Source organism: Streptococcus sp. 22.1 (assembly GCF_016648645.1).
GTDB lineage: Bacteria > Bacillota > Bacilli > Lactobacillales > Streptococcaceae > Streptococcus.
This window is the reverse complement of sequence record NZ_JACLQK010000008.1, coordinates 1-57,671: the sequence shown is the minus strand read 5'-3', so window position 1 is coordinate 57,671 and position 57,671 is coordinate 1. Positions and strand designations below refer to the sequence as shown.

The window sequence follows — 57,671 nt, the reverse complement described above, 5'->3', positions numbered from 1 at the left end:
CCACCGTGAGCAATGACAAACTCTTGGCCATCTTCAACCAAATCAGTAATAACTTTGCCGGTCTCAGCATCACGAACTGTCGTACCTGGCGGGATGCTAACGATGAGGTCTTCAGCACCTCGACCGTGCATTCCCTTGGTCATCCCTTTTTCGCCATTCTTAGCCTTGAATTTACGGTTATAACGGAAATCCATAAGGGTACGCAAGCCTTCGTCAACCTTGAAAATGACTGAGCCACCCTTACCACCGTCACCGCCCCAAGGACCGCCATTGGGTACATATTTCTCACGACGGAAAGCGACCATCCCGTCACCACCACGACCAGCTTTGACACTAATCTTGGCTGTATCTAAAAACATACTCATCTCTATATCTCTCTTTCTGATTCATGTGTCCTATATAAAGGCATTCTCATATAAGAGAATTTCTGACAGACACAAAAAAACGCTTGATAGCGTCTTAAAGGACAGCTGCGACTGCTTGGAAAATCAATGCCCCAACTGTTACTAATAGCATAATCAAAACGACCAATACTGTTAGACGTTCAAAAAATGATTTCTTACGTGGTCCGTTATCTCCAAATGCCACTTGAATTTACCTCGTTTTTTCTTCTATTATTTCACAATAATAGTAACAAAAATCTGCCCATTTCGCAACTCTTAACTAGCTTAAGCCAAAGGAATTCCAAAAACAGCTAAAGCTTCCAACTCCTCCTCGGTTAAACGTCGCCAAGCACCAAGTTCTAAATCATCTGGCAGACTTAAAGGCCCCATACTCATACGTTGTAACTCTGTCACTTCCTTACCACAAGCAGCTACCATACGCTTAACCTGATGGAATTTCCCCTCAGCAATGGTAATCTGAACCAAGCTAGTCCCAGCATCCCTATCTACGGATACAATCTCTAGTTTAGCTGGTTGGCAAGTGTGGTCTTTGAGTTCAATCCCTTTTTCAAAAGCTAGGATATCCTCCTGATCCATGATACCATCCACCTTGGCTTGATAAATCTTGTCCACATGTTTCTTTGGAGATAGCATGGCGTGAGCTAAGTCGCCATTATTGGTTAATAGAAGAAGACCATGAGTGTCAATATCCAAGCGACCAACTGGAAAAACTTGCTTATGTCTTGCTGTGTCATCGAGTAAATCGAGCACTGTCTTGTGACGGGCATCCTCTGTTGCTGAAATGACACCCTGAGGCTTATTTAAAAGATAGTAAACAAAGGTCTCATGTATTAATGCTTGACCTTGAAAAGCAATCTGATCTTGCTTCTCATCAATCTTAGCCTTAGGTGACGTCTCCACTTGACCATTTACAGTCACTTGCTTCTTTTTTAGAAAGATCTTGACCTGACTACGACTCCCGACACCACAGTCTACCAAAAACTTATCCAGACGCATCTAAACTTCCTCCTTTATTGGAATCCAAACTTCCATCTCATAATCTTCAGCCTGACGATTTCCTGGGAGATAAACCTCTACAGTGGGCTGGTCAATCATTTCAAAATGGTTCTTAGCATAGTGAAAACTCTCCCAAACAGCTGCCGTTGCAGGCCCTCTAAGTTTAAATACCGCATAAGTAGCTGGTGCTAGAGCAATCATTTCCATACTATCATCCTCACCAGCCAAGGCTGTTACATAAGTCTTGCGACTGCCATCATTGATCCGAATGCCATAGGTAGGAACAGCCAAATCATCTTGTTCTGCTAAAAAAGGTACCCAAAGGAAGTCTGTTGGCTTACCTAATTCCTCGCCTTCAAAAGCCATCCCTGAAAAACTCAAAAATCCCTTCCGAACAACCCCCACATCATAACGAACGGTTACTAAATCCAACTTTTGAATCACCTTTTTCAGTTTTGTCAGCTCAACTGGAACCTCGTCCGCTAGGACATAGGAAATCTTTTCTACAAATGCTTCTTTTTCGGCATTACCAGAGCCTATAGGAACCAAGACCCAATCTTCTGCTGCAACGCTTTGATCTTCACAAAGGTAGGTAAATTGCTTGCCTCCTTCGTTAAAAGACACATCAGCTAAACGAAAAAGAGGTTCAGGCAAATCGACAACCACCATCTCAAGCCCCTTTGCTTGAAACAAGAGCTCTTGATCCCTTAAACGAGCCTTCATAGCCAAGCTATCACTATCAATTGAAAAGGTGGTGTCAGTGTCCATTACAGACTGAAAGAAGGCCTGGTGTAAACCTGAAAAAGTCCAGACAGCATGCCAACGACACATCATCTCATAATCGTCAATGGTCACCAGAAGAGAGAGCTCCTGTTGGTCAGATGCATAGGAATATGCTTGAACGCTCAGTTGGTCTGGTGTCAGGTAGTCATTAACAAAGACCGCAAAGTCATCCATGGTTTGAAAATCTGACATAAACGCTCCTTTTCTATTCCTCGACCGAGCCTGTCACATACATAGTAAATGTAGCCCTTGTAAGAATTTTCTCTTCCTGATTAGTAATGACAACTTCCACCACCTTAGTCGTCTTACCATTATGAACACACAATCCCTCAATCTTGAGTTGGTCAGACAAATGCCCTGCCTTGAGATAATTGATATTAGACTGAAGCGTCACCGCATAGTCGCCTGTTGAAATGGCCACGAGCCCTGCGACCTGATCACAAAGCGTAAACAAATACCCCCCGTGAGCATTACCAAAATAATTCAGGGACTTCTCGACTACCTTAGTTGTCACGATGACATGTCCCGTTTCAAATAGTTCTTCTTGAAAATTCTCAAACACACGGATTTCATGTAGTTTGTCTTGCATAGCAAGCCCTCCTATTGTTGCTCATTCCACACCTAGTGAAATGACACGTCTTTATCTACTAGTATAACACGAAGTTCATAAAGGATAGTAAGCTTATTTGGCTAAGCTAATATCAACCTGAATATCTTCACGAAAAAGCTTCTTCACTCGGCAAAAATTATCCACAAAAGCCAAGAGTTCTTGCTCATTTTCCAAAATCAGATCCTCAGGTAAATGAATGGCAAGGGTGAAATGTCCTTCTTCATAGTTGGAATCAACCTGAATAGCAAGCTCCTCGATTCCCTGATACTTGGCAAAATAACTCTGTAGACACATGGTCACACAGGAAGCCAAGGCAATATTCACCAAGCTCATCGGTGTTTCCCCATCTTCCGTGTAGCCAAAAAGTTCCACAGGTGCTCCGTAACCCTCTGAAAGCGAATGGAAACGTTTGTCACCTTTAATTGTTGTTTGATACATCATGTCACCTCAATCTTTTTTTATTATTATAACAAAGAGAGCCCTAAGGACCGAGCTGAACGCTTTGAAAAATCTATCAAAAGAAGAAAAAGCGTAAAGGCTTGTAGCTCTTATTTTCCAATAGATTAACCTTGTAAAACACTGATATTACCTAGGGATTACAGTTGGGTAAAAACGACTGGAAGCGCTTTTAAAATTATGTTTTTTCATTTAAAATGAATTTACTAAGAAAAAAGGGAGACTATTATGAAAACATTTTCTAAATTAACTTTAGCCTCTGTCTCAGTTCTTGCCTTGTTGACCTTAGCAGCATGTGGCAACTCTAAAGACAAAACTGACTCGTCATCTTCAACACCATCATCAAGTAAGGTGACCAAAGAATCTTCTTCAACTGATTCAAGTGCTTCAATCAAAGTCAACAAAGACGGATCAACTGAGGTCAGCGACGGAAACGGTAACTCAGCAAAAACAAATGGCAATAATACTGTCGAAGCCAACGATAGCGAAGGTAACAGCGCAACAGTTGGTCAAGATGGCTCAGTCGACGTTAATAGCCAAGACGGTACAAATGTCAAAGTTGGATCAGACGGGACTGTCTCAATTGGTAACTAAATAAGATAAAAAAGGCTAGCTAATCTGCTAGTCTATTTTTTAGGTTCAGATTGATGTAAACGCTTCCTGAAAGTGCTATAATAGGCGTGGAAATGCAAATTCAGGAGGTGAGATAATGAAGAATAAAATCATCTTAGGATGCTTGGCTGCAGCGACCTGTGAGATTCTCTTTGGGCTCAGTTTTATCTTTACCAAATCTATTACAGCACAGGTCAGTGACCTGGCTTTAATCTCTTGGCGCTTTGTCACCGCCTTCCTTTTTATCAACCTTTATTTCCTATTCAGCCGACGTCGGCTAAAAATTAACGGTAGAAATCTCAAACCACTGACACGTATTGCCATTCTCAATCCGATTATCTATTTTATCTGCGAAACAATTGGCATTCGTATGACGACGGCTTCTGAAAGCGGAGCCTTCCTAGCCTGTATTCCAGTCGTTGCCCTTATCATGTCCAGCCTAATTTTAAAAGAATGGCCTAGCCGTTGGCAAGTGGTCGGTGTCATCACAACCCTCATCGGTATCATCATAGCTGTATTTGCTGCTGGCGGCTCTACCCACTTCTCCCTTGTGGGCTACTTGATTCTAGGTCTAGCAGTTGTCTCCTACGCCCTGTATTGCGTTGATGTCGAAAGAGCCAGTCAATTCAGTAGCCTTGAGATTACCTACTTTATGCTTGCTAGTGGCTGCCTGACATTTGGACTCTTTGCACTCAGCCAAGGCTTTCTAGCAGGTGATTTGAAAGAGCTCTTGCTTCTCCCTGTGAGCAATCCAAAATTCACTATCACTATCCTTTATCAAGGCTTGGGATGCAGTGTTCTGGGCTATCTGCTATCAAATTTTGCCATCGCAAATATCGGAGTTAACCGAACAGCATCCTTTATTGGAATTTCGACAATTATCTCAATTCTAGCTGCTGTTGTCGTCTTAGGAGAACCCTTCTCGCAGCTACAAATTTTTGCAGGCATTTTAGTCGTCCTGGGCGTCTATGTAGCCAATAAAACCTAAAACTCTCGGGAATTAATCTTCCGAGAGTTTTTTAGTCTTAATCAAGCTCTGTTTGAATTAAAACGACAAGTTCTTCCTCATTAGGAATACTACTTACCGCTGTCGGTTCAGGTAAGGTCTTATCTCCATAGCCCTTAATAATATGTGCTAAAAACACAGATGCTTTCGTCATGGCAAGAGGCAAAGAATCTGCCCTAATGCTACGACCAAAATCAGGAAAACTAATTTGATAACCTTCCTCAATTGTGTGAAAAATCGCTGGATATTCGTATAACATATCTCTTCCCCCATTTCAATACTAGACTCCTCTATGATAGGATGTGTTTGAGGATAAGTCAACCAAAAATTGTTACAAAGAGAGAGTGAAACCATTCGAAACAAGGCAGCAAAGTTAAAATAAGGCTTAGTCCGTAATCAACTTGAGAAAGTGACACCGATTCGGTGTTTTTTTTTGGTATACAAATAGTCCTTTGGAATCATCCAAAGGACTATTTATATATCTACTATTTCTTAACCTCATCCAAAATCTCGATTACCTTATACAAGTCTGGTTCTGTGATTTGGTAGGGAGCTTGTTCACGGACAATTGGTTTAGCACAAAAGGCGATACCAATGCCAGCTGTCTTAATCATAGGTAAATCATTGGCACCATCACCCATTGCAATGGTTTGTGAGAGTTCGAGACCATTTTCTACCGCCCAATCTTTGAGTTTGGCTACCTTGACATCTTTGGTAACAATCTCACCATAAACCTTACCAGTTAAGACACAATCAACCACCTCTAGGTGATTAGCCTTGACATAATCGATTCCTGCTTCAGCTGCTAGTCTATCCACAGTCTCATGGAAACCTCCAGAAACCAAGCCTACCTTAAAGCCACGGGCGTGGAGTTCATCCACCAGTTTCTTGGCTCCCTTGTTGAAATGAATACGAGCATATACCTTATCAAATATACTCTCTGGCAATCCCTTGAGGGTCGCTACACGCTCATTTAAGGCCTGTCTAAAATCCAATTCTCCACGCATGGCACGCTCTGTGATTTCAGCAACTTCTTGACCAACGCCTGCTTCTTCTCCCAATAAATCAATAACTTCTTCTTGGACTAGCGTAGAATCTACGTCCATAACTAATAAACCTTTAACTTCTGACATAATTACCTCGATTCTTCGATGTCTATATAAGCCTTCACTAGATTTAATTCAAATATGAAATGAAAAACGGACCTTACAAAAAAATCTGGACCGCAGTCCAGAATCTTTCTCTTACATACGAATTTGTTCGCGTGTCTTCTCGTAAGATGATACAAAGCGATCTGTCACACCTGGTTCAACTGTTTCCAAGGCATAAGAGATTTCTTCCAAAGATGCATCATAATCATGATCAACCTCAAACAATTTAAGTGCATGCTCAAAGCTACTTTGAACAGCAGGTTCGAACGAACGGTAGCGGTTTGAGTATTGCAAGAGTTGCTCAGTCAAGGTTGCATTTTGAACAACCAAGTAAGCAGTCTCTTCCAAATGATCAATGGCGTTTTTAGATGTTTCTGTCAAACGCATTACCGCATCAATATTAATACGGCCACGGCTGAGTTCGTCCATAAGGGCCTCAATTTGAGCACTAGTTGAGAAGAATACACTCAAGAAGGATTGAGGAATACCTGGCAGGTTACGTTTTTCCATGTAACGCTTGATAACATGCAATTTATTAACATAAAGATCAAGCTCTTCACGTGCTTTAGCTTCGTTTATCTCAATAGCCTGAAGATTTTCAAAGACCTCAACCTGACCATTTTCAACAGCTGACAAGGTATTAAGACTCTTTTCAAAGATTTTCTCAAGTTCTGAGAATGGTTTTACCTGAGTTTCAAAATTTTCAAGGGTCGGAAGAACAGCCGTCTCCACACCTGAAATATCAGATGCAAAGCTACGAACATCTGCCGCATATGTTTCATCGAAGATGTAAGTCAACATGAGACGCTCAAGCTCTTCTTGAAGTTTCTTGTTGTTTTCTTTAGCATGCTTGAGATAATCTGGCAAAATTTTCTTTTGACGCATAACAACCTTGTATGAGGCAATTTCACGTTCAAAAATGCTATACAAGTTGTCAATTTTTTCTTGAATCTCAGCGTTTTCTTCTTCCGCACGGTCTAAATCAAGAGAAACCAACTCACTTGAGTTTGAACGGATAGCTTCACGAATTTCTTGGAAGCGACGTTCGATATTTTTCTCAGGGAAGTGATAATTTTGCTCAATCAACTTGCGATAGCCAGATTCCAAATCATCCAACTGATCTGGGAAATCATCTTCCAACTTAGCTACAATAGCAGGAATCTTCTCTGAAATTTGACCCAATGCAATAGTGTGCTCTTCTGCACGATCCAAGATAGTAGATGCTTCAACAGGGTCACCTGATGAGTTAAGAGTCACGAATTCTGCAAACTCAGCTTCAATGTTTTTAAGCTGCTTATTGATTTCGGTCATGGTAGAACCGAAATTATCAGAGTTTTCCTCGATTGAGTTTTGCAACTCTTCGTACAAGTCTAATGCATGCTTAACGCGAGCACTGTTCTTTTCTTCTTGTTCTTTCAAGGTTGAGAGCGCTTCGCGGATAGACTTGATATCTTCTTCCACAAGATCTAACTGACTCTCAATGTTATTGATTTCACCACTAGCCTTGAAGAAATGGAAGGTATCATTCATATTTTCAGCTTCGAAAATATGATTTTCAATATCTGCGAATGAATTTGTCGAGATATCAATCCATTTCTGATTCCATTCACGGAAGGTTGTTTGACTTTGTCCAATCAAGTGAAGCTTTTTAACTTCTTCAATTTCTTCGTTAATTGGCAAGTCAAACAATTTTTGCTTGCGTTCTTCAAGCTGTGCAATCCGCGAATCATTTCGTTTTCTAATAAGAATACCGACTAAGTAAGCGATAATTACGAGCATAACTACCACTACAATCAGTAAAACAATTCCGCTAGACATAGTTTCTCCTTAATCGTCTATTATGTTCATAAATGTAGAATAACATTACGATTATATCATAGTTATCCTAGCATTGCACCCTTTTCTAAAAGAATATTAGATATCTAGAGTACTGTAAACGGCATTTTCTTCGATAAATTCGCGGCGAGGTTCAACCTTGTCTCCCATCAGCATATCGAAAATCTTATCTGCTTCTGCAGCATCATCCACAGAAACACGTGCCATCAAACGATTTTCAGGGTCCATGGTTGTTTCCCAAAGTTGGTGGTCATCCATTTCACCCAAACCTTTATAACGTTGTACCGTAGGTTTTGAACGTCCCACACTATACTTTTCAAGAGCAGCACGCAATTTGTCTTCTTGATCGGCACCAGGTTGGATGTATTCTTTAATCTCAGAACCAACCTTAACCCCATAAATTGGAGGTTGTGCAATGTAGACATAGCCTGCTTCCAAGACTGGACGCATAAAGCGGTAAATCAAAGTCAGAAGCAAGGTACGGATGTGAGCCCCATCGACATCGGCATCGGTCATAATTACCAACTTGTGGTAACGAGCCTTGCTGACATCAAATTCAGCTCCAAAACCTGTTCCCATAGCTGTGAAGAGAGAACGAATTTCTTCATTGGCTAGAATCTTATCCATGCTAGCCTTTTCAACGTTCAAAATCTTACCTCGAATTGGCAGAATGGCTTGGAATTCACGGTTACGTCCTGACTTAGCAGAACCACCAGCTGAGTCCCCTTCGACAATGAAAAGTTCATTCATTTCGGCATTATTTGATGAACAGTCTGCCAACTTCCCTGGAAGGTTAGAAATTTCAAGACCTGACTTCTTACGTGTCACTTCACGGGCACGTTTAGCGGCGATACGAGCCTTAGAAGCTAAAATCCCTTTTTCAACAATCTTCTTAGCAATGGCAGGATTTTCCAAGAGGAAGCGACTCAAAGCTTCACTGAAGAGACGATTGGTAATCTTAACTACTTCAGAGTTTCCAAGCTTGGTCTTGGTTTGACCTTCAAACTGTGGGTTTGGATGCTTGACAGAGATGATAGCAGTCAACCCTTCACGAACATCATCCCCAGTCAAATTATCATCTTTTTCTTTGAGAATCTTATTCTGACGTGCATAGTCATTAATGACACGCGTTAAGGCTGTACGGAAACCTTGTTCGTGAGTACCACCTTCATGGGTGTGAATGTTGTTTGCAAAACTCATCACTGTTTCATGATAGCCAGTTGTATATTGCATAGCAACTTCAACCGAAATACCATCCATTTCACCATCAGTGTAGATAGGTTCGTCAAAGATAACATCCTTGTTTTCATTGATGTATTTCACATAAGACGTGATACCACCTTCGTAGTGATAATGTTTCTCTTGTTCGAGACCTTCACGCTTATCTGTGATAGAGATACGGAGCCCCTTGTTCAAAAAGGCTAACTCTTGGATACGTTTAGCCAATTTTCCAAAGTCAAACTCGGTTGTTTCTTGGAAAATCTCTGGGTCTGGCGTAAAGTGAACAGTCGTACCATGTTTCTCTGTTTCACCAATTACTGCCAAATCTGCTACCACGACCCCACGTTTATACTCTTGGAAGTGGATGTGGCCATTTTTATAAACCTTAACATCAAGTTGGGTTGAGAGGGCATTAACGACCGAAGAACCAACCCCGTGCAAACCACCAGAGACCTTATAACCGCCTCCGCCGAATTTACCACCAGCGTGAAGTACTGTAAAGACAGTTTCAACTGCAGGACGGCCAGTTTTTTCTTGGATATCGACTGGAATACCACGACCATCATCGACAACGGTAATAGAATTGTCCGGCTCAATAAAGACCTGAATATGAGTGGCGAAACCAGCTAAGGCCTCATCAATTGAGTTATCGACAATCTCCCATACCAAATGATGCAACCCTTCTTTTGAGGTTGATCCAATATACATACCTGGGCGCATACGTACCGCTTCAAGCCCCTCTAGGACTTGAATCTGGCTGGCATCATATTCTTGCGCTTTTTCTTCAAGATTTTTTAATTCATCAGTCATTTATGTCACAATCTCCAATAATGATTTATGGCCGTCAACAAGCAAGGTATCCAGACCTGCTGCTTTTCCTGCCTCTATATCTATCTGGCGGTCACCAATGACCAAGCCGTGTTTAATATCGTATTTGTTAATTAAATAAAGGAAACTATCTGGACTCGGCTTTCTAGCAAAGCCATTTTCAGAAGTTACAACCTCTGTAAAATAAGAGGCAATTTCTGCTTTGTCAAGGATTTCTAGCACCAAGTGATTACGGTGGCTAACCAAAAAATTACGCCCACCCTCAGCCACAATCTTAGCTAGGACAGCCTTAGCACCTTCAAAAAGAACAGGTTCCTGTAGATGCTTGGCTTCCTCCTGCTTATATAGGGTTCGAAAATCAGCTATATCAGGCGCAAACATAGCAATGGCAGTACTCGTTGATACCTTAAGGGCATCATAGACTGCTTGAGGTTCTGCTGTACGCTCAAATTGTTCTAAAGTTGCTAGAAAGGCTTGGGTTGATACCTGGTAATTATCCAACAAGGTACCACCCAAATCCCAGATATAATCTCCATAATTCATAACCTTAATTATAACATAAAAGGTCAGATTTTGCTTGTTTTTCACAGCTAAAAAGGCTTGGAAAACCTATCCAAACCTTAATTTTTTATTTCAGAATCAAACTTGCCACAATAGGACTAATAAAGACATATAATATCCCTGTTACAGCGATCGAAAGACCACCCATGGCACCTGCAACCTGACCATATCTGAAGGCAGCTCCGGTACCTACGGCGTGTCCAGTTCCTCCGAGTGAAAGTCCGATAGCAACTGGATCTTTAATGCCAATCATTTTTAAGAAGACAGGACCCAAGACAGAGGTTAAGATTCCCGTAATAACAACGACGACCAAGGTCACTGTTGTAATCCCCTGCATTTTTTCCGAAATTCCTACAGCCATGGCAGTCGTTACAGACTTAGGAAAGAGAGAGATGGCTAAGAAATAATCCATCCCAAAAAGCTTAGCAATCAAGGCCGTATAACTCGTATTTAGAACACAGGCAACAGTTGATCCAATTAGAATACTCTTATAGTGATGGCGCATGAGGTGTAGATTTTTATAAAAAGGAACTGCTAGCGCGACTGTTGAAGGAATAATCAAACTGTTAAGATAAGAGCCACCGACATAGTAATCCTTGTAGGAAATACCTGTATAGTGCAAAATGACAATAATCAAGGCAGTCGATACAAGGAGTGGCGTTGTCAAAGGATTAGGAAAACGGCGATAAATCAAAAGCCCTATTGTGTAAGCTAGTACAGAAAGTGTTAGCCCAAACAAGGGTGTATTAAAAAAATTAGCCACGTTTAACCTCCTCGTAATCACCTTCAAAATGCTTTTTGATGAAACCGACAACTACTGCAATCACTACAATATTAAGAACCAAGGCTCCCATAATAATCAAAATAATAGGGACAATATTCGCTGAAATAGCATTCCACCGTTCCATAATACCGACACCTGCTGGCAAAAATAGAATGGTCATATTGGCAATTAAAAACTCTGCTACTGCATGAATATGACGTAGACGAATCCACTTAAGCTGAAGAGCAATAAGAAGCAAGAATAGGCCAATAATGCTTCCAGGAATAGGTAATTTGAAGAATGTTGAAATAGCTTCACCAATAACGGCAAACAAACAAATCAACATAAATTGAACGTAGTATTTCACGACTTGCCTCCTAGGTTTAATCACCTATTAGTCTACTCCTTTTTTTTTGAATTTCAAGAGTTTTCAGTAAATTCTTTTGAAAAATTGAGAGGTATAAATCAGCCTCTTTGAATATAAAAAAATCCAACCCTAAGGCTGGACTTTATCACAGATGCCACCACCGAGAATTGAACTCGGAACGGAGCATTACCATTGCTCTATTATACCATTTAACTATAGCGGCAACTGTTTTAATCTTACCATACTTCTATTTACTGTGGCAAGATTTTTTGCTTATTTTTTATAAATTTAAGTCTTGGTAAGGCGTACGGTAACCCACCTGTAAAACCTTACCATCTTTAATCAAGATAGGACGTTTAATCAACATACCATCTGAAGCCAAGAGTTCAACAGCTTCATCAAGAGATAGGGTTGGCAACTTATCCTTTAGACCTAGAGAGCGGTAGGATTGACCACTCGTATTGAAGAATTTCTTAAGTTCTAAATCTGACCCTTCCAAAAGCTCTTTTAAAAATTGAGCTGAAGGTGGATTTTCCTTAATATTAATAGATTCAACATCTAAACCTAATTGATTGAGTTCTGCCTTTGCCTTACGACAAGTGCTACATTTGGGATATTCATAAAAAGTATACATGTTTTTCTCCTTTTTTCTAGCATAAGACATCTGTCTAAGGATTGTCAAACCTAATGCCTTCTAAATGAAGTAAGAAACGCTTAGCGTCTTCTCCTGCAGCGTATTTTCCTATATGACCACTACTAGGAAGAACCCGATGACAAGGGACGATAATCAACCAGGGATTCTTACCAACAGCAGTTCCTACAGCCTGAGCTGATTGACATGAAATCACTTTACCAATCTGACTATAAGTTATGCTCTGCCCCGCAGGAATGTCCCGTAAAGCTGACCAAACCTTTAGCTGAAAGGCTGTCCCTCTATCAGCTAGAGGGAGGATATCTGGACTTGGATGATTGCCTTTAAAATAAGCCTCTAACCAATTCTTGGTCATTTTCAAGATAGGATTTGAGGTGTCTACTAGCTCCTCTTCCTTGATCCCTGCCTGAAAATGTTTTTGCCCCTCCAACCAAATACCATAAAGTGCTTGGTCACTAGCCACCAAGCACAAGCGTCCAATAGGAGATAAATAATACTGACGATAAAGCATGTCTTTATTATAACAAAAAAGACAGGAATCTCTTGTTCCTGTCAATTAACTCTTATTATTTACCTTTAATCAAACGCACACGAACGATATTGTCACTAGCTTCAAACTTAGCAACCAATTCATCAATCTTAGACTTGTCTGTTTCATCAAGGTCAAGAAGTGTATAGGCATAGTCGCCCTTAGAACGGTTGATGATATTATCGATATTGATATTAAAATCAGAAACCGCAGTAGAGATACGAGCCACAATATTAGGCACGTTTTTATTAATCAAAGTAATACGGTATGGGGCACTCAAGGCCTGTTGCACACGTGGGAAGTTAACAGAGTTAACAATTTCACCTGTTTCCATGAAACGGCGAATGGTTTGACCAGCCATAATCGCACAGTTAAGTTCTGCTTCACCTGTTGATCCACCGACGTGTGGGAAGACAGTCACCTTAGGTTTGTTAAGAAGATCTTCTGTACCAAAGTCTGTGATATAGCGTTTAACCACACCTGTTTCCAAAGCATCAAAGAGAGCATCGTTATCTACCAACTCTGCACGGGCAAAGTTAATGATAGTTGTCCCTTTTTGCATGAGGTTAAAGGCATCCGCATTGAAAGTACCTTTTGTATCTGGTGTCAATGGAACGTGAACAGTGATATAGTCACAGTTTTCAAAAATCTCTTTAAGATCAGAAACACGTTTTACATGGTGAGAGATATTCCAAGCAGCTTCAATAGAAACATATGGGTCGTAACCATAGACCTTCATTCCCAAACGGTAAGCATCATTGGCAATACGTGCACCAATAGCACCGAGCCCGATAACACCCAATGTCTTACCAGCAATCTCGCTACCAGCAAACTGTTTCTTACCTGCTTCAATTTGTTTAGGAACATCATCACCACTAAGTGTGTTAACCCAAGCATTAGCCGCAATATAGTCACGTGCTGAGAGTAAGATAGAGGCCAAAACAGCTTCTTTAACAGCGTTGGCATTGGCACCTGGAGTATTGAAGACAACAATCCCTTTTTCAGTTGCTTCGTCAACTGGGATATTGTTAGTACCTGCACCAGCACGCGCAATAGCTTTCAAGTTGTCAGGAAAAACAGTGTCATGGAGATTTTGACTACGAATGATATAGGCATCCGGATTTTCCGCTAAATCACCATCAATTTGGAAATGATTTCCAAGTTCCTTCAAACCAATCTGGTTAATATTGTTATACGTTTTTACACTAAATACCATAATTTTATTCCTCTTAAATCAATGTATCCCGTGGTGAGCTGCTTCATCAAGTTCTTGATAAAAGGCTTGCTCTCGCTTAGTTTTGATTTTCTGATAAGCAAGACGTTCACCATCAATAGGAACCTTGCCACAATAGACATAGCCAAGTTTCTCCAAAATATGCTGCATGACAGTATTCTTTTCATGCGTATCGCAACGGAAATCATGAGCATCCGTTCCCTCAATAAGACCTTGAATGAAGGTTTGAGCAATGCCCTGACCCGAAAATTCACTTAAAACGGCGATTCTATGAAAAGTAATGTAGCGCTTATTGTGGTGTTTCCAGTCCCCATCATAGATTTTGTCGTAAGCAGGGTCTCCATCAACAATCACCGCAGCATAAGAAACGATTTGACCATCAACAATTCCTACATAGGCCTGCCCATTAAGGACATCGTCAAAGATAGTTTCTTCAGTAGGGTAACCATCAGCTCCTTGCCATTGGGTACTCCCCGCTTCTGCTAAAGCAGTTCTAGCACTCTCAATCACAGTCATGATAGCCCCAATTTCATTTGGGAAGGCTTGTCTAATTTCCATCTCTTTACCTAATTATTTATTTTCGGCTTCAAATTTCTTCATAAAGTCAATCAAGTCAAGTACACCCTGACGTGGGAATGCATTATAAACACTAGCACGCATACCACCTACTGAACGGTGTCCTTTGATATTCTTGAAACCAAGAGCATCTGCTTCTGCTACGAACTTAGCATCCAACTCTTTACTTGGTGTTACAAATGGGATGTTGCAGACAGAACGATCCTTGGCATCTTTGACAGGATTTGTGTAGAAATCAGATGACTCAATGTAGTCGTAAAGAAGACCTGATTTCTCACGTTGAATTTCAGCCATCTTGTCCACGCCACCGATTTCATTTTTAACCCAGTCAAAGACGAGTTTTGAAATATAGATGTTGAAACATGGTGGTGTATTGTAAAGTGATCCTGCTTCAGCTTGAATACGGTAATCCAACATGGCAGACAATTGTGGTTGGTCATTAAGGAAGTCTTCACGAACGATAACCACTGTCACCCCAGCAGGTCCAATATTTTTCTGAGCGCCAGCATAGATGAGGGCAAAGTCCTCAACATTGTAACGAGCAGCCAAAATATTTGAAGACATATCAGCTACAATTGGCACACCATTAGTATCAGGCAAATCGTAGATAGATGTTCCTTCAATGGTATTGTTCGTTGTCAAGTGAACATAAGCAGCTTCTGGATCAATTGTTGCTGGGTCAAAACTTGGGATATGATCGTAAACAGTTTCTTCTGAAGAGGCCAAAAGAATTGGTTCAAAAGGAATGGTTTTTGAAAGTTTAACAGCTTCTGTGTAAGCTTTTTTACCCCATGAACCACCTACAAGGTAGTAAGCTTTCTTACCTTGAGCGAGGTTAAGTGGGACCATTGTAAATTGTGTTGAAGCGCCACCTTGCAAGAAAATAACCTTATAGTTATCTGGAATGGCCATAAGCTCACGAAGTGTCGCTTCCGCATCTTTAACGATTTTGTCAAATTCTGGAGAACGGTGGGACATTTCTAGCACGGACATACCGGAATCTTGATAGTTAAGCAATTCAGCTTGGGCTTTTTCAAGCACTGGTTTTGGTAATGTAGCAGGTCCTGCTGAGAAATTATAAATTGTCATAAAGACACCTCCAAAATTTTAATGGTCCTATTATAGCGAATTTTCTGAATATTGTAAAGTGTTAACAGTAAAAAACGAACGGGATTAACCGCTCGCCTCAAAAAAGTTAGCTATTTTATGTATATTTTGATCAGTAATTGATTTTAGTATCCGTTTATTTTTGCTTAAGAAAATAGGATGCCCCAATTAGATTAGCTCCATTATGATGATGACAAGCAACAATCTTGGGACGTTTAATAATTTTACCGATAAAGTCAATCTCATGGTGAACCTTATCAAACTGGCGGTTGACCTCCTCGATAAGTATCGGCTGGGCTGAAATACCACCTCCAATAACAAAGGTTTCCATATCAAAGATGGTTTGAAGATTCAAAATGGTGATGGCTAGGTTACGGCAATAGTTTTCAAAAAGCGGATAGACTGTCTCATCTCCTGCATTTATGCCCCTAAACGCCGCTAAACCATCCTTTAAATCAGAGTTACCCAGCACTTCATTTACCTTGGTAATTAAACCAACAGCCGACAAAGTCATGCCTCGCATCAATGAAGGATCAACTTTTTCCATTTGAACTGGTAACAGAAAGGTCAACTCACCCGCTTGAAAGTGGCTTCCTTGAAAAAGTTTACCATTAATAATGAATCCACCACCTAGACCTGAACCCAAAACAAGGGCTGCACCATTGGTCACTCCTTGCAAATGACCTGTGGCTAGCTCTGCCAAGGCCGCTGCTTTACCATCATTAAGTGCCATTACAGGCAGATGGTACTTGGCTTCAAGGACCTCTTTAATACGAAAGCCGTGGAAGAACCTCAATAAGCCACCATGATAAATCACACCTTCCTCAGTATCAACCGTCCCTGGAACACTAATTGCTATACCTGATAAGTCTACTTCAACTGAAGTAACTATCTGATCAATCACGTCAATAGCTTGTTCTAAGTTTTGTGGGGATGACTGCGTCGGCAGACTCTTTTTAATGGCGAACTGCTCCGAAACAAGTGCTGACTTCACCTGTGTTCCCCCAAAATCAATCGCTAAAATCGTCATAAGCATCCTCCACAGATTGTTTTTCGTCATTATAACACAAAAGAGCAAAAACTAGAAAAAACGGTTCCAAAATGCTATCATAAACTTACAGAATTAGATAAAAGGAGTATCTCACATGACTAAATTTCTACACACTTGTGTCCGTGTCAAGGACCTAGAAGCCTCACTTAAATTTTATAAAGAAGCTCTTGGTTTCAAAGAAGCTCGTCGCAATGATTTTCCAGAATATAAGTTCACCCTTGTCTATTTACAACTCGAAGATGATCCTGATTATGAGTTGGAATTAACCTATAACTACGACCATGAAGCTTATGATCTCGGGGATGGATATGGTCATATCGCCGTTGGTGTTGATGACCTAGAAGCTACACACCAAGCTCACAAAGAGGCTGGCTACACTGTTACAGACCTCTCAGGTCTTCCTGGTAAACCAAAAATGTACTACTTTATCACTGATCCAGATGGCTATAAGATTGAAGTTATCCGTTTGACGCAATTCCTAGAAAAATAAAACAAAAAAAGTCAGATCGTATAGATCTGGCTTCTTTTTGTGCTTAATTTTTATTATCTGTCTTTAAGGCTGACAAAATTTGGGTACGAATATCATCCACACCGTTTGGATTATTTGGTAGGAATAAGGTTTGATTGCCTTTAGCCGCAAAAGTATTAAGCGTATCTAAGTATTGGTTAGTCAAAAGAATAGACATAATCTGCTCTTCAGACATACCCACATTGGCCTCTTTAAGTTCTGCGATTGATTCAGCCAATCCATCAACGATAGCCTTACGTTGTTGGGCAATACCAACCCCGTGAAGACGATCTTTTTCAGCTTCAGCTTCAGCTGCTGTGACAATCTTAATCTTATCAGCTTCTGCCAATTCTTGAGCTGCGACACGCTTACGTTGAGCAGCATTGATTTCGTTCATAGACTGTTTAACTTCAGCATCTGGTTCAACTTTGGTAATCAAGGTCTTAACAATGATATAACCATAAGTTGTCATTTCTTCAGCCACTTGGTGTTGAACCTCAAGGGCAATTTCATCTTTCTTCTCAAAGAGTTCATCGAGCGTCAATTTAGGAACTGATGAACGGAGAGCATCCTCAATGTATGATTTAATTTGAGCTTCTGGACGCATGAGTTTATAGTAAGCATCTGTAACATTTTGCTCATTAACACGATATTGAGTAGCCACATTCATCATGACAAAGACATTGTCCTTTGTCTTAGTCTCAACCACAATCTCACTTTGAAGCAAACGTAATTGAATACGAGCGGCAATTTTATCGATACCAAATGGTAAACGCATATGAATCCCACTCGTTGCAATTTTTTGATAACGCCCAAAACGTTCAACGATAGCCACTGACTGTTGACGTACAACGTAAAGCATACTGATGAGAATTCCCAAAATAATCAGGAATGAAAACAGTAAAAAGAGAAGTGCTGCTTGCATGTTAAGTCCTCCAAAATAAACATTAAAAATTTCTTTGCTTTATTATAGCACAGTGATACAATTTTTCAAGAAAAATAGTATGGTTCATTTGAAATAGTGTAAAAGAGACACTTTCTTTATCGCTTATGTGTTAGCACTCCTGAAAACTTGGAAACTCCTGTTAGTCGAGAAATTTGTCCGCAATAGGCGAGACTTTTCGATGTAAGAAAAAGGCTGAAACGATTGCGTTTCAGCCTCTTAGTATTTTCGAAAATAAAATCGTTGGAAGAATCATTCTAGATGGCATCTAAAACTCAAATCTCAAAAGACTTATTTACGATACATCTTGACTTGAAGGTAAATATCGTTATAGATTCCTAGCCATTTTTGTCCCAAGTTGTTATAGACTTCAAGGTTTTTAATGGTTGATTCTGATGGATAAAAGGCTTTATCATCAGTGATACTCTTTGGAAGCAAGGCTTTAGCTGCTTGGTTAGGTGTGGCATAACCAATATATTCAGCATTTTGGGCTGCATTTTCCGGTTTAAGCATGAAGTTGATAAAGGCATAAGCCTCTTTTTCATGCTTTACAGTCTTAGGAATCACCAGATTATCAAACCAAAGATTTGAGCCTTCAGATGGGACAACATAACGTAGGTCCTCATTTTTATCAAGCATCTCACTAGCTTCCCCTGAGAAGGTTACTCCAATGGCCGCATCACCTTGAACCATGTAGCCCTTCATCTCGTCACCAACAATAGCCTTGATATTTGGTGTTAGACTATTAAGTTTAGTTTCAGCCAAACGTAATTCAGTCATGTTCTTCGTATTCAAGCTATATCCCAGGCTATTCAGTGAGAAACCAAGGACTTCACGCGCGCCATCAACTAGCATAATCTGGTTTTTGTAATCTGGTGACCAAAGATCATCCCAGTGCTGTGGTGCTTTTTTCACCAATTTTGTATTATAAACAATACCGACAGTTCCCCAGAAATAAGGGATGGAATAGTCATTGAGAGGGTCAAAACTAAGTCCTTTAAAGCTTGATCCAATCTGGTCAAAACCTTTGATTTTAGATTTATCCAACTTCACCAAAAGGTCTTCCTTAACCATTTTATCAATGGTATAGTCTGACGGTACAGCGATATCGTAGGTTGTTCCGCCCTGCTTAATCTTGGTATACATAGCTTCATTGGAATCAAAGGTTTCGTACTGAACCTTGATGCCCGTTTCTTTTGTAAACTTGGTCAGGAGGTCTGGGTCAATATAATCACCCCAGTTATAGATAACTAATTTGTCCGACACATTTCCTGTACGACTCTGCATGTAGGCAGAGATGCCCCAAAGGAAGAAGATAATGGCTAAGATACCTGCCAGAAATTGATAGAGTCTACGCATCCTGCTCCTCCTTCTCCTTGGTAATCGCATAATAACCTATCACTAAAAGAATAGAGAATAGGAAAACAACGGTTGACAAGGCATTGATTTCCAGAGAAATCCCTTTACGTGCACGTGAGTAAATTTCCACAGCAAGTGTTGAAAAACCATTCCCCGTTACAAAGAAGGTTACTGCAAAGTCATCCAATGAATAGGTAAAGGCCATGAAATAACCAGCAATAATACCAGGTGTCAAGTATGGCAACATAACCTCACGTAACATCTGCCATTGAGTGGCACCTAGGTCATAAGCGGCATTCACCATATCTCGATTCATTTCCTTGAGACGTGGCAACACCATGAGAACCACAATTGGGATTGAAAAGGCAATGTGACTCAATAAGACAGATACAAAACCTAGTTGGAAACCAATCAAGGTGAAGAGAATCAAGAAACTTGCACCAATCATGACGTCCGGTGCAACCATGAGCACGTTATTTAGGGATAAAATCCCAGTCTGTTGCTTCTGCTTACTCTCATAGATAAAGATAGACCCAAAGGTACCAATAATCGTTGCTAGAAGAGCGCTAAGGAAAGCTAAAAAGAAGGTTTGAGCCAGAATTAACATAAGACGGCTATCTGAAAACATGCTCTGGTAGTTATCTAGAGTAAAACCTGTGAAACTATTCATATCGCCACCACTATTGAAAGAATAGGCGATTAAATAAAAGATTGGCAGGTAAAGGATAACAAAGACAAGAGCTAAATAGAGATTTGCAAATTTTTTCATTGACGTCTCTCCTTTGTTAACCACATTGTCGCAATCATAGCAACAATAAGAACAACACCAATGGTTGCCCCCATTCCCCAGTTTTGTGTCGTGAGGAAGTGCTGTTCGATAGCTGTCCCTAGGGTGATAACTCGGTTACCACCAATCAAGCGTGTCAGCATAAAGAGGCTGAGACTAGGAATGAAGACCGACTGGACACCAGAGCGTACCCCATTAAGCGATAAGGGAAAAATAACCTTGGTAAAGGTCTGCCAATCATTGGCTCCCAAATCTTTACTTGCATTCACAATATTTTCATCCAAATCATCCAGTGCATTGAAAATCGGTAGAATCATAAAGGGAATTTCAATGTAGCTAGCTACGAAGATAAAGGAGAAATCCGTAAAGAGGATTTGCATGGGGGCAATCCCAAAGAAACCAAGAAAAGCATTGATACCACCTTGTTGACCAAAAATCCCCATAAAAGCATAGGCTTTCAGAAGGAGATTGACCCAGGTTGGCAAAATGACCAACATTAACCAAAGTTGCTTATGCTTCAGTCTGGTTAAGAGATATGCTGTCGGATAAGAGATAAGGAGAGTTACCAGAGTAATGATGGCTGCATAAAGAACCGAGTTAAAACTCATCCTTAAGTAAGTCCAACTGGAAAAAAAGGTGCCATAATTATCCAATGTAAAGTTGCCACTGATATCAAAGAAAGACTGATAGAGTAGCATGAGCACTGGAGCAACCACGAAGAGTAGGAGCCAAAGGAGGTAAGGTACCGAGAAGAGGCTAGCTGTTTTCTTCATAGCGCTCCTCCTCAATGGCATTAATCAAGCCATCTTCATGTTCTTCCACTTCCACATATTCTTCAATACGTGCATCGAACTCTTCTTCTGTCTCATTAAGACGCATGATATGAATATCCTCAGGCGTAAAATCAAGACCGATAATCTCACCCTCAATCGCCTTACGGGTTGAATGGATCATCCATTCATTGCCAAGATTGTCATAGGCAATGATTTCATAGTGGACCCCACGGAAGAGCTGAGTTTCCACGCGAACTTGCAATTTACCTTCCTCAGGAAGTGTAATCTGCAAATCTTCAGGACGAATAACCACTTCGACAGGTTCGTTAGGACGCATTCCTCCATCGACAGATTCAAAACGTTTCCCATTGAACTCAACCAAATAGTCCTCAATCATAACACCTGGAAGGATGTTAGATTCTCCAATAAAGGTTGCAACAAAGTGATTGATAGGTTCGTCATAGATATCAACCGGAGTTCCTGATTGAACAATTTCACCATCGTTCATAACAAAAATCCAATCCGACATGGCCAAGGCTTCTTCTTGGTCGTGGGTAACAAAGACAAAGGTAATCCCTAGACGTTGCTGCAATTCGCGCAACTCGTATTGCATTTCAGTACGTAGTTTCAAATCCAGTGCTGACAAGGGCTCATCCAAAAGGACCACACGTGGCTGGTTAATAATTGCTCGGGCAATGGCCACACGTTGACGTTGACCACCTGATAATTTTTGAATTGAGCGTTTTTGATAACCATTGAGTTGAACCATCTTTAAGGCTTCTTCTACACGCTCTTCGATTTCCTTTTTAGGCACCTTTTTCAATTTAAGGGCAAAAGCCACATTGTCAAAGACATTCATATGTGGAAAGAGGGCATAGGATTGGAAAACGGTGTGGACATCCCTTTTATTGATAGGAATATCATTGATACGCTTTCCATCCAAAAGGACGTCACCACTGGTCGCATCTAGGAGACCTGCAATGATGTTCAAAATTGTTGATTTACCAGAACCAGAAGCCCCAAGTAGGGTATAGAACTTACCTTCTTCTAGTTCAAAGTTGATGTCTTTTAAAACTTGTGTGCCACTGTCTTCAAACACTTTTGAGACGTTTCGAAAGGCAATAATCGGATTAGTCAATTGTCATAAATCCTCCATGGATAGCAAATATAGGGATAGGGTTTTATTAGTTTAATTTATCGCCAATGATACGTACTTCAGGCTCTAGTGTAACACCTGAATTTTCCTTAACTTTGGCGATAACATCTGCAATAAGGTCTTCATAATCTTTAGCTGTTCCGTGATCAACATTGACCATGAAACCAGCATGCTTAGTTGACACCTCGACACCGCCGATACGATGTCCCTTGAGGTTAGCTTCCATAATTAGCTGACCTGCAAAGTGACCTGGTGGGCGTTTAAAGACCGAACCACATGAAGGGTATTCAAGAGGTTGTTTAAGCTCTCGCAAGTGATTAAGACGGTTCATCTCATTCTTGATTTGCTCGTAGTCTCCTGGTTTGAGGTTAAATTTAGCTGAAATAACCACCTCTCCTGTTTCTTGGAGCACTGAACGACGATAACCAAAGCGCATATCTCTTGCGTCAATCGTACGAATATCACCGTCTTTTGTAAGAACCTGAGCAGAAACCAAGATATGGGCAATTTCGCCACCATAGGCACCCGCATTCATAAAGACGGCACCACCAACACTACCTGGAATCCCCGCTGCAAATTCAAAACCAGTCAAACTTTGGAAACGAGCCACCTTGGTTGTCGCAATCAAATTAGCCCCCGCTTCAGCTTCAATCTGATAACCATTAACAGCAATACCATTAAGTCTGTCAAACATAATCACAAAACCTCTGATACCACCGTCACGGACAATCAAATTACTGGCATTACCGAGCACCATCCAAGGAATGTCATGCTTATTAGCAAATTTGACAATACGAGAGAGTTCATAGCGGTTACGTGGAAAGGCCAAATAATCCGCTGGACCACCAACCTTGGTATATGTATAACGTTTTAAGGGTTCGTCGAAACGAATATCAATCCCCACTAAATCTTCTTTAAGTTCATCTAACATGTTATTTTCCATACTTTTTCTATACATTTATTTCTTTGTAGGTATCGTGATAGACTTCCCCATATTACTATCACTACCTAAAAATGAGTTAGTATTTTTCCCTAAAAATAAAAAGAAAAATACGGCAAAAAGCCAAGATTAATTATAGCAAAAAATCCCCATCTTGACGACAAGGAATTTCACGCAAAGCTAGTCCATAACTTCCAATTTACGGACATCACTAGTGTTTAATTGACTCAAATATTTTTTGTAGGCTTGGCCAGTTTTAGGGTCAACCAAATCATCTGCTATTTCTATCAAGGGAACCAAAACAAAAGCTCTCTGACTCATATAAGGATGGGGCACTTTAAGGTGCTCAGTCTCCCAGATTTCCTGCCCATATAGAAGAATATCAATATCTACTGTCCGAGGCCCCCAATGCTCATGACGAACGCGGTCAAGATTTTTTTCAATTTTCTGGCAATAACTTAATAAGGTTTCAGCCGGCAACTGAGTCTCTAAGACCAAGGCAAGGTTCAAAAAATCAGCCTGTTCTGTCAGTCCCCAAGCAGCCGTTTCATAATAGGAAGATACTGCTTTAACCTCTGTCTCAGGTAAGTCATTCAAGGCCTCCACAGCTTTTTGGAGATAGTCCTGACGATTACCCATATTAGATCCCAAACTCAAATAAACTCTTGTCATCGGCTACGCTCCAATTCAATACCAACACTCTTATAATGCCCATTAATTGGTGGATTTTCCTTGGTAATTCGAACTTTAATAGATTGAATAGGTGCAAATTGTTCAAATAAATCCTCACAAATCGCACCCGCCAAACGCTCAATCAAAATGTACTTTTTATCTTCCACTTGTTTTTGCACGGCTTCGAAAACCAAACCATAGTGAACCGTATCATCTAGATTGTCACTCTGTGAAGCCTTAGTTAGATCAACAGTCAATTCCAAATCAACCACAAAAATTTGCCCTAGGGTCTGCTCCTCAGCAAAAGCCCCGTGATAACCATAAAAACGGCAACCATTTAAAATAATTTTATCCATAGTTTCTCCTTAAGACACTAGACTCTTCTTTATTCTAGCACAAAACAGTTGAAAAGTTGGTCTCTAATTAGTATGATATTTTAGACAGATCTGAAGTTAGTGCATTTACATTTTATGCAATCGATTGCATAAATCTTCTGATTTGGTAAAATATAGGCACAGGAGCTAAAAAGAGACTCCTGAATTATAAGCAAGACTATCTCAACTAATAAGGAAAAAAACTATGACAAATCAAACCGCAATGCAATATTTTGAATGGTATCTCCCAAGTGACGGTCAACACTGGAACAATTTGGCTGAAGATGCCCAACATTTAGCAGACCTAGGCATCAGCCACGTTTGGATGCCACCCGCTTTTAAAGCTACAAACAAAGATGATGTTGGTTACGGGGTCTATGACCTCTTTGACCTTGGAGAATTCGACCAAAAAGGAACAGTCCGCACCAAATACGGCCTCAAAGAAGAATATCTCAATGCTATCAACCAACTCAAAGAAGTTGGTATTGTACCTATGGCCGACGTTGTGCTTAATCACAAGGCGGCAGCAGATAAACTTGAGACCTTCGAAGTGGTCGAAGTTGACCCAGAAGACCGTACCCAAGAGATCAGCGAACCATTTGAAATCGAAGGCTGGACACATTTCACCTTTGACGGACGTAATAAAGCCTACAACGATTTTGAATGGCACTGGTACCACTTTAACGGAACCGACTTCGATGCCAAACGTAATAAAAGTGGTATCTATCTTATCCAAGGTGACAACAAAGGCTGGGCAGACAACGACTTGGTTGACAACGAAAATGGTAACTTCGACTACCTTATGTATGCCAACCTAGACTATAAACACCCTGAAGTTATTGAAAATATTTACGAATGGGCAGACTGGTTCGTTGAAACAACAGGCGTTCAAGGGTTCCGAATGGATGCCGTTAAGCACATTGATTCTTTCTTTATGCGTAATTTTATTCGCGATGTCAAAGAAAAACAAGGTCAGGATTTCTATGTCTTTGGTGAATTTTGGAATGGTAACGAGGAGGATAACAATACCTATCTTGAAAAGATTGAAAAACGTTTTGACCTCGTCGATGTTTCCCTCCACAACAATCTACACAACGCTAGCACAGCGGGAGCTGATTATGATTTAACAACAATTTTCGAGCATTCCTTGGTCAAAAATCATCCTGAACATGCCGTGACCTTCGTAGACAACCACGACACTCAACGCGGACAAGCTCTAGAATCTACTGTTGAAGAATGGTTTAAACCAGCTGCTTATGCTCTCATTCTTCTCCGTGAAGACGGTCTTCCTTGCCTATTTTATGGTGACTACTATGGCATTGAAGGTGAATTTGCCCAAGAAAATTTCCAAGAGATTCTAGATACCTTGCTCTACGCTCGTAAAGACCTAGCTTACGGAGAGCAAACAGACTACTTTGATGATCCAAACTGTATTGGATGGACACGCTCTGGCAACGAAGATGGCACTCCATTAGCTGTAACAATCTCTAATGATGCTGCTAACAGCAAGTCTATGGAAATTGGTAGTGATTGGGCCGGCCAAACCTTCTATGACATTCTTGGAAACTGCTCTGATACTGTAACCATTGACGAAGACGGATGGGGAGACTTCCCAGTTTCTGAAAAATCTGTCAGCGTTTGGACAATTCAAGACTAAGAAAAAAAAGCTCAATCGAGCTTTTTTTAGTATCATAAAATCCCTGAAATGGTCTTAACAATATCACGATTGGCATCAACATTATGCACACGAACAATCTGACATCCTTTGGTAACTGCATAGCCAGATAAGGCAGCTGTCCCCTGGTCGCGATCCTTAGCTTGAGTATTCCCACCTAGTAGGTAGTCCACAACTCGCTTACGAGAAATTCCAAAAAGAACAGGATAGCCCAAGGAAACGACCTTGTCCAAGCCTTTTAGCAGATCAATATTGTGTTGGACATTTTTAGCAAATCCAAAGCCTGGATCAATCCAGATATTGTCCTTGGCCACACCTGCTTCCAAGGCGGCCTGAGCACGTTGACTGAGGAATGTACAGACATCTTCTGTGACATCATTGTATACTTCTTCTTTTTGATTATGCATAAGGATAATCGGCACATTCTTTTCAGCTGCTAAAGCTAACATCTGACCATCATAAAGTCCAGCCCAGACGTCATTTAGAATATCTGCACCTGCTTCAAGAGCAGCTCTAGCAGTGGCTGTCTTATAGGTATCAATACTGATAAGCACATCATATTTTGCCTTGATAGCCTGAATAACTGGAACGATACGAGCAATCTCTTCTTCCTCAGTGACAAATTCTGCTCCAGGCCTTGTGGATTCACCACCCACATCGATAATGCTAGCTCCTTGGGCAATCATACGCTCAACTTGATCCAAGGCATCCTCTACAGTGTCAAAATCGCCACCATCTGAGAAAGAATCAGGGGTGACATTCAAGATTCCCATAATACAGGCCTTACCTGCAATCTCATGTTTGCCTATAAACATCTTAACTCCTAAAAATCACGCATCAATGAAAGAATTTCCTTGCGTTCTTCACGGTCTTCTTTATAAAGGCCCTTAGCGACAGTTGTGATTGTCTTACTTCCTGGTTTCTTAATGCCTCGCATGGTCATGCACATGTGCTCTGCTTCAACCATGACAAAAACTCCTCGAGGATTCAGAGCTTCTTCAAGTGCTGTAGCAACTTGATCCGTAAGACGTTCTTGCAACTGTGGACGACGAGCAGCTACTTCAACCGCACGCGCTAATTTGGAAAGTCCTGTCACCTTGTCTCCACTTGGCAAATAAGCCACATGGGCCTTACCATAAAATGGAACCAAATGGTGCTCACACATAGAGTAAAAAGGAATATCCTTGACAAGGACAACTTCATCATGGACTTCTGAAAAGACAGCTGTAAATTGATCCTTAGGGTCTTCATTTAGACCTGAAAACATCTCAGCATACATCTTAGCCACACGTTTTGGTGTGTCCAAAAGTCCCTCACGCTCAGGATTTTCACCTAGAGCTTCCAATAGTTGATAGACTGCTTGTTCTACTTTTTCTTGATTTGCCATAATTTCCTCTTGCAACGTTATAATACTATCTATTATACCTTATTTTGCTGGATTTTTCTTGCAAAAAATGAGATTTCCTAGCTACCTAAACCTCAAAAAAAGCGAAGACTACCTTTCATATAGAGGTTATCTTCGCTTATATTTTTTAGTCTTTCAAGTGGTAAGAATAGGATGAAACGACAATATTCTCACGCCATTTGAGGTAATATTTCAATCGCAAACTCATCTGGTTATGAAGCATGGTTTGCCATGATTTTTTAGGCACAAACTGAGGAATCATGACTGTCAGAGTCGCATTATCCTTCTCAGCTTGAGTGGCGACCTCGTCCACATACTGAATGGTTGACTGAGTGATTGAGCTGTACGGTGATTGGATATGAACCATCTCAATTTCAGGGAAATATTTTTTAAACTCTTGTTCAGTTTCCTTGTCCTTGTTCTCAGTATCCTTAGTAGATACATGCATGGCGATAACCTTGTCACCAATAGAACGTGCATAGGAAATAGCTCCGATATTAGCCTTGGTAACATTCCCAACGAGGATAAGAACAATATTTCCTTGATAATGGTGTTCTTCTACCGCTCCATCAATACGCAACTGTTGAGCAACACCATTATAGTGTTTTTTAATCTTAAGGAACATCCACATCAAGATTGCAATAATTGGGAAGAATGGCCAGATATCTCCTAAACGGAAAAGGAAGAGAATGAGAACAATAGCATAACAAATGAGGGCACCCAAGATATTAGCTAAAGAGTGTTTCCAGAATCCCTTACCATATTCACGAATCCAATGGATAACCATCCCCGTTTGAGAAAGAGCAAATGGAATAAATACACCGATGGTATAAAGTGGAATCAACCGTTCCGTATTTCCTCGGAAAATAAACAAAAGGGTAATGGCACCAATTGCAAGTGTCAAGATCCCATTAGAGTATCCCATACGTGCCCCTTTTTCAAGGTACATGTGAGGCATGTATTTATTTTTCGCCATATTAAAGGACAACATCGGAAAGGCTGAAAAACCTGTGTTAGCCGCTACTGCAAGAATCATGGCAGTAGAGAATTGGAAAACGTAAAATAGAATACTACCAATCCATGACTGACCGAGAATTTCTCTAGCCATTTGTGACAAGATGGTTACTCCTGCATGAGGTGTAATACCTGTCCACCAGTTGAGGAAGGTAATTCCCGCAAACATAGCCCCCAAAATGCTAGACATGATAAAGAGGGTTGAAGCTGCATTTTTGGCCTTAGGTTTCTTAAAGAAAGGCACCGCATTAGAGATAGCTTCTACCCCTGTCAATGAGGCAGAACCTGAAGTAAAGGCCCTTAAAATAAGAATCAATGACACACCTGTAATTGGTTGTCCTAAATGTGCTGTGGCTGCGTATGGCATATGACCCGTTAAAATTTGAAAGAAACCAAATCCCAACAAGAATAGCGTCGAAACAATGAAGAGATAAACGGGTATCATCAAAGATTTTGCCGATTCACGCATTCCCCTAAGGTTCATAACCATCAAAACAAGCACCAAAATCATTGATATTTCAAGATTGAAAGGATGCAGGAAGGGAAGGGCTGAAGTAATGGCATCTGCACCTGAGGCCACTGAAACAGCAACCGTCAACATGTAATCGACCAAAAGACTACCACCAGCTATCAAGCCAAACTTAGGAGACAGATTTTCCGTCGTTACCACATAGGCGCCACCACCTTGAGGATAGGCTTTGATAACCTGTCTATAAGAAATGGTAAGACTGGCCAAAAGGACGAGAACCAAAAGTCCAATAGGGATTGACCACCAAATAGCCGCACTAGATACAGCTGTCAGAACCAAGACGACCTGCTCTGGACCATAGGCGATAGATGAAAGTGCATCACTCGACAACATGGCCAAGGCCTGAATCTTGGACAATAAGTGTCCATCACCACTATCATCATGAGTTAAAGGTTCACCGATTAAAATGTTTTTCAGACGTTGAAACATTGTGATCTCCTTACTTTTAAAACATACGAGGGCTATTATACGCCCCTAAATGTCATCTTTCAAGTCTTAACCATCACTTGCCTGCTCTAAAACCCATTTTCTGACCTGAGAAATGAAGTATAGAGATCCCGTTACCACATAAAGTTTCTTATTGTCAGTCGTCATATGTTCTTTAATCCATGTTTTGAAGTCTGGTACCTGCTTATAGGCCTCTGGGTATTTATCTAATTTAACACTGTTTGGATAGTCAAAACTCGTTACAGTCAAGTCACCAACCGATTTTAGTTGGGCAAGCATTCCGTCAATAGGCTTGGTATCAATCGCTGCAAAGAGAAGTTCAATCTCCTTATTGGCATACTCTGATTGCAACAAGTCAATCAAAACTTTAACACTCTCATTATTATGAGCACCATCAATCATGAGATTAGGTCTTAAAAATTCTGTTCGACCTCTCCAATTGGCATGAGCTAGTGCGTCCTTTATGAGTTTAGGAGTTACTTTAGGATAATCTTTTTGAAGCAATAAAGAAGCCATAATAGCTAAACTAGCATTTGCTACTTGATGTTGACCAGCCATGGCCAAGGCTATATCATCTAACTTTTGATCCCCATAGGTAAAATCAAAGGAATGACTAGACCCTTCAGCTGTGAAATCTCTCCCCAATTCATAGGTCTTGGACCCTTCTTCACGCGCCTTCTTCTCGAAAACATCTCTAACATCAGTACGGTCAGTCGCATAAATAAAAGGAGCCCCATTCTTCAAAACACCAACTTTTTCTGCTGCAATTTCAGCATGGGTATTTCCCAAAATAGCCTGATGGTCCAAACCAATCGAAGGGCAAAGGACTGCCAAAGGCTTAAATAGATTAGTCGAATCATGAAGGCCACCCATTCCAGCTTCAATGAATGCGATATCAACAGGATGGACCTGACCAAAATAGAGGAACATCAAGACTGTGATAATTTCAAACTCTGTCGCATTTTCATGCTCTGTCTCTTTTGGTAGACGTTCAACCACAGGCTTCACACGACTAACCAAGTCAAGTAAGTCCTCTTCTGAAATCATCTGACCATTAAGAGAGATTCGTTCCTTGAAGTCAATAATATAGGGCGAGGTAAAGGTTCCAACTTCATAGCCTGCCTGGGTAAAAATTGTTTGTAGGGCATTGACTGTAGACCCTTTGCCGTTTGTTCCCACGATATGCACAGCCTTGAGATTATTTTGTGGATTTCCCAATTCTTTAAGCATCCAAGCCATACGCTCCAAGCCAGGCTTGATACCAAATTTTAATTGTCCATGAATCCAATCCAATGCTTCCTGATAAGTCATAATTACTCCTTTTTTGGCTAATGCTTCAACTTAGTCATTAAACTGACCTTTAAACTAGATTCCTAGTTTTTCCTTGAGCTTAATGAGTTGACATTCTTATTATACCAAAGACTTATAGTCTATAACCAAAATATGCAAAAAAGGCAACCCTAGGGTCACCTCTTAAGCTTTCTCTTTTTCGTCAATAACAAGACGAACTTTTTTACCTTGAGTAGGTACCGAATAGACAATCGCTCTTATCGCCGTAATAGTACGTCCTTTTTTCCCGATAACACGCCCAATATCGGCTGGGGCAAGATCAAGATGGTACTCCAAAAACTCAGGACCGTCAATGATTTTGATGGTCAACTGATCTGGTGAAGCAATTAAAGGTTTAACGATAGCGATAATAAGATTTTCAATGGTATCCATAGGCTAAAAAATTATTTTGAGAATTTTGATTCGTGGAATTTCTTCATAACACCTTCTTTTGAAAGGATGTTACGAACTGTATCTGAAGGTTGTGCACCTTTAGACAACCACTCAAGAACACGCTCTTCTTTAAGTGTTACTTGGTTTTCTTCAACGAGTGGGTTGTAAGTACCAACTGTTTCGATGAAACGTCCATCACGTGGAGCACGTGAATCTGCAACGTTAATACGGTAGAAAGGTTTTTTCTTAGAACCCATACGAGTCAAACGGATTTTTACTGCCATTTTTAATATCTCTTTTCTTTAGTTTTTTTATTATGGTGAGGGCTCTTATCGCCCCTCGACCCTAACTAGTATACCATATAATTTTTATGTGTCAAGAAAAAAACTTGACAGACTTAAATTTTCTACAAAAAAAAATTAGAGTTTGACTCTAACTTCCTTTTAGACTATTTCTTAGTTGTGGTCTTATGATTTTTTTCATAAGCTACTTTTGCTTCAGCATATTGAGCTTCTAAACTCTTAGCCGCTGCCTTTGACACTTTCTCATAAGTATCACGACTAGTCAACTTGCCATCCTCGTTGTATGTAGAAACAACCATGGTATCTTTATTTACAGTATAAGACTTGGTGCGTTTTCCTTTACGGTAGAGTCGGTAGTTATCTACGTTATCCGAAATATAGTAATCTACTAGATTCTTATCTGCATTTGGATAAAGTTGCGAGACAACTTTAGTCAACTCACGCTTAAATTCTGAAACTTCTTTAGTATAGGTAATAGATTTATTCCACTGATCAACAACTTGATATTCCTTCAAATAATCTGAAGCTGTAAAAGTAGGCTGATCCTCCTCACCTTTTTTATAGAAGTAAGAATGCGTTTGTAAATTATTAGAATGATCAACTTTAAGGAAAGAGACGTAAATCTCATCTTTATCTTCATGTTCTTTCAGAGCATTGGTTAACTTACCAGAATTTTCGTCCAAGACCTTAGACGATTTTAATTCCCAAGTTCCCTCAATGTTCCCCGAAGCATTACGCCAAAAACCGTATACACCACCAACAAGCAACATCAAAACAACAGCAACAAGACTAGAAATCAAGGCTCCTTTGCCCCAATTTTTGGCCTTTTGCGATTTTTGATTAGCGTTTTGAATCGTTTCTAGAAGACGAACCTGACTTTCCAATCTCTTTTCTAGTCTGGCAACTGTCTGTTCTTCCTTAGATTTAGCTTTAGCAGCTAATTTTTCAGCCTTTTTCTTATCACGAGTAGCTTGACGAGCAAGCTTCTTAGCTGCTTTTTCTTCCTTATGATCAAGTTTTGTCAAATCCTCAGACAATCCAAGATGCTGTGCTTGGTTACTGAAAACTGGAATAGATTGATTAGGCTCACTCGAGGTATTAACAGAATGATTTCCTGCATCTGGACGGGTTGGCGCATAGCTTGCCAAACGCTCCTTAGCCTCTGCGACGCGTTTGCGTTGTTCCTCTTCTTTTTGAATATCCTCAGCCTGACGGCCCGACTGAATGGTTCTTACTTGACCAACAGTCTCTTGAGATAGGGCCTTCCTCTTTTCTTGGGCCGCATTTGCCATAGCCTCTTGCGCGTTGTCACGCTCTTTCTGAGACTGGGCTAGTGCTCTGGCAGTTGCGGTTCCTTCTTCAAACTGTTGGTCAGCTGATGATTCTCCTTGATCAGCTACTTGGTGAGCCTCTGCACCTTCAGAAAGAACAAACTCTCCTCGTTCCAAGGCTTCTTTAAAGTCGATTGGTCTTGGTTTTCGGCCATTCACAGCCTCAAAGTACTCTAACCATTCGTCTTTCAACATAATAAATCCCCCTGAATTAAAAAACACATGATTAACTTCCCTATTTTACCATACTTTTTAACATAAAAATAGGGATTAACAAGAATTCTAAAAATTCTTATTAAATCCCCATTAATCTTCTTTTGGTGTAATAGACAATAATTGGACAAAACGGTGTTGTGCTGATTCCGTTTCAAGCGTGACATTATCGTATCTAAAGAGAATCTCTTCGATATTTGCCAAGCCCAATCCTCGACCTGTTCCTTTTGTTGAAAATCCTCTTTGTTTCAAAGGAGCTACATCAATAGAAGCTTCCTTAGTTGAATTCTCAACAACAATAACGGATTGATTTTCCATCTTAAAGATAGCAATAGATAATTTTGGTTTATCTGCTAATACAGTAGCTTCAATAGCATTATCACAAAGAATTGATATGATTGTAATCAAGTCGAGTGGACGCATATCTGTGAAGAAGACCCCCTCTTCAACCTCCACATGACATTGAATACCTTTATCAAAAGCCTCAGCCACTTTAGATGATAAAAGACTCTTAAGTGGCATATTGGTCACACGAGTTAATTTTGCCAAATCAAACTTTTGCTGCTTCAAATCTGACGCCGAATCTTTCAAGACACTATCATAAATCATCTTGATTTGATCAATGTCTTTCATCTGGATGGCTTCATTAAGCGAAATCATAACATTAGTATAGTCGTGACGGAAACTGCGTAGCGTTTCGTAAAGACTTTCGACCTGCTCAGAATACTTCTCTAAATCATCCAAGTGACGTCGATTTTCTTTTCTACGCTCATTTTCAAAGAATTCATCTGCATATTTATTAACCTTGTAAACAGCATAAAAAATAGCTACAAACCCCACTAAGGTTATCACATGTCCAGCATAGTACAAGGCAAAAAATCGCGAGGCCACGACGACAGAATAGTTCAAAATCACATAGCTAATCAAGATAAAGTTAGTGAAAAACATAATCCGACCAAATTTACGATCTCGCTCTAAGACCCTTAAATATTTAAAATCAATGTTAAGGAGCTTGGATAGAGCGACAAATGTTGGAATAATTAAAAGGTCAAAGAAAATGAAATAAAGATAACTTCTGTTTAGAAAATCCGATGTGATGCCGAACCCTGGCATCAGGAAGTAGGCATAACCATTAAAAATCAACAGATAGAGAACTAGAGGATAGAAGGCATAAAAAGCCAACATATTGGTGGTTCTCTCCTTGCCATAGAAATAGGCATAGAAAAGAAGGTAGAACGGTGTCATAAAGGACAAACCGACATTATATGACATCCCCAGTATTCCCCCTATACATTCAACCAGGAACGCAATAGGAAGGATCATACGTGGTACCTTGACCAAGCTGGTCTTTTCGTAGATCCACTGTATGACAATGAAATGCAAAAGATATTCTAATGCAATTTGCAAATTGAGCATCATTTAATGGTTAGCCACCTCCTTCTAGTCATCTCTAAATATACGGCAAAAAGCCATAACACTATTCTATCACAATTCCTGATAATAGATGAGATAAAATTAAATAATTATCTTGAATTTCAGAAAATTTTCAATAACGATTAGAGAAGAAGGGGAAAATCTAAGACCTAACGATTTTTCAAACGTTCCAAAAGTTCCTTTTTACGTGTCCGCGATAGGAGGCATGACTCGTTTCCCTCAAAGAAGACCATATTAGCTGTACGATCCACACTTGTCACATTATTCACATTGACAACAAAAGAGCGGTGCGTTTGGAAGAAAATATCATCCAATTTTGCTACTTCTGCAATTTTCCCATAGAATTCCACTAGGTTTGACTTGGTATGAGCGATTAACTTATGTGGCACAGGGGCTGTCTCAATGTATAAAATGTCATCATAAGGAATATTAACATCATTTTTATCCGTTTTAACAGTTAGACTCTGTGCCTTGGTTTCTTGCTCAACCTGTGAATAAGCAAAATCTAAAAGTTCTACTAAAGCTCTCTTAAGATCCACATCTTCCATGGATTTATCGACAAAGTCTAGAGCTTGAATCTTATAACGGAAGGTCAAGGGCATAAACTCCGAGTAAGCTGTAACAAAGGCAATTTGTGCTTTCAAGTCTTCCTTACGGATTTCAAGCCCAATATCTAGTCCCTGCTTAGTTTGATTTTTAAGGTCAATATCCAAAAGATAAACCATGGATTTACCCGAACCTCTATCAGCATCTAACAATTCCTGACCCTGTTCATAAAAAGTAATCCCATCAACAACGGCCTTCGACTCCTCAACTGCTTCGTCCAATAAACGACCAACACGATGACGCTGCAAGGCATCATCTTCAAGGACGATAATAGAAAGCATCTTATTTCCCTCTTTCTTTCTAATATACTTTAATATACCTACCTAATATTTTATCATAATTAATTGGATAATATTCCTTTTTTTACAGCATAAAGTCTTTTTATCTCACCTAATTTCATTTATAAAACAATTGTTATCTCATTGTCACTTTATATTCATTTTTAGGTGTTACCATGAGAACTGCTTTTGTTTTAAATTAAAAAGGAGAAAGTTATGTTACATTCTTTTAAAACGCAAGGGACTAAGACAAAGACCTTGTTGACCCTTGCAACTGTCGGTATAATTAGTGCTTTTCTTGTAGGAAGTCCTCAGCATGCCTCTGCGGATCAAACCTATGTTTCAGATCCTAATCAAACTCTGACATTTTCCGAACTTGAAACAGGTACAACTACAAATACCATCGCTCAAACAGGTGTTTCTACTGAAACACCTACTACTGTGACTACTATATCACATACCTCTGTGGATGATCTTCATACACATGAAAATGACTATGAACAAACTCCCACAAACACTCCAACTTTTGAGGAATTGAAACAAAATAGTCAAACAGCTAGCAGTACTGTCGACAGCCAAACTGGAAGCAAAACCTATGAGACTAGAATTCCGACAAATACAGATAGCAATCATAAGGCTGTAGAAAACCAGTCTAAACCAAAGACCGAAACTGTCGCTCAAGCACAAACCTGGTCAAAAGATGGTGCCACATGGGTTTCAACAGAAATTAATAATGGTAATGTTCATAAGATTCTATCTACTTATATTCCAAAACCATTAACACCTTCTACAAAACCAACGACAACAGCTACACCAAAACCTAAACAATCAACTCCTGCTGTTAGTCAACCTAAAAAACCAGCCACAGTTGCTAACAAACCTACTGCACCTACAGTTCAACCTAAGAAACCAACGACTGTTGTAAACAAACCAGCGACTTCTACAACGACACAACCTAAGAAGCCAACAACGACTGTCACTAAACCAACAACTCCTAAAGCCACTCCTATCCAACCTGCTAAACCAGTGGACCGAGTTGCTCAAGTATGGCAAAAGAATAACGAACTCGTAAAAGAGAATTACGATACTCCTCACTGGTCAAGTAAGGAAGCGACAGTTTTCATCAATGCTAAAAATCCTGAAATCGTGAATGCCTACAAACAGGCTATCACTTCTTGGAATAACACTGGTGCCTTCAATTTCTTGCTCACTAACGATAAACAAAAAGCCAACATCATTGCTGATGAACGTTATGAAGGTAATGTGGCAGCTCCTCTTGGAGTTACCTACTCTACTTACTACCTCCCAACTAAGCAATATAGTAATGCTACTGTTTACTTGAACACCTTCCATGTTCAAAACAATTATTACCAAAAGAACGGTGGGAAACTCCTTAACACTGCGCAACACGAATTAGGACACTCAATTGGACTTGAACACAACAGTGCCGTTGCCTCTGTAATGGAACCTAAAGGTGGTAAGACAAGTATCCAACCTGTTGATATTAACAATGTTAAGAAACTCTATAGCAAGATTTAAGTTCTTACACCATCACTACAAATATAAGCAGACCTATCAGGTTCTGCTTTTTTTATACAAGTGAGATGACCATTCAAGACCAGAAAATGACTGTTCATGATTTTTTCTTACATATTTTGAGATTATGTAAAGTTTTCTTCATTTTTTTTGGTAAAATAGAAAGTGTAAAGAGAGACCGGATGAGTTAGAAAACTAAACTTTGTTAGTTTTTGCTCACTATTCTCATAAACAGAATAAAAATAGTCTAGGAACCCTTCTTAACATTTATACCTATCTTCCCCAAACACTTTTCCCCCATTCCTAGATTTCCAGATCTCTCCTAATAAAGAACGTCTAGCAACAGCAGTTAGGCGTTTTTTAGTGTAGTTAAAGCACATAGTCATCGATATTATCCCAGTAGATTTGTAAACACTCAGAAAAATTTTCACAAAATACCATTCAAGACCAGAAAATGACTGTTCATGATTTTTTCTTACACATTTTAAAAATTTGTAAGTTTCCTCTGGTTTTTTTGGTACAATAGATAATGTAAAGAGAGACCTAATGAGTTGTAGATAAGCATTTTATCATTTAAGACTTATTGTTCTCATAAAAATTTTCTAAATAGTCTAGGAACCCTTCTTAACATTTATACCTATCTTCCCCAAACACTTTTCCCCATTCCTAGATTATCAGATCTCTCACAAGAAAAGCGTCTAGCTCACCCGGCCAGGCCTTTTTTCTTTTTCCATACTTTTGCTATAATAGAGCCATACTGTTTGAAAGGAACTCATAAAATGACTATAAATCAGCAACTTCTTTGCTACAAACGTTTACCAAACTGGACAGCTACAACACTTCCAGAAATGGTGACGCAAAAACACAATACTAAGGTAGGAACTTGGGCTAAATTGACCATTCTATCAGGATCTCTCCGCTTCTACGAATTAGATGAACAAGGACAGGTTACTGCAGAGCACCTTTTTACCCCCGAGACAGAGATTCCTTTTGTTGAACCACAAGCTTGGCATCGCATCGCTGCTGCATCAGATGATTTGGAATGCTATCTTTCTTTTTACTGTAAACCTGAAGACTACATGGCTAAAAAGTATGATACTAAAGCCCACTCCGAGGTTCTTGAAGCAGTCCAATCTGGTCATATCAAACCTGGTCGTACCCTTGACCTAGGCTGTGGTCACGGCCGTAACGCTCTTTATTTGGCATCTCTTGGGCATGATGTTACAGCCGTTGATGTTAATAACGAAGCTACACAACGCATCCAAATGATTGCAGATGAGGAAAATTACAATGTTAGAGCTGGCTACTACGATATCAATGCTGCTGCTCTTCCTGAGTCTGAAACCTTTGATTTCATCCTCTCAACAGTCGTCTTTATGTTCCTTGATCCCGATCAAATTCCGGCTATTATCAAGAATATGCAAGAGCGTACTGTTGTCGGTGGCTACAACCTAATTGTTTGTGCCATGGACACAGAGGAGCACCCTTGTACCATGCCTTTCCCATTTACTTTTGAAGAGGGTGAGTTGAAGAACTACTATAAAGACTGGGAGTTAGTCAAGTATAACGAAAATCTTGGTCACCTTCACCGTTTAGATGAGCATGGCAATCCAATCGCCCTTCAATTTGCGACCATGTTAGCCAAGAAGGTTAAATAAGAGCGAATGATTGTAAAAGAACTGATTACAACTTGACTTGTCATCAAATTAAAAACTAGGATTCCAACTGGAATCCTAGTTTTTAATTGTTTACAATATCTGCATATCCCGATTTAAGGTCTGCATTTTCTGTTTCTTTGACATAATAGACACCACCATTAGTAGTTGGTGAGTAGAGGACAAATGGAGTCCCATCTTTTTTTATGGTAAAGAAATAACGGTGAACAGAGACATTTTCCCATCTCTCGTAAACCGAAACAATGGTATACTCCGAATTGCTATTACCATTTGCAGCATAAGTAGCATCCACAGTCTGGTTATGGTCTGACATCCAACGGATAGGCAAAGAAGAAGCCTCATTGGTGATTTCTTTGTATCCAGGCTGATTCATCTGATTGCCCCAAGAAACCATCAAACTAGCAAGTCGACTAGCTTTGTCATTAGTCCAACGTGGATTTTCAGTATAGGCTTCCTTGGCATGGTTAGCGTCAGGTGTATCAATACTTGCACTGCTAGATTCACTCGTCTTCGCATTTTCGATTGATGACGTACTTGACTTGGCATTAGCCTTATCTGTCGATGAGAATATCGAGCTAGCCACTGTGGCAGACGACTTAGTCTGTTTGACGTTCTTCATTGAACTAGAGACTAGAGTCAAGCCAATACCAACGACGATCGCTACTAGAGCCCCCAGAAGAATATAGATATAATTATAATTTTTCGAGATTCCAATAAGGCCAGACTGATAAGCTAACTGTAGTTCATCAGGTTTCGGTTTACGCCCTTGAACTTGCTCAAAACGACTTATCCATTCTGCTTCTGACAGCTTTCGCATAATTTTCCTCTTCTCTTTATCAATTATCTTCCATCCTATCATAGAACAGGGATGCTGACAATAGTAGAGAGAACTTGAGGCTTACCTTCAACCTATTATCCTTTATTTTCAAAATAACGACGAACAATCGGCGCCACTTCTTCACCATAAAGTTTAATAGCCTTTAGAACAGCCTCATGTGGCATAGAACCAATTGGGAGATGAAGCATGAAGCGATTTAGCTGTAAATCTTCAATAATACGAATGATTTTTTGAGCGACGTGAGCGGGGTCCCCAACGAACATGGCTCCGTTTGGTCCAACACTAGCATAGTACTGCTTTTTAGTCATTTCAGACCAATGTGGGCGATCCTTAGCAATGTTATCCACCGTTTGTTTCGTTGGATAAAAATAATTTTCTATCGCTTGGAAATTATTTTCTTCAATCCATCCCCAAGAATGAGCAGCCACCTTAAGTTGTTCATCCGAATAACCATTTCGAGCACCGATTTCCTTATAAACTTCTACTAATTTAGTAAAGGCCTTCGGATTTCCCCCAATTGTAGCATAGGCAATTGGCAAACCTTTTTCCGCAATTTGAATGGTCGACTCAATGTGACCACCTGTCGCTACCCATATCGGCAAATCATCTTGGACTGCTCGTGGATACACAGGGCGATTGTCAACAGACTGAGTATGATTACCTTGCCAAGTTCAATCGTCATAAATCTTTCCTCCAGTGATTCTTTTATTTGTTATGAGAATACATTATAACTAGTTAGTGATAATTACAAATAAAAAAACCTAAGACTCTATTTTCCAAGAAAGGCTAATAGGGTTAGGCAGAAAAGGAGAACTAAAGCACCCATGACCACTAGGAGACTAATCTTATAGCCTAGGGGATTTTTGGGATTTAAACTAGTTCCAACGCCATACCTACGGAGGACAAATAAGGGTTCTGAGGGAGATTGCTTAAGGTTGTAGCCTAAGAGATACCTTAAGTAAAATAAAAAGAAGACACTCATCCCTGGAAAAATGACAAGTGGAAGAATAATTCCCTGTGACCACCAAATCATGATTGTAAGAATGATTTGTATCAACAAGAGAACCCAAAACATGTAATAAATGTATGATTGCTTTTTCATTAATATGTACCTCTCAATCTAAGATTAGTATACTCCTCCTAGCTTCTCTTATCAATCCCATAACTCGCCTGACATCTTATTTTCTGCTACAATAGATAGGAACAATTCAAAGAAGGAAACTGTACACATGAAATTAATTTCTTGGAATATTGATTCCCTAAATGCCGCTCTTACTAGTGACTCTGCTCGCGCTCAACTATCACGCGCAGTTATCCATACCTTGGTCGCTGAAAATGCAGACATCATTGCTATTCAAGAGACAAAACTGTCTGCCAAAGGTCCGACTAAAAAGCATTTGCAAATCTTGGAAGACTATTTCCCTGACTATGACAATACTTGGCGTTCATCTGTTGAACCTGCCCGTAAAGGTTATGCTGGAACCATGTTCTTGTATAAAAAAGAATTGAATCCAGTCATTACCTATCCTGAAATCGGAGCACCTTCAACCATGGACTGTGAAGGGCGTATCATCACTCTCGAATTTGACAATTTCTTTGTGACACAGGTCTACACACCAAACGCTGGTGATGGCCTCAAACGTCTGCTTGAACGTCAAATCTGGGACGAAAAATATGCGGATTACCTAGCTGAATTGGACGCTCAGAAACCAGTTCTTGCGACTGGTGACTATAATGTTGCCCACAAGGAAATCGACTTGGCTAATCCTTCAAGTAATCGTCGTTCACCAGGATTTACTGATGAAGAACGTGCTGGTTTCACTAACCTCCTTGCCAAAGGATTCACAGATACCTACCGTCACCTCAATGGCGACGTTACAGGAGCCTACACTTGGTGGGCTCAACGTAGCAAAACATCTAAAATCAACAATACAGGCTGGAGAATCGACTACTGGTTGACTTCAAATCGTATTGCCGATAAGGCCACAAAGTCAGACATGATTGACTCTGGGGATCGCCAAGACCACACACCTATTGTCTTAGAGATTGATTTATAAAGTATCTCTAGACATAAATCACAAAAAGAGTAGACCTGCTACTCTTTTACTATGCCCAATAATTAAGGAGAAATATGAAAACAAAACTTAACACCACTCAAAAGCTCGTTCTGTCAGCTATAATGATGGCCCTTTACATCGCTATCCTCTTTGTGTCTCAAGCCATTTCATTTGGTGCGGTTCAAATGCGTCTGGCCACTGCTTTATATGGATTAACCTACATCTTCCCATTTTTGGTATTCCCAATTAGTCTGGCTAATGCCATCGCTAACTCTTTTGGCGGATTGGGATTAATTGACGTGGTCGGTGGCTTCTTTGCTAGCTTTTTAACAACCGGTAGCATCTACCTCATCCGTAAAGCTAAGTTATCTAGCTGGTTTATCATTCTTCCAATCCTACTCATTCCTGCCTTAGTGGTTCCAATCTGGCTTAGCGCCTTACTCAAACTTCCTTATTTTGCTCTCGTTATTAATCTCCTCTTAGGACAATTAGTGCCTGCGATTTTGGGAGCAGTCCTGGTACGAGAGCTAGCTAAACGTGGATATAAAGACTAACAAAAACAAAAATATCTCTGCAATGTGCAGAGATATTTTTTTAGTAATGATATGCTTTCTTGTAAGCTTCTCTTGGTGTCAGTTTATCACCAGAGATAAGCAAACGGTAGTCAACATTAGTAGGATCTTTCTGATACTCATCAACCCAATCTTGATTCATTTCGAGGTAAAGATTATAAGTTCCCAACTCAGTCGAAACAGTACCTACCTTGTAAAAATCTTTATAACGCTTTTGGTTATCCGTTTTTTTCAATTTTTCATATCGATAATAGGTTCTGGCAAAGTCAGTGAACTGGTATTCTTTCTTATCTTTTCCAGAGCCAGTTGTAACTTCAATGGTGCCCTTGTTATTTGTTAAATGTAAATCATAATCATAGTCATTGTGACTATTCACTTGGAAGACACCTGAAGTGATATCACTGTCATCAGAGAATGTCTGAATATCAGCGAACTTAGCAGCCTGCCAAGAAGCAGGGACTCCTTCATACTCACCATCGCTTTGCAAGCCTAAAAGTGACCAATAATGACCAAGATAGAAGGTATTAGACTTATCACGATCTGTCACCAGTTCACCAACCATCTTAAGGTTTTCAGCACCTAGACGGTAAGGGTTAGAGAGATAACCAAAGACTGGGAAGAAATAAATGATGACTGTAAAGGTCAAAAGAGTCTTCATATTAATCTTATTGATAGCCCAGAAGAAATAAGCAGCTGAGAACAAGAGAGCGTAAGCTGCACCATAGCTAAACTTATGCGCATGGGCAATCAAAAGCAAAATGAAGAAAATAGGTTGGATAGGACGAATCTTATGATAGATGATAGAGAAAACATCCTCCTTGTCTTCCTCAGATTTGAAAATCAAGGACAAGACAATAGTCAAGAGTACAAAGAAGGCGCCAAACCCGAAACCAACATCATTTGGACGGAAGAAGTAAGCCAAGATGGACATGTCCATTACCAATAGCCAGACAGATGCAAATTTGACCATGTTGTTACCAAATTTTGCAGCTGTTTGACTTGGTGCCTTCAAAGGTACCTCAAAGGCTTGTGCAAGTGCTCTTTCTTTGGCTTGGCGTTCGGCCTCTATTGCCGCTTTCATTTCCTTAGTACGGCGTTCCTTTTGGAACAAATGGGCAACCTTGGTCGGTTCATCTTGTCTCGACTTGGTAATGCTCAAAAAGAGCAAATATTGCATAGCAAAGATGAGAGCTGTGTTCCCACCGTATTCTAGGAAGGAACCATCCCAAATACTAGAAACAACTGCAAAAACGATATAACCTCCAATTGAGATTAAAACCGTCAAAAGCAAATGAATCCAACGATAGCGGTAAGTGTATTTATCAGTTGTATCTCGTCTCAAAAACGTGTCACGTGGGTAAAGATACCAGATAACGAAGATAAGTTCAATGGCCTGAACTGCTGTTAGAAAACCAACATAGTTGAAGCCAAAAACGGCTGCTACCACATTGATGAGATAGGAAATAATAGCCAAAACTCGCAGACTGGTGCGCTTAGACAAGAGTCCAATACTCATCAGGGTGATAGTTGAGAAGGCAGAAAAACCAGCGCCCATCTTATTATCAAAGATAAACACATTGACAAAGGCAAAAATCAAGATTCCTAGAAGAGTTAAGACTTGTTTTTGCATTTCTTTTTTCTTTTCTTTCATATTTTCCCTCCTTATGAAAATGATAACGCTTCCGTATTCCTATTTTAACACAATTATACTATTTTTGTCAGATTTGAAAAGACATTCGGATAATCGAATGCCTTTTTTACTAATTATCCATTGCTTCAATCTTAAGGAAAACAAAATCTCCATCAAAGCGTTGAATATACTTTTGAAAGCCTAATAAACTAAAGGTTTCAATCTCATAACGGACCTGATCAACACCATCACTAGTGCTTTCCTCTAACAGTTTAAGTTTTGGAATATCGGATTCCAAGACATCACGGTAAAGTCCTTTATACTCAAAGATAATTCGAGCCCACTCATTACCAGAAAGCATTGAGAAAGCCTGATAACGCACCTGCTCATCTGTAATAAGACGAGCTTCTTGTTCTGGACTGAGCGTGAAGGCGACGTCATTTTCAGATTTGTGAATGGTTTGGAAACGATCAACACGGAAATAACGGATTTCAGAGAACTGATAATCACAAGTAAAGTTATCATCCAGTTTGTAAGAAATACAGTAGAAATAATGGTTATCAAAAATGACTGAAATTGGAAAAACCTTATATTCCTCCACTTTTTCTCCTGGCTTACGGTAACTAAAAGACAAAGGACGTTGGTCCACAATGGCATCGAAAATGGCAGAAATAGCTGGTAAGAGTGACTTATCTTGATCCTGATAAATCTTAAGTTCTTGATAACTATCTAGTTCTAGCTCAGTCAATCGCTTGATACGTCTGCGCTCCTTGTCGTCTACAGCCCTCTCAACAAAGATGTTGATAATTTCTGCTACTTCATCCTTTCGAAGGGCACGACTCTCTAAAAGAATCTTAGATAGGATAACTGCCTGATTGTATTTAAGGTTACCATAGCCCTGTTCATACTGGGCATGATAAGAACCGTATTTTCTGGAATACTTAACCTTCATATTTGGACGTAACTCAGTCAAATTTTCCTTGAGTTCACTCACGTCCTCTTTAAGTGTACGCTCACTTATGCCAAAGCGAGCTAGGTAGTCCGTTTTTGAAATGTCATTTCCCTTTTCCAATTCGGACATAAAATACAAGAGACGTTTGGTTTTTGATGCTGTCATTATAAAATCCCCCTTTATAATCAAACCCCTTATTACTAAAAAATTGCTGTTTAGTTATTCATTATCATAGATAGTCATCCCTAGTAGCGACGAGCCACAGAATTATAGCTCAAATAATAGTCCTTTTTCTTTTCGTTATACTCAAAAGATAGTCTTAACAATTGTGCTTTCTCAATAGGACTATTCTGATCAGTGTAATCAAGATCAACTGACTTATGTATGATTCCTGATGAATGGACGTTGATACTTCTCTAGGACCTTTTTGCCTGAGAATGTTCCCTCACTACCTCAGACAAGGATGTTACTGGACCCAGATAGTCTTGGTCTTTAGTACGTAAGCTATTTATCTGCTCTTCCGTCCAATTACTGCTATAGTTATCAACCTCAGTGACACCATCAAGTGGATAAGTCGCTGTTCCACCATCATAGACAAAGCGTCCCTTTTCGTCCTTCACAAAAGAGAGATCAATATACTCATTGCCATCTCCACGGTCATATCTCACCTTGAGACCACTAGACTCCATCTCGACATAATTGCCCTTACCATGACTTTTAATAATCGAACGTAAGGTATCAGCCTTGGGTTTCAGATTTTCAAAATCTTCTTCCGTCCAGTTATAAATCGCAGACTCATCTTCGTAGTCTTTGGGATCATCACTATCAGGTTTATCCTCATCAAGATCTGACTGAGACATCTGCTGAATCAACCTGTATTTTTTCATAGCCCCTCGATAGACAGAACCACCTAAAGTGGCAAAGAAGGATAGTCCAATCAAGCCAACCACGATTGCGGTGAGGAGAAATCTACCTAGCTTCTGTCCCATTCTAAAGAGAATGATAACAAGGACAAAACATGCCACAATTACAGCCAGATACACAATTATCGGCTTATACTTCCAAGATAAGAAGACCGAGCCCCAGCTCACACTTAAGAGTATCAGTGGTAGAGCAAGAGTCAAAAAGAAATGCCGCTTCTCAGCTTTTTCCTCCTGAAAAGCAGATTCAAACTCTGGCCCTTTATTACTAAAAGCCGACTCAAAAGCCTGATCACCATTCTTTAGATGATCATCACTTAAATAATGTTCATTCTCTTTATTAAACCTCTACTCCTCTAAATATTCTATATAACAATTTCCCAGTTTTTTCTATTGTAACAAATGAAAGCGTCATTTTCTACAAATATACTTAAAAAGCAACCTATCTTAGGTTGCTTAAAGGTTTAACATTAGTCATTCTCAATTTTTTCAGCTTCTGTACTGAATTTTTGTGCGATGGCTTCAAGAGCTAATTCATCTGTATCTGGAAGAGTGATGGCATCATCAGAAATCTCATCAATATTTGCATAAAATTCAATATGATTCTTCAGATTTTGGAGATGAATTGGTGCATCACCACCGTATTCGCCATCGAGGTTAATCATCATACGATCATCACTTAAAGGCTCAATATACAGCGAGCTCGTTTTGATATAGGAAATTCTCTTATCGTAGATGTGTTTACCACCTTGGAGAATTTGACGAATGAGGTCAACCAATTCAAAGAGGTTAGCTGTCTTAACCATGATTAGAGTAAATTTACCATCATCCAGTTTAGCATCTGGGGCAATCGTTTCAAAGCCACCAACTGAATTGGTCAAGGCAACGAAAATCATGGAAAGACCACCTTCAGAAACATCCTCATCATGCGTAATACGAACAGGAACCTTCTTAACTTGTGGCAACAACTCTGCCCCCTTAACAAGGTAGGCCAAATAACCAAGTACTGTCTTTAAGCGACTAGGTACACTATAGGTTAGTTCCGTAAAGGAACCAGCAGCCGCAATATTGATGAAGTATTTGTCATCATAGGCACGGCCAATATCCATCTGAAGGGTCTGTTTTTTAGCGATAACCTTGGCTGCTTCAACAGGATTTCCTCTTGGAATCTTCAAGGCGCGTGCAAAGTCATTTGTCGTTCCCGTTGGAATAACCGCCATTTGTGGGCGTTTTTTAAGCGGGGCAATCCCAGAAACAACCTCATTGATTGTACCATCACCACCAGCAGCAATAACTAAGTCAAAGCCTGCTTTGGCCGCACGAGTGGCCTCATTTTTTGCTGAGTTCTCATCTGGTGTTGTTTGAAAGGCTGACGCTTCAAAGCCAGCACCTTCCAGAATATCCAAGACCTCGGCAACATTTTTTTTCATAATTTCTTGTCCAGATGTTGGATTATAAATTAAGCGGGCACGTTTTTGTTTCATATTGAACTCCTATAAATCCAGCAACCAAGCCTCATCTTTTACTTCAATTCCTAGGCTTTGTGCTTTTTCCAACTTACTTCCGGCATCACTACCAGCAACTACTAAATCTGTTTTCTTAGAGACAGAACCTGTCACCTTAGCACCCAGAGCTTCTAGTTTTGCCTTTGCTTCACTACGTTTAAGATGTTCCAATTTTCCTGTCAAAACAACTGTCTTACCAGATAAGATAGCATCATCTGCCACCTTTTGTCCAAGATAGGACAAATTAACGCCATAGGATTCCAGTTCTTTCATAAGAACTTGGGCCTCCTCCTTAGCAAAATAGCGCTGGATGGACTTGGCAATAACCTCTCCTAAACCATCTACAGTAGCAATAGCCTCGACATCTGCACTGGCTAACTCTTGTATACTGCCAAAAGCTTCTAGCAACTGCTTACTAACTTTGGCGCCAACATGACGAATACCCAAGCCATAGAGCAATTTCTCTGCAGAATTTTCTTTTGATGCTTGAATGGCTGCGTAAAGTTTTTCAGCCGACTTTTCTTTGAAACCTTCCAATTGAAGGAAATCCTGACTGTTCAAGCCATAGATATCAGCCACATCTTTAACCAATTCAGCTTTAAAGAGCTTTTCAACCACTGAAGGTCCCATACCTGCGATGTTCATGGCATCTCGAGAGGCAAAATGAATCAGGCCTTCCTTGATCTGAGCAGGGCAAGAAGGATTGATACAACGTAGGGCAACTTCATCTTCAAAATGTAAAAGACCACTGCCACAAGATGGACATTGAGTCGGTACTTCCATCGGCTCCTGTGTCGTACGCTTACTCTCTACTACACGAAGTACAGCAGGGATAATATCACCAGCTTTGTAGACAATTACGGTATCACCGATACGAATGTCTTTTTCGGCAATGTAATCTACATTATGAAGGGTGGCCCGACTAACCGTTGTCCCCGCTAATTGCACTGGAGTCAAATTAGCAGTCGGCGTTACTACACCCGTACGACCTACCTGCCAGTCCACTGAGAGAAGCTCTGCTTCCTTTTCCTCAGCCGGGAATTTATAAGCAATGGCCCAACGTGGCGCCTTAACTGTAAAACCGAGTTCTTCTTGCATGGCCAAACTATTGACTTTGATGACAACACCATCAATGTCATAGGCCAAGTGATCACGATCTTCTCCAACAGCTTGAATAAAGTCCCAAATCTCATCCATCGATGATGTGACAATGCGTCGTGGATTAACAGAGAAACCGAGTTCTGCCACTTCATTTAAGACATCATTTTGTGTTAGACGCTCCGTTGGACTAGCTTCCTGATAAAGGAAAGTCGCCAAACGACGCTCTGCAACCACTTTGGTATCTAATTGACGAAGAGTTCCTGCTGCAGCATTACGTGGATTGGCAAATTCGGCCTCACCATTTTCCTGGCGTTGGATGTTGATGCGTTCAAACTCAGCCCGTGGCAAGTAACACTCCCCACGCACCGTAATATTAAGAGGTTGGTCCAACTTCAAAGGAATATCTGAGATACGCTTGACATTTTCAGTGATATTCTCACCTACAAAACCATCACCACGTGTCGCACCTACCTGAAGAATACCATCCACATAGGTCAACGAGATAGAAAGCCCATCGATTTTGAGTTCAGCCATATAATCAGCATTAGGAAATTCGTCCTTAACCCTCTTATCAAAGGCATCTAGCTCTTCTCGTGAAAAAGCATCCTGCAAACTATAAAGCGGATACTCATGTTGATATTTTTCAAAACCATCAAGTACCAGCCCTCCCACACGATGTGTTGGACTATCTGCTTGAACAAGTTCTGGATGTTCAGCCTCCAAAGCTACAAGCTCACGATAAAGCTTATCATACTCGGCATCTGACACTGATGGATTATCTTCCGTATAATACTCTTTTGCATACTGGTTAAGTTTAACAACCAGCTCTTTCATTCGTTTTTCCATAGGAACATTTTAACATAAAAGCAGAAAAAAACGCCTTTACAGACGTTAATTTAGGAAACAAAATCAATAACTTTGGCCAATTTCTTAATAAGAATTGCACCAACTAAGAGAGAAGCCAGTTCTCCCATAGCAACAGTGAACCAAGTTGCCCAAAATGGTGCCTGAGTAACCAAGGTCAACTCAGCCGCAATTGTCACCATGAAGAATGAGAAGTAAAAGGCAAAGTAAACATGAGCCTTGTCAAAAAGTCCACCTAAAATATCTTGGTTCTTAAATCGGTCGAAGAAATAAACACCTGAACCGACAAAGACCAGTGTCGAGAGACTTCCGACAACCACATCAATCATGTTAAAGCTAAAGAAATTAGCAATTACACAGCCCAAAGTCACGGCAATGATATACTTGCGATTATAAAATCCTAAAAGATTGAACATTTCTGCAATTCGGAACTGGTAGGGACCATACGAAATTAAGTTAAAAGGTGGCACAACAGTCAAGACTACATAAAGAGCTGCCACAATAGCAATATGTGTTAAATCACGAACAGTTTGTTTTTTCATTTTTCCTCCATAATCATTATCTTTTTATTATCTACAAAGGATAATATTCCCGTCAAAAGAGCCTGGATCTCACCAAGCTCTCTTTATCATCTAGGAATCATCCTCATCTTTTTTGTGTTTTTTGCTGTCACTACCATCTCCAGAAAAGCTCTGAATAATAGTAATCACATCTCCTCTTCTACTTTTCAGTTCACCTTGTCTAAGCTCTTGATAGGTCGCATTAAAGACGGCCCCCAAAATCAAAATCCTGGCCAAGAAGATGAACCAAAGCATGAAGACGAAAATCATAATGGATCCAAATAACTTGATATCAACTAATCGACTCAAGGTACGAATCACATAAGTTCCAAACAAGTTGCTTAAATAGCCAATCACTAAAGTCGTAAAGATAGTCCCTGGCATAACATAGCGGATTTTTCGAATCTTCACATTCGGAAGCACAAAATAAAGCACCATCATTCCCAGAAAGACAACTGCAATACTCAGAGGCTGGATACTATTTAAAATAAACTGAGTCATCTTGGAACCAATAGGATAGGTCTGTGTAATAACTCTAAGGACCGACTGAATAATCGTAGACAGCATTAGTGCAAAGGTGAGCAGGAACAAGATGACCAGACTCATGAAACCACCAACAATGTGACTAATAAAGACATCACGGTGTTCTGAAGCACCATATACCTTGTTAATCGCCTTTTGAAGAGAAGACAAGGACTTAATCATTGTCCAGAATCCCGTCAAAGAGGCAACTCCCAACAACTGTCCAGAAGGTGTCGAGAAGATATCCTGAACAACGTTGGCTGCAGGTGCATAAAACTGCTTAGGAAGGTGCTCATTCATAAACTTCAAGAGATCAGTCGTATCAATATTCAGATAGGGAAAGACATTTGCCGCAATGACAATAAGCGGAAAAACCGTCAAAATGAGGTAGTAAGCCACTGCGATAGTTGAAATATCTATCTCTGCACTACGATAATGCCTAAGATAAACCTGCAAAGGGCGCCATTGGAGTTTATCCAATAGACGGGACATTAAGCCTTGTCGTTTCATATTAGTAAGTTCTTTCTTCGCCTTGAGAAGTCAAAATTACTGGACCATCCTTAGTGATAACAAATTGGTGCTCATATTGACAAGAAAGTCCACCGTCAAGAGTTTTGTGAGCCCAACCCGTTTCAAGGTCAGTATCGATTTCCCAAGTACCAGTGTTAATCATCGGCTCGATAGTCAAAACCATTCCTTCTTTGAGACGGAGACCTCGTCCAGCCACCCCATAGTTTGGCACCATTGGTTCTTCGTGCATTGTTGGCCCAACTCCGTGTCCAACCAAATCACGAACAACACCGTAACCACGACTTTCAGCGTATTCTTGGATAGCTGCACCGATATCACCGATACGGTTACCGACTACCGCTTGTTCAATGCCAAGGTACATAGCCTCACGTGTTACTTCCATAAGTTTTTTGACTTCGTCAGATGGCGTTCCAATCGCATAAGCCCAACATGAGTCAGCCAAACCGCCAGAATATGATTCCGTGTATTTTTTAACCTGAGCAACATTGTCAAAATCCAATTTTGACACATCAAGGACTGACTTATCGATAGGTTCTGACAAGACCATATCAACCTTCAAGAGGTCACCATCTTTCAAAATATAGTGACGTGGAAAGGCATGTGCCACTTCGTCATTAAGGCCACAGCATGTCGCATAAGGGTAATCCATAATGCTTCCCTCAACCCCAATCTGAAGGGGAAGGACATTCTCTTCTTTACAACGACGACGCACATACTCTTCCACTTCCCACATGTCTACTCCTGGTTTCAAGAGGTCACGTAGACCAATATGAATACTAGCAAGAAAATCCCCTGCCCTATCCATTGCTTCAATTTCACGTGCTGATTTTAATGTAATCATTGTTTTCTCCGTTTTCTTTATATCTTTTATTTTTAGTTACTAAGTTTTCTTAACCACAACGACTGATTTGCAGACGGTATGATTTCCGTGTGTAACCATAAGGTCCAGATGGGCTCTACGTCTGGTTTCAGCGATAATACTTGGTGTAATCGTCACCTTATCATCGATCTGAGCTGCCTGAAGAAAGTAAAACATCATCTCTTCAATCACAAGACCATTTTGTTCCTGCTTTTCCATGATACGATAGACAACCTCTTTAACCATCTCTGCAAGAACACCCTGAGTGAGGTTTCCAGAATTGTCAATCATAGTGGGCTCGACCTCAAAGCTGAAAGCATGCTTGTCCTGGTTTAGGTTAGCTATCATTTGATCGCTAAAGGTGTGCAAGTTGCCACGATTATTGTCCTGAAGTTCTTCCAAAACCTGACGACGGGTGATAACACCTAGATAGTGTTTTTCTTCATCCACAACAGGAATGATATCAAAGTCCTCAAAAATCATCTTTTGGGCCACAGTTGCCAGACTAGTCTCAAGTCGTGTCACCGTCGGCTTGGTCATTATTGCCTTGAGCATGGTCGTCGGTTGCTGATTAGACACATCTCGCATGGTCACAATCCCAATCACCTTGTCAGCCTCAGACAGAATAGGAAAACGCACCAAGTTCGTCCGTTTCACCAAATTCTGAAAATCCCTGACTGTCATTTCTGGAGTCATGTAGTTGTAGTCTTCTCGTCTGGTATAGACTTGAGCTACAGTCTTGATGTCTGTTTTGATACGGACATTCGAAAGTGCCTGGTTAATCATGGTTGCCACGGTAAAAGTATCGTAAGTTGTTACCATGACTGGAAATTGCTTCAAACGTGAAAGCTCTTTAACCCTATCGGAAACCTGAAAGCCCCCCGTCACTAGAATAGCATTATTGTGTTCTAGGGCAAGCAATTGAATATCCTCACGGTCCCCAACAATAAGAAGATCTCCTTTGGTTAGATAACGGGTGATATTCTCAATAGTCATGGCTCCGATATAGAACTTACTGAAGACACGTTCCAGACCTTCATGACCAGAGATAACCTCAGACTCTGTAATCTCCGCAATCTCCGCAAAGGTCAGCTTATCAAGGCGAACCTGGACTTTCTTTTCAATTCGAACCGTCCCACTCCGAGGACGTGTCTCAACCAACCCTCGATTTTCAGCTTCTTTAATTGCTCGATAGGCGGTTCCATCAGAAACCTGTAAGTGATTCGAAATACTACGGACACTAACACGCTTACCGATAGGTAAGGCCTCTAGATAATCTAGAATTTCTTGATGTTTACTCACAGTTCTCCTCCTTCTCAAAGCGGAGATAATCACGCATGGTACGGGTGTATCGGTCTGCTCCCTTAAAGCGGGACACAAGTTTAAAGCCAGACTTCTCTGCTACACGAATCGATGCCTTATTTTCCAAGTGGGCAATAAGAATAATACGATCCATTCCCATAGCTGTTAAAGCCAAATTTGACAGACAAGTAACTGCCTCTGTCATTAAGCCTCTACCCCAGTATGAGGCATTCAAAAAATAGCCAAGCTCTGCAGTCCGTTTCTGGACATCTATCTTTTCAAAACGAACGACGCCAATCATCTTTTCTAACTCTTTATCTACAATAGCCCATACACCTAGAGGCTCCTTCATGAAGTAATGAACCAAAAGGCAATCCGTTTCATGCTGTGTTTGAGTGGCAGGAAAGAAAAATTGTAGATTCTTAGGATTTGATACAATTTCGTGTAAATCAAAACGATCCAAAAAGATGAGTGGTCTAAAAGAAAGGCGCTCCGACTCAAAGAAGGCAAAAGCACCCAGACTAGTCCAAATATCCATGATAGTATTATAACACAGTTTTAGAAATGGAAAAAGGCTCAACCACTAGGGGTTGAACCTTAGACTTAATCTTCAATCAAACGAATATCTGCACCAAGGTCAGAAAGTTTCTCAATGATATTTGAATACCCACGAAGGATAAACTCAATATTGGTAATTTCAGTTTGACCTTCTGCCATAAGACCTGCCGTAACAAGCGCAGCACCTGCACGCAAATCACTGGCTTTTACTGGCGCACCTGAGAGTTGCGTTGGACCATTGTAAACAATTTGTCCACCGAGTACCTGAATATCAGCACCCATACGAGCCAATTCAGGAACGTGGTTCACACGCTTCTCATAAATCGTATCAATAATTTTTCCTCGACCACTTGCTTTCAACAACAATGGTGTCATCGGTTGTTGTAAGTCCGTCGCAAAACCTGGATAAGGTGATGTCTTAATATCAACAGGTTTTAAATCACCTTGCTCTTCAACAAAGATGGCATCTTCTTCAACTGTCATACGAACACCCATTGCTTCAAGTTTAGCGATAAAACTTTCAAGGTGTTCATAAAGAACATTTTTAACCTTAATTCCCTTACCGATAGCCGCGGCCATAGCAATGTAGGAACCCGCTTCAATACGGTCTGGAATAACCTGATGACGAGTGCCATGTAAGCTCTCTACACCTTCAATCGTGATGACTTCTGTACCAGCGCCACGAACACGTGCGCCCATATTGTTAAGAAGAGTTGCTACATCAATAATCTCAGGTTCACGCGCCGCATTCTCAATGACCGTACGACCGTCAGCCTTAGCCGCTGCCAACATGGTATTAATCGTCGCTCCAACACTGACCGTATCCATGTAGATATGAGCACCCTTAATGCGTTGACCAGCATCAGTCGCAATACGCATAGATTCGTCTTCATAGGAAATGCTAGCACCCATCGCTTCAAAAGCCTTAAGGTGAAGGTCAATAGGACGTGGTCCCAAATCACAACCACCAGGCAAACCTACGGTTGCTTGACCGTAACGTCCAAGCAAGCTACCGTAGAAATAGTAAGAAGCACGAAGACTGTTAATCTTACCAAATGGCATTGGCATATCCTTAACGCCTCGTGGGTCAATTTCGAGTGTTTCTCCATCACGCTTAACAGAACCACCCATTACTTCTATAATTTCAATTAGGTTATCGACGTCGCTGATTGCTGGTACCCCGTCAAGGGTAACCACTCCATCAGATAAAATGATGGCTGGAATCAATGCAACAACTGAGTTTTTAGCCCCTGATACTGTAACTTCTCCCTGAAGTTTCTTACCACCATTGATGATAATTTTACGCATACTGTTCAATCTTTCTTATACTGGAATATTAGCTTTTACATTCTACCATAGATTGAAGTGCATGACAAATTAAGAACTCTAACAATTATCGGACAGTTTCACTTGACCATTTAAACCAGCCCTTAAAACGGATGGCTCCGTCTTTATCTGTTCGTAAAATTTTAATGTGGCGTTGCTTAAAACGTTCTATTGTTTCATCATTTGGATGTTTATAACGATTGTTCTCACCAGCTGAAACAAGTGCAAGGGAGGGGTGCAGCTGGTCCAAAAAAGCTTCAGACGAAGAACCTTTTGAACCGTGGTGTCCAGCTTTGAGGACGCTTGCCCTTAAAGTTGGATAGCTGGCCATTAGTTCCTCCTCTCCTTCTTTTTCCAAATCACCAGTAAACAAAAAACTGCTTCCTAATAATTTTCCGTAGAGAACTAGCGAATCATTGTTACCGCCATCACCAACTTTATTTGGATAAAGAACCTGTAGATTGCTTCCCATCATGGGTAATTTGTCGCCAGCCTTTAGAGTGTGAACTGGGCATTTTATAGTCCGAAGTCTTTTAACAAAGCTAGACTTAGTCAAAGCCCCCTGACTGACACAGATTTCCTTAATCTTAAAACACTTGGCCACTTCTTCCAAATCACCAATATGGTCTGTGTCTGTATGCGTCAGGACCAGATAATCAATTTGAGACACTCCTCTAGCCTGTAGATAGGGAATCAAGGTTTTCTCCGCATTGCTCGTCTGGCTAGACTCTTGCCATTTTTCTTTAGTTCCAAACGTCACCTTGCCACCCACATCAATTAGGATGGTATCACCTTTCATACTCCTCAGAAAAATACTATCTCCCTGACCAACGTCAACCACAGTCACCTCATTGGTTAAAGGATGTTTGACCCAGACCATCAAAAGTCCAAAAATCATCAAAAGGCAAATCCTAAACTGAGGCTTTTTCCAAAAATCAAAGAGCATAACCAATACTGCTATCATCAAGCCAAACTGAAACAAACTAGGTTTCCCTAAAATCAAAGGTTGACCTATCCAGGATTGTATCCAAGTCAAAAAGGACTCCATCCATTCAAAAAGTGGGTTGATTTGAGAAAAGATTACCAGTCCTGAGAGGGCAAAGAATACTGTCAAGACAGGCAAGAGAAAGCTATCAAATACTATGGAAAAAATCGCTGTTAGAATTAAACTAACTGGTTGAAAGGTTCCATAATAGTAGGTTAAAAAGGGCAAAATCCCAAGACTCAATACCAAGCTCGTATAGATTGATTTCTTTAAAGATGACAAGTCCTCAAAATCAAACAAACACAACAAGAAGGCATAGGAACAACTTAATACACCTCCCACTGTTAAGAGAAAATGGGGTAACAAGAGAAACAATAGAAGCAAGGTTAGTCCCATATTGTCCAGTTTTTTAATACCAAACTCAGCCAGCAAACTTTGAACCAAGGAACGTAGGACTGAAGCTGTCCATCCTGTCATTAAGCCATAACATAAGGAAAAAGGCAGCAAGACGATAAATAGATAATCTTTAGGAAGGCCCAAGCGTAGAAGTCCGTAGCGAAACCATCCCCAAAAAAAGCCCACTTGCATCCCCGAAAGTGCGAATAGATGAATAATACCTAAACTTGTGTAAAGCTGGCTCTGCTCATCAAACTCCTTATCCAAATACCCAAAGAGCAGGCCTGTCATATAGTGTCTCATAGGACTAGGAAAGTGCGTCTGGATATGAACCAAAGCCCTCCTCCTCAGTTGATGGAAAAATGCTAGGGGAGATAGAGATTTTTGAGGTACCACTTGGTCCAAGCGCTCAATCTGAGCGATTCGATAAATGCCTTGACTGGCTAGATAAGACTGATAATTAAACCCTTGAAAATTACGCTGAGCAGTTGCTTGAGATAAGTTTATTTTTCCCTTCAATACCAACGTTTGGCTAGTAGTCTTGAAAAAATGCTGCTCCTTCTCAGATTTGAGTCGGTAAAAGACCTGATAGGTTTGTCCCTTTGCCTTACCGATAGCTGATAATTGCTCACCATTAACCGATAGCGTATCAACAACCAGAGTCACCTGATTGATTTCAGCAGGGGCTTGTTTATCTTGTATAGTAGCTCTGTGGTGCAAGAATAAAAAGTAGACCAAAAAGAAACTACCTACAAGTCCCACCAACTTTAGGGCTGTCTTATTCTTCCAATGATGCTTCAAAAGACAGACCATCAGAAAGACAAAAGTCCCAATAGCATAAACATTAGTGACAAAAATCGTAAAATAAAGGGCAGCTATTAAAAGAGACAAGGAAAAAAGACTGATTGGCGCTTTTTTAAGCCACATAGAGGGACTCTCTGATTTTATCTAACGTTTTATCACCAATTCCTGAAACATTTTTCAGGTCATCTACGGACTGAAAGCCGCCATGATTTTCGCGATAGGCGATGATATCCTCTGCTCGCTTAGCTCCAATTCCAGAAATGGTTTGCAATTCCTCTGCAGTCGCTGTATTTAAGTTAATTTTCCCATCCTTAGCATTAGTTTGCCCTCCTTTGTTAGACACCTGACTAGTTCCTGATTGACCAAGGACAGAAAGGTTTTCATCCTTAGTTGCCACATAGATAACCTCTTCGTCTGACAAGCTTGCGGCTAAATTAACACTCTTAGCATCCGCATCCTCGGTCATTCCCCCAGCGGCTTTGATGGCGTCAGTCACCCTAGCGCTTGCTTTTAAGGTATAAACACCTGGATTGGCCACAGCCCCCTTAACATCTACCGTTACTTTTGACTTGTCCTTTTCACTTCCTTCGGTCTTTGACTGGGAAGACGCCTCAGAAAGAGACTGTGAACTTTGTTTGGATGAGGAGGTTGACAATGTTGTCACATCTGTATAAGACGTCTCCGCCTCCATGCTGTTGCCGGCACCACAAGTCATCCATAGAAAGAAGCAAAAAATCACCATCAGTACAGCGATGACACTCACAAACAGACGATTATCTTTGACATAGGCTAGAATCTTTTCCTTCACGCTATTCTCCTTAATTGATATATTTTCTTTCTTATTCGTAAAAAATTTTAAAAATATATCAAAAAGTAAAAAACTCCATCAGTGAACTGCACCCCAAAAGTTAGACAGAAAAAATCTAACTTTTGGGGTGTTTTTATTATGAAATTGACTTATGAAGA

59 protein-coding genes, 1 tRNA gene and 1 pseudogene (1 of these 61 running past the window's edge) are annotated in these 57,671 nt (G+C 40.3%); 8 read left to right on the top strand and 53 right to left on the bottom strand.

All coding sequences use genetic code 11. The annotated features are described in order from the left end of the window. The 6 genes from obgE to H7U04_RS05695 form a co-directional block, all read right to left on the bottom strand. On the bottom strand, positions 1 to 365 hold the start of the coding sequence (gene obgE, locus H7U04_RS05720) for a GTPase ObgE (protein WP_002891491.1). It extends 949 nt beyond the left edge of the window; only the first 365 of its 1,314 coding nucleotides appear in the window; its start codon is at positions 363 to 365; its stop codon lies off the left edge, out of view. A gap of 94 nt (positions 366 to 459) precedes the next feature. Continuing rightward, on the bottom strand, positions 460 to 588 hold the full coding sequence (locus H7U04_RS05715) for a DUF4044 domain-containing protein (RefSeq protein WP_002884629.1): 129 nt from the start codon (positions 586 to 588) through the stop codon (positions 460 to 462). A gap of 80 nt (positions 589 to 668) precedes the next feature. Further along, a complete protein-coding gene (locus H7U04_RS05710) occupies positions 669 to 1,400 on the bottom strand; it encodes a pseudouridine synthase (protein WP_073690044.1) in 732 nt (243 codons plus the stop codon). Beyond that, positions 1,401 to 2,375: a GyrI-like domain-containing protein gene (locus H7U04_RS05705; RefSeq protein WP_110981108.1), complete on the bottom strand. Its 975-nt coding sequence runs from the start codon at positions 2,373 to 2,375 to the stop codon at positions 1,401 to 1,403. It lies immediately after the preceding gene. A gap of 13 nt (positions 2,376 to 2,388) precedes the next feature. Beyond that, positions 2,389 to 2,772, bottom strand: a complete 384-nt coding sequence (locus tag H7U04_RS05700; protein ID WP_021143776.1) for a PaaI family thioesterase — start codon at positions 2,770 to 2,772, stop codon at positions 2,389 to 2,391. Positions 2,773 to 2,865: 93 nt separating this feature from the next. Beyond that, positions 2,866 to 3,231 (bottom strand): OsmC family protein, encoded by a 366-nt coding sequence (locus H7U04_RS05695; protein WP_073685683.1) that lies wholly within the window; start codon positions 3,229 to 3,231, stop codon positions 2,866 to 2,868. A 246-nt stretch (positions 3,232 to 3,477) separates the two neighbouring features. On the opposite strand from H7U04_RS05695, the gene H7U04_RS05690 reads away from it, so the two are divergent. Both H7U04_RS05690 and H7U04_RS05685 read left to right on the top strand, forming a co-directional pair. Continuing rightward, entirely contained in the window at positions 3,478 to 3,843 is a 366-nt protein-coding gene (locus H7U04_RS05690) for a histidine kinase (protein ID WP_070656468.1), read from the top strand. Positions 3,844 to 3,958: 115 nt separating this feature from the next. Then, positions 3,959 to 4,849: a DMT family transporter gene (locus tag H7U04_RS05685; protein ID WP_045772204.1), complete on the top strand. Its 891-nt coding sequence runs from the start codon at positions 3,959 to 3,961 to the stop codon at positions 4,847 to 4,849. 37 nt (positions 4,850 to 4,886) lie between these two features. Here the strand turns inward: H7U04_RS05685 and H7U04_RS05680 are convergent, their stop codons facing one another. The 14 genes from H7U04_RS05680 to H7U04_RS05615 form a co-directional block, all read right to left on the bottom strand. Further along, positions 4,887 to 5,126, bottom strand: coding sequence for a hypothetical protein (locus H7U04_RS05680; RefSeq protein WP_070656465.1), 240 nt, complete (start codon positions 5,124 to 5,126; stop codon positions 4,887 to 4,889). A 226-nt stretch (positions 5,127 to 5,352) separates the two neighbouring features. Beyond that, positions 5,353 to 6,000: a phosphoserine phosphatase SerB gene (gene serB / locus H7U04_RS05675; protein WP_110981109.1), complete on the bottom strand. Its 648-nt coding sequence runs from the start codon at positions 5,998 to 6,000 to the stop codon at positions 5,353 to 5,355. A 111-nt stretch (positions 6,001 to 6,111) separates the two neighbouring features. Then, positions 6,112 to 7,836, bottom strand: coding sequence for a septation ring formation regulator EzrA (ezrA, locus tag H7U04_RS05670; protein WP_070656459.1), 1,725 nt, complete (start codon positions 7,834 to 7,836; stop codon positions 6,112 to 6,114). 96 nt (positions 7,837 to 7,932) lie between these two features. Beyond that, on the bottom strand, positions 7,933 to 9,885 hold the full coding sequence (gyrB, locus tag H7U04_RS05665) for a DNA topoisomerase (ATP-hydrolyzing) subunit B (protein ID WP_037601635.1): 1,953 nt from the start codon (positions 9,883 to 9,885) through the stop codon (positions 7,933 to 7,935). Continuing rightward, a complete protein-coding gene (locus tag H7U04_RS05660) occupies positions 9,886 to 10,446 on the bottom strand; it encodes an HAD-IA family hydrolase (RefSeq protein ID WP_037601631.1) in 561 nt (186 codons plus the stop codon). An 85-nt stretch (positions 10,447 to 10,531) separates the two neighbouring features. After that, positions 10,532 to 11,227 (bottom strand): LrgB family protein, encoded by a 696-nt coding sequence (locus H7U04_RS05655; RefSeq protein ID WP_002886784.1) that lies wholly within the window; start codon positions 11,225 to 11,227, stop codon positions 10,532 to 10,534. Further along, the gene (locus tag H7U04_RS05650) at positions 11,220 to 11,594 is read right to left on the bottom strand and encodes a CidA/LrgA family protein (RefSeq protein WP_002884266.1); all 375 of its coding nucleotides are present in this window, start codon (positions 11,592 to 11,594) and stop codon (positions 11,220 to 11,222) included. The genes H7U04_RS05655 and H7U04_RS05650 overlap by 8 nt, the downstream gene beginning before the upstream one ends. A gap of 152 nt (positions 11,595 to 11,746) precedes the next feature. After that, positions 11,747 to 11,817: transfer RNA gene (locus H7U04_RS05645), tRNA-Thr, on the bottom strand. Positions 11,818 to 11,874: 57 nt separating this feature from the next. Next, on the bottom strand, positions 11,875 to 12,228 hold the full coding sequence (locus tag H7U04_RS05640; RefSeq protein WP_037611955.1) for an arsenate reductase family protein: 354 nt from the start codon (positions 12,226 to 12,228) through the stop codon (positions 11,875 to 11,877). 34 nt (positions 12,229 to 12,262) lie between these two features. Then, positions 12,263 to 12,757 carry a methylated-DNA--[protein]-cysteine S-methyltransferase gene (locus H7U04_RS05635; RefSeq protein ID WP_195435479.1) on the bottom strand — a complete coding sequence of 165 codons (495 nt, stop codon included), beginning with the start codon at positions 12,755 to 12,757 and terminating at the stop codon, positions 12,263 to 12,265. Between the two features lie 55 nt (positions 12,758 to 12,812). After that, positions 12,813 to 13,991, bottom strand: coding sequence for a 3-phosphoglycerate dehydrogenase family protein (locus H7U04_RS05630; RefSeq protein ID WP_201043121.1), 1,179 nt, complete (start codon positions 13,989 to 13,991; stop codon positions 12,813 to 12,815). A gap of 18 nt (positions 13,992 to 14,009) precedes the next feature. Then, positions 14,010 to 14,567, bottom strand: coding sequence for a GNAT family N-acetyltransferase (locus H7U04_RS05625; RefSeq protein WP_201043119.1), 558 nt, complete (start codon positions 14,565 to 14,567; stop codon positions 14,010 to 14,012). Positions 14,568 to 14,579: 12 nt separating this feature from the next. Further along, complete coding sequence (serC, locus tag H7U04_RS05620; RefSeq protein WP_014632766.1) at positions 14,580 to 15,674, bottom strand: 3-phosphoserine/phosphohydroxythreonine transaminase; 1,095 nt, start codon at positions 15,672 to 15,674, stop codon at positions 14,580 to 14,582. Between the two features lie 154 nt (positions 15,675 to 15,828). Then, on the bottom strand, positions 15,829 to 16,722 hold the full coding sequence (locus H7U04_RS05615; protein ID WP_201043118.1) for an ROK family protein: 894 nt from the start codon (positions 16,720 to 16,722) through the stop codon (positions 15,829 to 15,831). Positions 16,723 to 16,837: 115 nt separating this feature from the next. Between H7U04_RS05615 and H7U04_RS05610 the strand changes: the two genes are divergently transcribed. After that, positions 16,838 to 17,233, top strand: a complete 396-nt coding sequence (locus H7U04_RS05610; RefSeq protein WP_002884456.1) for a VOC family protein — start codon at positions 16,838 to 16,840, stop codon at positions 17,231 to 17,233. Between the two features lie 43 nt (positions 17,234 to 17,276). Here H7U04_RS05610 and H7U04_RS05605 read toward each other — a convergent pair whose 3' ends face one another. From H7U04_RS05605 to folB, 8 genes are all read right to left on the bottom strand, one after another. Next, positions 17,277 to 18,176: an SPFH domain-containing protein gene (locus H7U04_RS05605; RefSeq protein WP_004183097.1), complete on the bottom strand. Its 900-nt coding sequence runs from the start codon at positions 18,174 to 18,176 to the stop codon at positions 17,277 to 17,279. Positions 18,177 to 18,485: 309 nt separating this feature from the next. Then, positions 18,486 to 19,553 carry an ABC transporter substrate-binding protein gene (locus tag H7U04_RS05600; RefSeq protein WP_155198207.1) on the bottom strand — a complete coding sequence of 356 codons (1,068 nt, stop codon included), beginning with the start codon at positions 19,551 to 19,553 and terminating at the stop codon, positions 18,486 to 18,488. Beyond that, positions 19,546 to 20,322, bottom strand: coding sequence for an ABC transporter permease (locus tag H7U04_RS05595; protein WP_002884421.1), 777 nt, complete (start codon positions 20,320 to 20,322; stop codon positions 19,546 to 19,548). The genes H7U04_RS05600 and H7U04_RS05595 overlap by 8 nt, the downstream gene beginning before the upstream one ends. Next, entirely contained in the window at positions 20,319 to 21,113 is a 795-nt protein-coding gene (locus H7U04_RS05590) for an ABC transporter permease (RefSeq protein ID WP_002884253.1), read from the bottom strand. The genes H7U04_RS05595 and H7U04_RS05590 overlap by 4 nt, the downstream gene beginning before the upstream one ends. After that, the gene (locus H7U04_RS05585; protein ID WP_002884517.1) at positions 21,097 to 22,251 is read right to left on the bottom strand and encodes an ABC transporter ATP-binding protein; all 1,155 of its coding nucleotides are present in this window, start codon (positions 22,249 to 22,251) and stop codon (positions 21,097 to 21,099) included. Before H7U04_RS05585 ends, H7U04_RS05590 begins: the two co-directional genes overlap by 17 nt. A 46-nt stretch (positions 22,252 to 22,297) precedes the next feature. Then, positions 22,298 to 23,200 carry a UDP-N-acetylmuramate dehydrogenase gene (gene murB / locus H7U04_RS05580; protein WP_022496810.1) on the bottom strand — a complete coding sequence of 301 codons (903 nt, stop codon included), beginning with the start codon at positions 23,198 to 23,200 and terminating at the stop codon, positions 22,298 to 22,300. Positions 23,201 to 23,389: 189 nt separating this feature from the next. Further along, complete coding sequence (gene folK, locus H7U04_RS05575; protein WP_110981115.1) at positions 23,390 to 23,881, bottom strand: 2-amino-4-hydroxy-6-hydroxymethyldihydropteridine diphosphokinase; 492 nt, start codon at positions 23,879 to 23,881, stop codon at positions 23,390 to 23,392. Next, the gene (gene folB, locus H7U04_RS05570; protein WP_070576740.1) at positions 23,878 to 24,237 is read right to left on the bottom strand and encodes a dihydroneopterin aldolase; all 360 of its coding nucleotides are present in this window, start codon (positions 24,235 to 24,237) and stop codon (positions 23,878 to 23,880) included. The genes folK and folB overlap by 4 nt, the downstream gene beginning before the upstream one ends. 223 nt (positions 24,238 to 24,460) lie before the next feature. On the opposite strand from folB, the gene H7U04_RS05565 reads away from it, so the two are divergent. After that, a complete protein-coding gene (locus tag H7U04_RS05565) occupies positions 24,461 to 25,912 on the top strand; it encodes an alpha-amylase (RefSeq protein ID WP_110981116.1) in 1,452 nt (483 codons plus the stop codon). Between the two features lie 32 nt (positions 25,913 to 25,944). Here H7U04_RS05565 and folP read toward each other — a convergent pair whose 3' ends face one another. From folP to H7U04_RS05520, 9 genes are all read right to left on the bottom strand, one after another. Then, positions 25,945 to 26,745, bottom strand: a complete 801-nt coding sequence (gene folP, locus H7U04_RS05560; RefSeq protein WP_201059400.1) for a dihydropteroate synthase — start codon at positions 26,743 to 26,745, stop codon at positions 25,945 to 25,947. Between the two features lie 8 nt (positions 26,746 to 26,753). Beyond that, positions 26,754 to 27,317 (bottom strand): GTP cyclohydrolase I FolE, encoded by a 564-nt coding sequence (gene folE / locus H7U04_RS05555; RefSeq protein WP_002884345.1) that lies wholly within the window; start codon positions 27,315 to 27,317, stop codon positions 26,754 to 26,756. Between the two features lie 145 nt (positions 27,318 to 27,462). Beyond that, on the bottom strand, positions 27,463 to 29,307 hold the full coding sequence (locus tag H7U04_RS05550) for an APC family permease (protein ID WP_110981118.1): 1,845 nt from the start codon (positions 29,305 to 29,307) through the stop codon (positions 27,463 to 27,465). Between the two features lie 66 nt (positions 29,308 to 29,373). Beyond that, the gene (locus H7U04_RS05545; protein WP_201059398.1) at positions 29,374 to 30,636 is read right to left on the bottom strand and encodes a bifunctional folylpolyglutamate synthase/dihydrofolate synthase; all 1,263 of its coding nucleotides are present in this window, start codon (positions 30,634 to 30,636) and stop codon (positions 29,374 to 29,376) included. A 162-nt stretch (positions 30,637 to 30,798) separates the two neighbouring features. After that, positions 30,799 to 31,047: a KH domain-containing protein gene (locus H7U04_RS05540; RefSeq protein WP_002884680.1), complete on the bottom strand. Its 249-nt coding sequence runs from the start codon at positions 31,045 to 31,047 to the stop codon at positions 30,799 to 30,801. Positions 31,048 to 31,058: 11 nt separating this feature from the next. Further along, positions 31,059 to 31,331: a 30S ribosomal protein S16 gene (rpsP, locus tag H7U04_RS05535; RefSeq protein WP_002884675.1), complete on the bottom strand. Its 273-nt coding sequence runs from the start codon at positions 31,329 to 31,331 to the stop codon at positions 31,059 to 31,061. Between the two features lie 164 nt (positions 31,332 to 31,495). After that, positions 31,496 to 32,875, bottom strand: a complete 1,380-nt coding sequence (locus tag H7U04_RS05530; RefSeq protein ID WP_201059395.1) for a hypothetical protein — start codon at positions 32,873 to 32,875, stop codon at positions 31,496 to 31,498. A gap of 111 nt (positions 32,876 to 32,986) precedes the next feature. After that, positions 32,987 to 34,165: a sensor histidine kinase gene (locus tag H7U04_RS05525; protein ID WP_037601828.1), complete on the bottom strand. Its 1,179-nt coding sequence runs from the start codon at positions 34,163 to 34,165 to the stop codon at positions 32,987 to 32,989. Positions 34,166 to 34,476: 311 nt separating this feature from the next. Continuing rightward, positions 34,477 to 35,214, bottom strand: a complete 738-nt coding sequence (locus tag H7U04_RS05520) for a LytR/AlgR family response regulator transcription factor (RefSeq protein ID WP_002891534.1) — start codon at positions 35,212 to 35,214, stop codon at positions 34,477 to 34,479. Positions 35,215 to 35,427: 213 nt separating this feature from the next. On the opposite strand from H7U04_RS05520, the gene H7U04_RS05515 reads away from it, so the two are divergent. Then, positions 35,428 to 36,750, top strand: a complete 1,323-nt coding sequence (locus tag H7U04_RS05515) for a matrixin family metalloprotease (RefSeq protein ID WP_110981120.1) — start codon at positions 35,428 to 35,430, stop codon at positions 36,748 to 36,750. 776 nt (positions 36,751 to 37,526) lie between these two features. Continuing rightward, positions 37,527 to 38,405: an SAM-dependent methyltransferase TehB gene (gene tehB / locus H7U04_RS05510; protein WP_110981121.1), complete on the top strand. Its 879-nt coding sequence runs from the start codon at positions 37,527 to 37,529 to the stop codon at positions 38,403 to 38,405. A gap of 82 nt (positions 38,406 to 38,487) precedes the next feature. Here tehB and H7U04_RS05505 read toward each other — a convergent pair whose 3' ends face one another. The 3 genes and pseudogenes from H7U04_RS05505 to H7U04_RS05495 form a co-directional block, all read right to left on the bottom strand. Further along, a complete protein-coding gene (locus H7U04_RS05505; RefSeq protein WP_073685864.1) occupies positions 38,488 to 39,240 on the bottom strand; it encodes a DUF4767 domain-containing protein in 753 nt (250 codons plus the stop codon). Between the two features lie 95 nt (positions 39,241 to 39,335). After that, positions 39,336 to 39,929 (bottom strand): annotated as a pseudogene (locus tag H7U04_RS05500) (LLM class flavin-dependent oxidoreductase); the annotation flags it as partial. A 101-nt stretch (positions 39,930 to 40,030) separates the two neighbouring features. Next, entirely contained in the window at positions 40,031 to 40,363 is a 333-nt protein-coding gene (locus H7U04_RS05495; protein WP_013991023.1) for a hypothetical protein, read from the bottom strand. 127 nt (positions 40,364 to 40,490) lie between these two features. On the opposite strand from H7U04_RS05495, the gene H7U04_RS05490 reads away from it, so the two are divergent. Both H7U04_RS05490 and H7U04_RS05485 read left to right on the top strand, forming a co-directional pair. Then, the gene (locus H7U04_RS05490) at positions 40,491 to 41,318 is read left to right on the top strand and encodes an exodeoxyribonuclease III (protein WP_110981122.1); all 828 of its coding nucleotides are present in this window, start codon (positions 40,491 to 40,493) and stop codon (positions 41,316 to 41,318) included. Between the two features lie 74 nt (positions 41,319 to 41,392). Next, entirely contained in the window at positions 41,393 to 41,872 is a 480-nt protein-coding gene (locus H7U04_RS05485; protein WP_110981123.1) for a QueT transporter family protein, read from the top strand. Between the two features lie 40 nt (positions 41,873 to 41,912). On the opposite strand, the gene H7U04_RS05480 is transcribed toward H7U04_RS05485, so the two are convergent. The 13 genes from H7U04_RS05480 to H7U04_RS05420 all read right to left on the bottom strand — a co-directional run bounded on the left by H7U04_RS05480 (position 41,913) and on the right by H7U04_RS05420 (position 57,513). Further along, positions 41,913 to 43,541: a hypothetical protein gene (locus H7U04_RS05480; RefSeq protein ID WP_110981124.1), complete on the bottom strand. Its 1,629-nt coding sequence runs from the start codon at positions 43,539 to 43,541 to the stop codon at positions 41,913 to 41,915. A gap of 109 nt (positions 43,542 to 43,650) precedes the next feature. Beyond that, positions 43,651 to 44,637: a helix-turn-helix transcriptional regulator gene (locus H7U04_RS05475; protein WP_110981125.1), complete on the bottom strand. Its 987-nt coding sequence runs from the start codon at positions 44,635 to 44,637 to the stop codon at positions 43,651 to 43,653. Between the two features lie 251 nt (positions 44,638 to 44,888). Beyond that, positions 44,889 to 45,461, bottom strand: coding sequence for a hypothetical protein (locus H7U04_RS11385; RefSeq protein ID WP_257056784.1), 573 nt, complete (start codon positions 45,459 to 45,461; stop codon positions 44,889 to 44,891). Between the two features lie 401 nt (positions 45,462 to 45,862). After that, a complete protein-coding gene (locus H7U04_RS05465) occupies positions 45,863 to 46,876 on the bottom strand; it encodes a diacylglycerol kinase family lipid kinase (protein WP_201059393.1) in 1,014 nt (337 codons plus the stop codon). Positions 46,877 to 46,885: 9 nt separating this feature from the next. Continuing rightward, positions 46,886 to 48,844: an NAD-dependent DNA ligase LigA gene (ligA, locus tag H7U04_RS05460; RefSeq protein WP_110981127.1), complete on the bottom strand. Its 1,959-nt coding sequence runs from the start codon at positions 48,842 to 48,844 to the stop codon at positions 46,886 to 46,888. Between the two features lie 50 nt (positions 48,845 to 48,894). Next, entirely contained in the window at positions 48,895 to 49,404 is a 510-nt protein-coding gene (locus tag H7U04_RS05455) for a QueT transporter family protein (RefSeq protein ID WP_004183169.1), read from the bottom strand. Positions 49,405 to 49,494: 90 nt separating this feature from the next. Next, positions 49,495 to 50,454 carry a YihY/virulence factor BrkB family protein gene (locus H7U04_RS05450; protein ID WP_110981128.1) on the bottom strand — a complete coding sequence of 320 codons (960 nt, stop codon included), beginning with the start codon at positions 50,452 to 50,454 and terminating at the stop codon, positions 49,495 to 49,497. A 1-nt stretch (position 50,455) separates the two neighbouring features. Beyond that, on the bottom strand, positions 50,456 to 51,316 hold the full coding sequence (locus tag H7U04_RS05445; protein ID WP_004183173.1) for a methionyl aminopeptidase: 861 nt from the start codon (positions 51,314 to 51,316) through the stop codon (positions 50,456 to 50,458). A gap of 39 nt (positions 51,317 to 51,355) precedes the next feature. Continuing rightward, positions 51,356 to 52,636 carry a CBS-HotDog domain-containing transcription factor SpxR gene (spxR, locus tag H7U04_RS05440; RefSeq protein ID WP_070577035.1) on the bottom strand — a complete coding sequence of 427 codons (1,281 nt, stop codon included), beginning with the start codon at positions 52,634 to 52,636 and terminating at the stop codon, positions 51,356 to 51,358. Continuing rightward, the gene (locus tag H7U04_RS05435; RefSeq protein ID WP_048673823.1) at positions 52,629 to 53,174 is read right to left on the bottom strand and encodes a GNAT family N-acetyltransferase; all 546 of its coding nucleotides are present in this window, start codon (positions 53,172 to 53,174) and stop codon (positions 52,629 to 52,631) included. Before H7U04_RS05435 ends, spxR begins: the two co-directional genes overlap by 8 nt. Before the next feature lie 65 nt (positions 53,175 to 53,239). After that, entirely contained in the window at positions 53,240 to 54,502 is a 1,263-nt protein-coding gene (locus tag H7U04_RS05430; RefSeq protein WP_060971749.1) for a UDP-N-acetylglucosamine 1-carboxyvinyltransferase, read from the bottom strand. A gap of 85 nt (positions 54,503 to 54,587) precedes the next feature. Beyond that, complete coding sequence (locus H7U04_RS05425; RefSeq protein WP_110981129.1) at positions 54,588 to 56,828, bottom strand: DNA internalization-related competence protein ComEC/Rec2; 2,241 nt, start codon at positions 56,826 to 56,828, stop codon at positions 54,588 to 54,590. Beyond that, a complete protein-coding gene (locus H7U04_RS05420) occupies positions 56,818 to 57,513 on the bottom strand; it encodes a helix-hairpin-helix domain-containing protein (RefSeq protein ID WP_110981130.1) in 696 nt (231 codons plus the stop codon). Before H7U04_RS05420 ends, H7U04_RS05425 begins: the two co-directional genes overlap by 11 nt. Positions 57,514 to 57,671: the final 158 nt, after the last annotated feature.

Bases quoted from the DNA above. Each gene is read 5' to 3' on its own strand.
- H7U04_RS05630 (WP_201043121.1), bottom strand. From the start codon at position 13,991: ATGGTATTTAGTGTAAAAACGTATAACAATATTAACCAGATTGGTTTG.
- H7U04_RS05705 (WP_110981108.1), bottom strand. From the start codon at position 2,375: ATGTCAGATTTTCAAACCATGGATGACTTTGCGGTCTTTGTTAATGAC.
- H7U04_RS05695 (WP_073685683.1), bottom strand. From the start codon at position 3,231: ATGTATCAAACAACAATTAAAGGTGACAAACGTTTCCATTCGCTTTCA.
- H7U04_RS05635 (WP_195435479.1), bottom strand. From the start codon at position 12,757: ATGCTTTATCGTCAGTATTATTTATCTCCTATTGGACGCTTGTGCTTG.
- H7U04_RS05485 (WP_110981123.1), top strand. From the start codon at position 41,393: ATGAAAACAAAACTTAACACCACTCAAAAGCTCGTTCTGTCAGCTATA.
- folP (WP_201059400.1), bottom strand. From the start codon at position 26,745: ATGTTTATAGGCAAACATGAGATTGCAGGTAAGGCCTGTATTATGGGA.
- H7U04_RS05455 (WP_004183169.1), bottom strand. From the start codon at position 49,404: ATGAAAAAACAAACTGTTCGTGATTTAACACATATTGCTATTGTGGCA.
- H7U04_RS05550 (WP_110981118.1), bottom strand. From the start codon at position 29,307: ATGTTTCAACGTCTGAAAAACATTTTAATCGGTGAACCTTTAACTCAT.
- H7U04_RS05520 (WP_002891534.1), bottom strand. From the start codon at position 35,214: ATGCTTTCTATTATCGTCCTTGAAGATGATGCCTTGCAGCGTCATCGT.
- H7U04_RS05495 (WP_013991023.1), bottom strand. From the start codon at position 40,363: ATGAAAAAGCAATCATACATTTATTACATGTTTTGGGTTCTCTTGTTG.
- H7U04_RS05600 (WP_155198207.1), bottom strand. From the start codon at position 19,553: ATGCGTAGACTCTATCAATTTCTGGCAGGTATCTTAGCCATTATCTTC.
- folB (WP_070576740.1), bottom strand. From the start codon at position 24,237: ATGGATAAAATTATTTTAAATGGTTGCCGTTTTTATGGTTATCACGGG.
- H7U04_RS05690 (WP_070656468.1), top strand. From the start codon at position 3,478: ATGAAAACATTTTCTAAATTAACTTTAGCCTCTGTCTCAGTTCTTGCC.
- H7U04_RS05605 (WP_004183097.1), bottom strand. From the start codon at position 18,176: ATGCAAGCAGCACTTCTCTTTTTACTGTTTTCATTCCTGATTATTTTG.
- H7U04_RS05430 (WP_060971749.1), bottom strand. From the start codon at position 54,502: ATGCGTAAAATTATCATCAATGGTGGTAAGAAACTTCAGGGAGAAGTT.
- H7U04_RS05530 (WP_201059395.1), bottom strand. From the start codon at position 32,875: ATGTTGAAAGACGAATGGTTAGAGTACTTTGAGGCTGTGAATGGCCGA.
- H7U04_RS05525 (WP_037601828.1), bottom strand. From the start codon at position 34,165: ATGTCATATAATGTCGGTTTGTCCTTTATGACACCGTTCTACCTTCTT.
- folE (WP_002884345.1), bottom strand. From the start codon at position 27,317: ATGGCAAATCAAGAAAAAGTAGAACAAGCAGTCTATCAACTATTGGAA.
- ligA (WP_110981127.1), bottom strand. From the start codon at position 48,844: ATGGAAAAACGAATGAAAGAGCTGGTTGTTAAACTTAACCAGTATGCA.
- H7U04_RS05615 (WP_201043118.1), bottom strand. From the start codon at position 16,722: ATGACGATTTTAGCGATTGATTTTGGGGGAACACAGGTGAAGTCAGCA.
- H7U04_RS05505 (WP_073685864.1), bottom strand. From the start codon at position 39,240: ATGCGAAAGCTGTCAGAAGCAGAATGGATAAGTCGTTTTGAGCAAGTT.
- H7U04_RS05680 (WP_070656465.1), bottom strand. From the start codon at position 5,126: ATGTTATACGAATATCCAGCGATTTTTCACACAATTGAGGAAGGTTAT.
- H7U04_RS05475 (WP_110981125.1), bottom strand. From the start codon at position 44,637: ATGACAGCATCAAAAACCAAACGTCTCTTGTATTTTATGTCCGAATTG.
- serC (WP_014632766.1), bottom strand. From the start codon at position 15,674: ATGACAATTTATAATTTCTCAGCAGGACCTGCTACATTACCAAAACCA.
- serB (WP_110981109.1), bottom strand. From the start codon at position 6,000: ATGTCAGAAGTTAAAGGTTTATTAGTTATGGACGTAGATTCTACGCTA.
- H7U04_RS05625 (WP_201043119.1), bottom strand. From the start codon at position 14,567: ATGGAAATTAGACAAGCCTTCCCAAATGAAATTGGGGCTATCATGACT.
- gyrB (WP_037601635.1), bottom strand. From the start codon at position 9,885: ATGACTGATGAATTAAAAAATCTTGAAGAAAAAGCGCAAGAATATGAT.
- H7U04_RS05490 (WP_110981122.1), top strand. From the start codon at position 40,491: ATGAAATTAATTTCTTGGAATATTGATTCCCTAAATGCCGCTCTTACT.
- H7U04_RS05595 (WP_002884421.1), bottom strand. From the start codon at position 20,322: ATGAAAAAATTTGCAAATCTCTATTTAGCTCTTGTCTTTGTTATCCTT.
- H7U04_RS05515 (WP_110981120.1), top strand. From the start codon at position 35,428: ATGTTACATTCTTTTAAAACGCAAGGGACTAAGACAAAGACCTTGTTG.
- H7U04_RS05450 (WP_110981128.1), bottom strand. From the start codon at position 50,454: ATGAAACGACAAGGCTTAATGTCCCGTCTATTGGATAAACTCCAATGG.
- H7U04_RS05435 (WP_048673823.1), bottom strand. From the start codon at position 53,174: ATGGATATTTGGACTAGTCTGGGTGCTTTTGCCTTCTTTGAGTCGGAG.
- H7U04_RS11385 (WP_257056784.1), bottom strand. From the start codon at position 45,461: ATGGGACAGAAGCTAGGTAGATTTCTCCTCACCGCAATCGTGGTTGGC.
- H7U04_RS05465 (WP_201059393.1), bottom strand. From the start codon at position 46,876: ATGAAACAAAAACGTGCCCGCTTAATTTATAATCCAACATCTGGACAA.
- H7U04_RS05425 (WP_110981129.1), bottom strand. From the start codon at position 56,828: ATGTGGCTTAAAAAAGCGCCAATCAGTCTTTTTTCCTTGTCTCTTTTA.
- H7U04_RS05710 (WP_073690044.1), bottom strand. From the start codon at position 1,400: ATGCGTCTGGATAAGTTTTTGGTAGACTGTGGTGTCGGGAGTCGTAGT.
- H7U04_RS05610 (WP_002884456.1), top strand. From the start codon at position 16,838: ATGACTAAATTTCTACACACTTGTGTCCGTGTCAAGGACCTAGAAGCC.
- H7U04_RS05540 (WP_002884680.1), bottom strand. From the start codon at position 31,047: ATGGATACCATTGAAAATCTTATTATCGCTATCGTTAAACCTTTAATT.
- H7U04_RS05660 (WP_037601631.1), bottom strand. From the start codon at position 10,446: ATGAATTATGGAGATTATATCTGGGATTTGGGTGGTACCTTGTTGGAT.
- H7U04_RS05640 (WP_037611955.1), bottom strand. From the start codon at position 12,228: ATGTATACTTTTTATGAATATCCCAAATGTAGCACTTGTCGTAAGGCA.
- ezrA (WP_070656459.1), bottom strand. From the start codon at position 7,836: ATGTCTAGCGGAATTGTTTTACTGATTGTAGTGGTAGTTATGCTCGTA.
- H7U04_RS05480 (WP_110981124.1), bottom strand. From the start codon at position 43,541: ATGAAAGAAAAGAAAAAAGAAATGCAAAAACAAGTCTTAACTCTTCTA.
- H7U04_RS05445 (WP_004183173.1), bottom strand. From the start codon at position 51,316: ATGATTACATTAAAATCAGCACGTGAAATTGAAGCAATGGATAGGGCA.
- rpsP (WP_002884675.1), bottom strand. From the start codon at position 31,331: ATGGCAGTAAAAATCCGTTTGACTCGTATGGGTTCTAAGAAAAAACCT.
- tehB (WP_110981121.1), top strand. From the start codon at position 37,527: ATGACTATAAATCAGCAACTTCTTTGCTACAAACGTTTACCAAACTGG.
- H7U04_RS05545 (WP_201059398.1), bottom strand. From the start codon at position 30,636: ATGACTTATCAGGAAGCATTGGATTGGATTCATGGACAATTAAAATTT.
- H7U04_RS05700 (WP_021143776.1), bottom strand. From the start codon at position 2,772: ATGCAAGACAAACTACATGAAATCCGTGTGTTTGAGAATTTTCAAGAA.
- H7U04_RS05685 (WP_045772204.1), top strand. From the start codon at position 3,959: ATGAAGAATAAAATCATCTTAGGATGCTTGGCTGCAGCGACCTGTGAG.
- H7U04_RS05590 (WP_002884253.1), bottom strand. From the start codon at position 21,113: ATGAAGAAAACAGCTAGCCTCTTCTCGGTACCTTACCTCCTTTGGCTC.
- folK (WP_110981115.1), bottom strand. From the start codon at position 23,881: ATGACAAGAGTTTATTTGAGTTTGGGATCTAATATGGGTAATCGTCAG.
- murB (WP_022496810.1), bottom strand. From the start codon at position 23,200: ATGTTAGATGAACTTAAAGAAGATTTAGTGGGGATTGATATTCGTTTC.
- H7U04_RS05565 (WP_110981116.1), top strand. From the start codon at position 24,461: ATGACAAATCAAACCGCAATGCAATATTTTGAATGGTATCTCCCAAGT.